Here is a 57,065-nt window from a genome sequence, read left to right on the forward strand (position 1 = left end):
CCTTGGCCCGGCCCGCGGTGAGGATCGCGCGGGCCTGGTCGCCGTCGAAGGCGCCCTCCTCGCAGAAGACGTCGATCCAGCGGGCGTGCGGGGCGCAGGCGTCGAGCATCTCGCCGGTGACGAGGGCGACGTAGGCGGCGGGGTCGCCGGCGTGGTCCGGCGGGACGATGTGGGCGCCGAGGTAGGTGACCTCGTCGGTGTGGCGGGCGGCGATGCGCAGGGCGCGGGCCTCGTCGGCGACCGTCAGGCCGTAGCCGGACTTGGTCTCGAAGGTGGTGGTGCCCTGGTGCAGCGCCTCGCGGAGGTAACGGGTGAGGTTGGCCTCGAGTTCCTCGTCGCTCGCCGCCCGGGTGGCCGCGACGGTGGTGCGGATGCCGCCCGCGCCGTACGGCCGCCCCGACATCCGGGCGTTGAACTCCTGTGTCCGGTCGCCCGCGAAGACGAGGTGGGAGTGGGAGTCGACGAAGCCGGGGACGACCGCCCGGCCTCCCGCGTCGACCCGATTGTCAGTGGCGGGTGCTTTGCTGTGGTCACCGGTCCACACGACGCGGTCGCCTTCGATGACGACGGCCGCGTCCTGGATCAGTCCGAGGGGGGATCCGTCACCTAGGGAGGGGTCGTTGGTGACCAGGGCGGCGATGTTGGTGATGAGCGTGCTCGCGGTGCTCGCGGAGTGGGCGGGGCTGACGGTCGTCGCGTTGCTCATGGCGTCCTTGCTGGCCTGGTCGGCGGTGGGGTCGGGTTCGGGGGCGGGGGCGGGCCGTGCGGGTGGGGGGCCCGCGGTCATCCGCGCAGGGCTGCGACGGCGTCCGCGAGGGCCTTCGGCACATCCGGCACGAGGGAGTGGACCCCGTCCCGGACCACGTGCCGGCCTCCCACGACCGTGTGCGACACGTCCGCTGCCGACGCGGCGAATACGGCCGTCTCGGCCCCGAGCCGCGGAAGCGGCCCTGCCGTCCTGACCGAGTCGAGCGCGATCGTCGTGAGGTCGGCGCGCGCGCCGGGCTCGATGGTGCCCGTGTCGTCCCAGCCGAGGGCCGCGTGACCGTCGGCCGAGGCCGCCCGCAGGAGGGCCGCCGCCGTCCAGTGGCCTCGCGTGCGGCTGCGCAGGCGCTCGTTGAGCTCCATGGCGCGCGCCTCCTCGAACAGGTCGATGACGGCGTGGCTGTCGGAGCCGAGGGAGAGCGGGGAGCCTTCCCTTTGCAGGGCGACGGCCGGTCCGATGCCGTCGGCGAGGTCCCGTTCGGTGGTCGGGCACATGCAGGTGCCGGTGCCGGTGCCGCCGATGAGGGCGATGTCCCCAACGGTGAGGTGGGTGTTGTGGACGCCGGTGGTGCGCGGTCCGAGGACGCCGTGCTCGGCGAGGAGCTGGGCCGGTGTGCACCCGTGGGCCTCGCGGCAGGCGTCGTTCTCGGCGGTCTGCTCGGACAGGTGCACGTGCAGCGGCGCCCCGCGCTCCTCGGCCCACCGCGCCACGGTGGCCAACTGCCCGGCGGGCACGGCCCGTACGGAGTGGACGGCCGCTCCGATCCGCGCGTGATCCCGTTCCTTGAGAAGTGAACAGCGTTCGGCCCAGGCGTCCGCGCTGCCGTCGGAGAAGCGGACCTGGTGGGTGTCGGGCGGCTGTCCGAAGCCGGAGGACAGATAGGCGGTGTCGAGGAGGGTGATGCGGATGCCGGCTTCGGCGGCGGCCTCGACCAGGGCCTCGCCCATCGCGTTCGGGTCGGCGTAGGGGGTGCCGCCGGGGGCGTGGTGCACGTAGTGGAACTCGCCGACCGCCGTGATGCCGGCCAGTGCCATCTCGGCGTACACCGCGCGGGCGAGCGCGTGATAGGTCTCCGGGGTCAGCCGGTCGGCGACGGCGTACATGACCTCGCGCCAGGTCCAGAAGGTGCCGGAGCCGACCTGGACGGTGGAGCGCAGGGCGCGGTGGAAGGCGTGGCTGTGGGCGTTGGCCAGGCCGGGGAGGGTGAGGCCGCGCAGCACCTGCGCGCCGGGCGGCGGGGCGGGCGTGCCGGTGCGGACGGCGGTGAACCGGCCGGCCGCCGCCTCCACCACGACGCCCGGCTCGACGCGGGTGCCGAGCCAGGCGTGCTCCAGCCAGTACGTCCGTGTCGACTGCGTGGGGGTCACGTGCAGGCCAGTCCTTCCAGTACGTCGGCGAGCGCGCGCACCCCGGCCAGGCAGTCGTCCTCGGCCGCGAACTCGGCCGGGGAGTGCGAGACGCCCGTGGGGTTGCGCACGAACAGCATGGCGGTCGGGACGCTCCCGGAGAGGATCCCGGCGTCGTGTCCGGCGCCGGTGCCCAGGACCGGGACCTTCAGGCCGGTGTCGTGGCCCAGGATGCGGGCGAGTTCGTCGCGCAGGGCGTGGTCGAACTCGACGACGGGGGTGAAGGACTCGCGGACGACGTCGAGGTCGACGCCGTGGGCGTCGGCGTACTCGCGGGCGGCCTTCTCGATGCCGCCGACGACGGTGTCGAGGCTCTCCTGGTCGGCGGCGCGGGAGTCGAGCCAGCCGCGCACCAGGGAGGGGACGGCGTTGACGCCGTTCGGCTCGACGGAGATCTTCCCGAAGGTGGCGACGGCGTCGGCGAGGCGCGCCTCGCGCCGGGCGGCGAGCACGGTCTGCGCGTACGGCAGCATGGGGTCCCGCCGGTCCGCGAGCCGGGTGGTGCCGGCGTGGTTGGCCTCGCCCCGGAAGTCGAACCGCCAGCGCCCGTGCGGCCAGATGGCGCTGGCGACGCCCACCCGGTCGCCGCTGAGGTCGAGGGCCCGCCCCTGTTCGACGTGCAGTTCGACGAAGGCGCCGATGCGGGCCAGCCGCTCCGGGTCGGGTCCGATGGCGTCGGGGTCGTAGCCGGCGGCCTCCATGGCCCGCGGGAGGGTGACGCCGTCGGCGTCGGTCAGCCGGTGGGCCTGTTCGACGGTGAGCCGGCCGGCGGTGAGCCGGGAGCCCACGCAGGCGAGGCCGAAGCGGGCGCCTTCCTCGTCGCCGAAGTTGACGACGGCGAGGGGCCGGGTGAACGTCGCCCCCCGGGCGCGCAGTTCGTCGAGGGCGGCGAAGGAGGACACCACTCCGAGGGGCCCGTCGAAGGCGCCTCCGTCGGGCACGGAGTCGAGGTGGGAGCCGGTGACGACGGCGTCGCCGGCGGTGGGATCCCCGAGCCAGGCCCACTGGTTGCCGTTGCGGTCGACCTCGTGGGTCAGCCCGCGGGCCTCGGCCTGCTGGGTGAACCAGGCCCGGCACTCGGCGTCGGCGCCGCTCCAGGCGAAGCGCCGGTAGCCGCGGGACCCGGGGTGCCGGCCGATGGGCAGCAGCTCACGCCACATCCGGTGGAACGACCCGCCGGCCGCCCCGGGCCGCGGGTCGTCGTTCCGCGGGCCGGCGGAGGTGCCTGCGGCCGGACCGGGCCGGGCGGCGGGTTGGTCGGGCTCGGCCGGACCGGCAGCCGACGGCGACCGCGACGGCGACGGCGACGGCGACGGCGACGGCCCGGAACGCACCGCGCGGTCGCCTCCGTGCCCGCTCTCGGGCCGGCTCACGCGTCGCCCGCCTCACGGCCCTGGCGCCTCTCACGGCCCCCACGGCCCGCACCGTCCGGACCGCCCTCGCCGCCCTCGCGCATGGGAACGCGTACGCCCCGCTCGCCGGCGACCGACTCGGCGATGTCGTAGCCGGCGTCGACGTGCCGGATGACGCCCATCCCGGGGTCGTTGGTCAGCACCCGCCGGATCTTCTCTCCGCCCAGCTCGGTGCCGTCGGCCACCGTGACCTGGCCGGCGTGCAGGGAGCGGCCCATGCCGACGCCGCCGCCGTGGTGCAGGGAGACCCACGACGCGCCCGAGGCCACGTTGACCATGGCGTTGAGCAGCGGCCAGTCGGCGATGGCGTCGGAGCCGTCGAGCATGGCCTCGGTCTCGCGGTAGGGGGAGGCGACGGAGCCGCAGTCGAGGTGGTCGCGTCCGATGGCCAGCGGGGCGGCCAGCTCCCCGCTCGCCACCATGTCGTTGAACCGCTCGCCGGCCTTGTCGCGCTCGCCGTAGCCGAGCCAGCAGATCCGGGCGGGCAGGCCCTGGAAGTGGACCCGCTCCCCCGCCAGCCTGATCCAGCGGGCCAGGGACTCGTTCTCCGGGAAGAGGTCGAGGATCGCCTTGTCGGTCTTCGCGATGTCGGCCGGGTCGCCGGACAGCGCCGCCCAGCGGAAGGGGCCCTTGCCCTCGCAGAAGAGGGGGCGGATGTAGGCGGGGACGAAGCCGGGGAAGGCGAACGCCCGGTCGTACCCGGCCAGTCGGGCCTCGCCGCGGATCGAGTTGCCGTAGTCGAAGACCTCGGCGCCGGCGTCGAGGAAGCCGACCATCGCCTCGACGTGCCGGGCCATGGACTCACGGGCGCGGGTGGTGAAGCCCGCCGGGTCCTTGGCCGCGTACCCGGCCATGTCGTCGAAGTCCACGCCGGTGGGCAGGTAGGCCAGCGGGTCGTGGGCCGAGGTCTGGTCGGTGACGATGTCGATGGGCGCCCCCGCGGCGAGGAACCGCGGGACGAGGTCGGCGGCGTTGCCGAGGACGCCGATGGAGAGCGGGCGGCGCGCGTCACGGGCCTCGACCGCCAGGCGCAGCGCGTGCTCGGGAGAGTCGGCCCGCACGTCGAGGTACCGGTGCTCGATGCGGCGCTCGATGGCGCGCGGATCGCAGTCGACGCAGATCGCCACGCCGTCGTTCATGGTCACGGCGAGCGGCTGGGCACCGCCCATGCCGCCGAGGCCGGCGGTGAGGGTGATGGTGCCGGCGAGGGTGCCGCCGAACTTCTTGGCGGCGACGGCGGCGAACGTCTCGTAGGTGCCCTGGAGGATGCCCTGGGTGCCGATGTAGATCCAGGAACCGGCCGTCATCTGGCCGTACATGGTCAGTCCCAGCTGTTCCAGCCGGCGGAACTCCTCCCAGGTGGCCCAGTCGCCGACGAGGTTGGAGTTGGCGATCAGGACGCGGGGGGCCCACTCGTGGGTCTGGAGGACGCCGACGGGACGGCCTGACTGGACGAGCATGGTCTCGTCCTGCTTCAGGGTGCGCAGGGTGCGGACCATGGCGTCGAAGGAGCGCCAGTCGCGCGCCGCCTTGCCGGTCCCGCCGTAGACGACGAGCTTGTCGGGGTGTTCGGCGACCTCGGGGTCGAGGTTGTTCTGGAGCATCCGCAGGGCGGCCTCCTGCTGCCACCCCAGGGCGCTCATTTCCGTGCCGCGCGGCGCTCGTACGGGGCGGGGTCCTGACATGGTCTGCCTCCTCGTGGCGGGGACGGTCCCGACGGATGTTGCTGCCGTTATTCACATCCTGGCTTCATGAATAGAGCTAGTCAATACGAGGGCGCGGCAGGAGAGGCGGCGGACGCGCCGCCACGGGGGCTCGACATTCAGGGGTTCCGGACCGGGGGTGCGCCGCGAGGGGCGCACGGCATCACCAACACCACGCCTCCCGCACCCCCACTCCCTTGCCACGCTCCCGCGCACGCTGGTGAAACAGGAGGGACGGCAGGGACAGAAAAATGAGGGCAGCCGACCCACCCTAGCCACGCGGCGCATGTTCCGCTGGAAAATGCCAATTCCCTCACCCCCTCGCGCCTACGTTGCGTAGCGTCTCCCTCACTCAGCCGAACCGCAGGCGGGAGGGGAGCCAACGGTGCCCGGAATCGACGAGTGCCTACTGGAGGCCATGCGGCTGCCCGGGGCCCGGGGAGCCGCACTGGTCGACTGGACCAGCGGACTGGCCCTGGGCACGGTCGGGGAGTTCCCGGGCGGGGACCACGAGGCCGCGGCCGCCGAGGCCGCGGAGGTGGCGCGGCTCACGGCCGAACAACGGGCGTTCACACCCGACGACCAGGACGCGGCCGGGGCCGCCGACCCCCCGGTCGAGGACCTGATCATCAGCAACCGGGACAGCTACCACGTCCTGCGGTTCGTACCGACGTCCTTCGACAGCAGCGTGTTCCTGCACGTGTGGCTGGCCCGGCCGGACGGCAATCTCGCGCTGGCCCGCATACGGCTGGGCGAGATGGCCGGACGGCTGGTGCTGGGATGACCGTCGTGGGGACGACTCCGCCTCCCCGGCTGCCGCTGCGGGACAGAGCGGCGGCCCGGGACCACGCCGGCGGCGGGGTGTCGCCGATGCTGACGCGGCTCGCCGCCGAACGGGCCACCGGTGTCCTGGAACGCGAGCGCGGCGCCCTCCACCTCGTCGAAGGCCGCGTGGCGCACGCCGAGAGCCCCTACGCCCCGGGCCTCGACGTGCTCCTGCCGGCCCACGGCACGCTCGACGCCGCCGTCTGGCGGGAGGCGGTGGAGCGGGCCGACGAGCGCAACGGCGCCGCCCGGCTGCTGCTCGACGCCGGGCGCATCGGGCAGGGCGCGCTGGAGGTGTGCCACCTGGGGGCGCTGTACGACGCGGCGTACTTCGCCCTCGCCCCCAGCAGCGCGCCGGGCCGGTTCCACTACGGCACCGGGCACTGGTTCGGGGTGCTGCGGCCGGTCACGGTCGACGCCCTGGAGCGGGAGACGCTGCGCCGCCGTGAGCTGCTGCACCGGCTGTGGCCCGACCCGCTGCCGGACACCGCGCCGCTGCTGCGCACCGAGCCCGTCGCCGCACCGGGGCTCACCGCCCGGCAACGGGCGGTGCTGGCACTGGTGGACGGGGTGCGCACCGCGTCGGACATCGCCCGGGCGCTGGGCCGGCAGGCGTTCGCCACGCTGGTGGACGCCCGTCGGCTGGCGGCCGCCGGTCTGGTGACCGCGCGGTTCCCGCCACCCGCCCCCCTGGCCCCGCCCGGCCTGGACCTGCCCCGTGTCGACGACGCCGACATCACCTTGCTGAAGAGGCTCAGGGATGCGCTGGAGGCCCTTTGAACGGCAGCGACCGCGTGCCGAGAGGAGGGCGCTGATGGCGGCCGAGCCGGAGATACGCGCCGAGCTGCGGCGGCTGCGGGCCCGGGTGCCCCAGCTGACCGGAGCGCTCGCGGCGGGCGTGGACGGCCTCGTCCTCGCCCACGACACCACCGGCGTGGAGCCGGAGGGCATGGCCGCGCTCACCTCCACCGCCCTCGCCGTCGCCGCGCGCATGACGGACGCGACCGGCCGGGGCGCCTTCCGCGAACTGCTGGTCCGCGGGGTGCACGGCTACGTCGCGACGTACGCGGCCGGGGAGGGCGCCGTGCTGACGGTGCTCGCCCAGGACCGCGTCAACGTCGGCCGGCTGCACCTGGAGGGGCGCCGGTCGGGGGCCCGCATCGGGGAGCTCGTCGACGCCGCGGCGCCACCCCCGGCCGCCCCGGCCGCCCCGGCCAAACCCGCCCCCCGCACACGCAGAACCACCGGCACCACGGACACCGGCGACACCACCGACACGGCCGCCGCGCGTCCGAGGGGCGCGCGCACGGCACGCACCACCACCGCCAACCCCCGTACCACCGAAAGTTGAGAGGAACCAGTCATGGCCAACACCGAAACCGCACTCAAGGAAGCGCTCGCCTCCATCGAGGGCGCCACCGGCGTCGCGCTCGTCGACTACACCAGCGGCATGGCGCTGGGCACGATGGGCGGCGGCAAGAGCTTCGACCTCAACGTCGCCGCGGCGGGCAACACCGACGTGGTGCGCGCCAAGATGCGCACCATGGAACACCTCGGGCTCAAGGCGCAGATCGAGGACATCCTGATCACGCTCTCCGACCAGTACCACCTGATCCGCCTGATCAGCGGCCGCGGCGGCAACGGGCTCTTCCTCTACCTGGTGCTGGACGCCAAGCGGGCCAATCTGGCGATGGCCCGCCACCAGCTGAAGAAGATCGAGGAGGACCTGGAGGTCTGAGCCGCCGGGGCCCGTCCCCCAGGTCCGAAGAGCCCGTCCGCCCGAGGGGGCCTACACGAGTGCCGCGGTGCGGCGGCGCGCCCCGCCCGGGGCCGCGTCGCCCGCCGCGATACCCGTACTGCGGTAGGCCTTGACCTGCTTGCCGACCGGACGTCCGCCGTTCGCGGCGAGCCAGTCGACCCGCACCCACAGCAGCGCGTCCTCGGCCCGCTCCAGCCGGCCCAGCCAGGCCGCCTTCAGCCGCAGCCCCGTGCCGCACCCGGCGAGCAGCATGCCGGCCGCGGCCGGCACCGCGAACGCGCTGCCCAGCGCGGCGGCGAAGGCCAGCAGCAGCCACCAGCGGTGACCGCGCCGCCAGACCCGCACGGTCACCCCACGGTCCTGCAACACGTCGTGCCGGCCCGCGCGGGCGGCCCCCCGGGCGAGGGCGGCGTACCGCTTGCGGCGCGGCAGTGCCACGGCCACCACCGCGACGACGAACAGCGCGGCGCCCGCCATCACCCCGATCCTCCGGCCCGTCACGCCCGGAACCAGCAGGCCGATGCCCGCCGCGAACACGCCGAGCCACCACATCGGCGCGGCTCCGGCCCGCACGACGACGGCCACCCGAGCCAGTCCCTGACCTCCACGTGCCACGTTCCGCCTCCTCGTCGCCCGACGACACACCTGAAATCTCTGGTCGAGGAGAGTAGCGAGCGAACGTGAGACCAGTCTGAGAACACGTCATCTTCCGTGAGAACGCGCGTGCCCGCTGTCGTCACAACGCACGTGCCCGATTCCGCGAGAACGCGCGTGCCCGCTGTCGCGAGAACGCGCGTTTCCCTGCGGCCGCCACGGCCTGCGGCGGCCGTCACTCCACGAACAGCCCCCGTGCCGCCGCCCTGCTGTCGAACTCCTCCAGCCGTGCCTGGGCGTCCGGCAGGTCGTCGCACATCGCCTCCAGCAGCACGCGCCCGAGCAGCATCGGCGCGCACGCCGTGTCGAAGGCGAGCCCGGTGCCGACGGCGGCGGGCAGCAGCAGGTCGGAGACCTTGGCGACCGGCGCGAACGCCGAGTCGGCGACCGTCACCACGGTCAGCCCGGCCTCCTTGGCGTAGGAGAGGGCGTCGAGGACCTCGCGGGGGTGACGGGGCAGCGCGAAGCAGAGCAGGGCGGAGGCTCCGGCGCGTACGGCGGCGTCGACCCGGTCGTGCACCATCGACCCGCCCTCGTGCAGCAGCCGCACGTCGGGGTGGACCTTGGCGGCGAAGTACGCGAAGCCGTACGCCTGGGAGGCGGCGGCCCGCAGGCCGAGCACGGGGAGCGGCCGCGAGGCCGCCAGCAGCTGTCCCGCCCGCCGCACGGGACGGGGGTCGGCGAGGAGCTCCGCCAGGTGCCGGAGGTTCTCGATCTCGGCCTCGACGGCCTGCTGGTACGCGTTGTACGACCCCGCGTCCGCCGTCTGCTCGGCGGGCGCGACCTCCCGCAGGTGCTTGCGCAGGGCCGGGTAGCCGTCGAAGCCGAGCGCGACGGCGAACCGGGTGACGGAGGGCTGGCTGACCCCGGCCAGCTCGGCCAGTTCGACGCTGGAGAGGAACGGCACGTCGGCGGCGCGGCGCACCATGCTGTGGGCGATGCGCCGCTGGGTCGGCGTGAGCCGGTGCCCCTCGAAGAGCGCTTGCAGCCGTGCGGCCGGGCTGTCGGTCCCGCCGGTCGCCGCGTCCTCGTCCACGTCCACGTCCACGCCTCGCTCCCCCTCCGCCCCGCGCCCGTCCGGCCGCGCCTATTCAGTCAGCAAGAACTGTGCATGACGCTATACAACGAGGCAAGCCGTCCCCTGGCGTCCCGCCCCGGCCTCCCGACCGGGCCGAACACGGGGGCTATCCCCAGTGCCTCTCCCGCGCTCCGTCCCTAGCGTGGACGGTACGACGGGACGGGAGACCACCATGGACGCGCGGGACGCCGAGCTGAAGAAGGAACTCAACGCCACCTTGCAGGCCCGCAGGGAGCTGGGCGAGGAGTACGAGTCCGCGCTGGTGGACTCCTTCCTGGAGAAGGTCGGCCAGCGTATCGACGGCGCGGTCGAGCGCCGGGTGCGCCGGCAGTTCGCGGAGCAGCAGATGGTCGCGGCGCGCGACGGCCGCTCGCCCGGGGCGACGGACTCCTGGGGCGAGCGCTTCGGCTTCGGCATCGTCTCGCTGGTGCTGGCCGTCCCGCTGTCCGCGATAGGCGTGGGCGCGGCGGACCTGCCGGGGCTGCTGGTCTCCTGGGCCGGCATCGTCGGCGTCAACGTGGTCCAGGCCGCCCGCACCCAGCCCGGCCTGTTCGGCGGGCTGCGCCGCCGGCCCTCCGGGGACGGTGACTGGAAGGCCTGAGGCACGGGCCGGGGAGCGCCGGGACGGGCGCGCGACAGGCGGGTGGGAAAAGGCTGTGCGCGGGGACCGCCGCACCCCCGTCACCGGGGGGCGGGACGACGGCGGTCCCCGCGAGGGACGCGGGCCGGGCGGAGCCGGGCTTGCGCGTCCTGGCGTCTGTGGAGGTCCGGGAGCCGCTCCGGAGGTCCGTGACGCCGTTTCGGTGCCGGCCGGGGCGGGGAGCCGCTCCCGCCCTGCCGACACCCACTAATGTGCCGGACCCGTGTTAAGCGTGTGCTGCGCGGACGTGACGCGTGCGTACCACTTCCGCGAAGTCCACCTCTTCGGTAGGCAAGCGTAAGTTCACCGCCGACGGGCCCGGTTCACCGCAGGTTTGCCCGGAGTCGGCCCCCGCGACCCGTGGAAGCTACTTCCCGCCCTTGGCGAGGAACGCCAGCAGGTCCTGGCGGCTGACCACCCCGCTGGGCTTGCCCTCGACGAGGACGATCGCCGCGTCCGCCGCGCCCAGGACGGACATCAGGTCGCCGACCGGTTCGCCGGAGCCGACCTGCGGCAGCGGGGCGGACATGTGCTTCTCCAGCGGGTCCTCCAGCGAGGCCTTCTTGCTGAAGAGGGCGTCGAGCAGCTCGCGTTCGACGACCGAGCCGACGACCTCGGCGGCCATCACGTCCGGGTGGCCGGCGCCCGGCTTGACCACCGGCATCTGAGAGACGCCGTACTCGCGCAGGACCTCGATGGCCTGGCCGACGGTTTCCTCGGGGTGCATGTGGACGAGGGACGGCATGGCGCCGGCGGCCTTGTCGCTGAGGACGTCGGCGACGCGGGCGCTGGGGCCCTCGTCCTCCAGGAAGCCGTAGTCGGCCATCCACTCGTCGTTGAAGATCTTGCTGAGGTAGCCGCGGCCGCTGTCGGGCAGCAGCACGACCACGACGTCGTCCGGGCCGAGCCGCTCGGCGACCCGCAGCGCGGCGACGACGGCCATCCCGCAGGAGCCGCCGACCAGCAGTCCCTCCTCCTTGGCCAGGCGCCGGGTCATCTGGAAGGAGTCCTTGTCGGACACGGCCACGATCTCGTCGGCGACGGTCCGGTCGTAGGCCGTGGGCCAGAAGTCCTCACCGACGCCCTCGACGAGGTACGGCCGCCCCGATCCGCCGGAGTAGACGGACCCCTCGGGGTCGGCGCCGACGACCCGCACCCGGCCGTCGCTGGCCTCCTTCAGGTAGCGGCCGGTGCCGGAGATGGTGCCGCCGGTGCCCACGCCCGCCACGAAGTGGGTGATCCGGCCCTCCGTCTGCTCCCACAGCTCGGGGCCGGTGGAGTGGTAGTGGGAGAGCGGGTTGTGGGGGTTGGAGTACTGGTCGGGCTTCCACGCGCCCGGCGTCTCGCGCACCAGCCGGTCGGAGACGTTGTAGTAGGAGTCCGGGTGCTCCGGGTCCACGGCGGTCGGGCAGACGACGACCTCGGCGCCGTACGCCCGCAGCACGTTGATCTTGTCGGTGCTCACCTTGTCGGGGCACACGAAGATGCACTTGTACCCCTTCTGCTGCGCCACGATGGCGAGCCCGACGCCGGTGTTGCCGCTGGTCGGCTCGACGATGGTGCCGCCGGGCCGGAGCTCCCCGCTCCGCTCCGCCGCCTCGATCATGCGCAGGGCGATGCGGTCCTTCACGGAGCCGCCCGGGTTGAAGTACTCGACCTTGGCCAGAACGGTCGCCTGGATGCCCTTGGTCACGCTGTTGAGCTTCACCAACGGGGTGTTGCCGACGAGGCTGATCATCGAGTCGTGGAATCGCACCGTTGTCTCCGGTCGCTTGCAAAAAACAGTGGTCTGGGTGGTGCCGCCAGCGTACGGCGCGCACCCGCGGACAGGACGCATGTTCACTCGCCGTGAAGATTGGACGACGGTCAGTACGGGGCAAGGAGTGGGTGTACGGACTCGAGGAGGTGGCGTCGAGGCATGACGAGCATGTCCAGGGCACGAGTGGCCCGACGCATCGCGGCCGGCGCGGCCTACGGCGGCGGCGGGATCGGACTGGCCGGCGCGGCGGTGGCCGGACTGCTGCTGGCGGAGGCGCAGCTGGCCCGGCGGCACGTCAACGGCAACGGCTCCCCTCCCCGCGTCCCGCAGGCGGACGGCCTGTACGGCCGGAATTTCACCGCCCCGGGCGTGGAGGCCCTGCGGCTGACCCTGCTCGGCGACTCCACGGCGGCGGGGCAGGGCGTCCACCGGTCGGGGCAGACCCCGGGGGCCCTGCTGGCCTCCGGTCTGGCGGCGGTGGCGGAGCGCCCGGTGAAGCTGCGGAACGTGGCCCTGCCGGGCGCCCAGTCCGACGACCTCGACCGGCAGGTCGCGCTGGTCCTCGGCAACACCGGCCGGGTGCCCGACGTCTGCGTGATCATGATCGGCGCGAACGACGTCACCCGCCGCATGCCCCCGACCCGTTCGGTGCGCCACCTCGCGGCGGCCGTCCGGCGGCTGCGCACGGCCGGCGCGGAGGTCGTCGTCGGCACCTGCCCCGACCTGGGCACGATCGAGCCGGTCGGCCAGCCCCTGCGCTGGCTGGCCAGACGCGCCTCCCGCCAGCTGGCGGCCGCCCAGACGATCGGCGTCGTCGAGCAGGGCGGCCGCACGGTGTCGCTGGGCGATCTGCTGGGGCCGGAGTTCGAGGCGAACCCGCGCGAGCTGTTCGGGCCCGACCACTACCACCCCTCGGCGGAGGGGTACGCCACGGCGGCGATGGCGGTGCTGCCGACCGTGTGCGCGGCGCTGGGCCTGTGGCCGGCCGAGGAGGAGCGCCCGGACGCCTCCCGCCGCGAGGGTTTCCTGCCCGTGGCGCGGGCGGCGGCGGAGGCCGCGTCCGAGGCCGGTACGGAGGTCACGGCGGCGATGCCGACGGGGCCGCGGGGCCCGTGGGCGCTGCTGAAGAGGCGCAGGCGGCGCCGGGTGGCCGAGCCGGAGACGGCCACGGCGTCGCCCGGCAGCCGGCCGGGGAGCTGAGCCGGGGAGCTGAGGGGACGCGCGCCGGGCGGGTCCCCGCCGGGTACCCTCCGAGCAACCCAAGCAAGCGCTTAGAAAGTGCGGCCAGGGTCACACCGCCGCGCCCGTGACCCTGACCATACGTACAGGTAACTTCCCAGACAGCCGTTGCCGGAAGTTCTCCGCACCCTCGACGTCCCTGGAGCCGTGATGCCCGAAGCCGTCATCGTCTCGACCGCCCGCTCCCCCATCGGCCGCGCCGGCAAGGGCTCCCTCAAGGACCTGCGCCCGGACGACCTGACCGCCACGATCATCCAGGCCGCCCTCGCCAAGGTGCCCGAGCTGGACCCGAGGGACATCGACGACCTGATGCTGGGCTGCGGCCTCCCCGGCGGCGAGCAGGGCCACAACCTCGGCAGGATCGTCGCCGTGCAGATGGGCATGGACCACCTGCCCGGCTGTACCGTCACCCGCTACTGCTCCTCGTCCCTCCAGACCAGCCGCATGGCCCTGCACGCGATCAAGGCCGGCGAGGGCGACGTCTTCATCTCGGCCGGCGTGGAGACGGTCTCCCGGTTCGGCAAGGGCAGCTCCGACGGCCTCCCGGACACGCACAACCCCCTCTTCGCCGAGGCCGAGGCCCGCACGGCCGCCGTCGCCCAGCAGGAGGGCACCACCTGGCACGACCCGCGCGAGGACGGCCTCGTCCCGGACGCGTACATCGCGATGGGCCAGACCGCCGAGAACCTCGCCCGCCTCAAGGGCGTCACCCGCCAGGACATGGACGAGTTCGGCGTCCGCTCCCAGAACCTCGCCGAGGAAGCCCTCAAGAACGGCTTCTGGGAACGCGAGATCACCCCGGTCACGACGCCCGACGGCACGGTCGTCAGCAAGGACGACGGCCCGCGCGCCGGCGTCACCCTGGAGGGCGTGGCGGGCCTCAAGCCGGTCTTCCGGCCCGACGGCATGGTCACCGCGGGCAACTGCTGCCCGCTCAACGACGGCGCCGCCGCGCTCGTCATCATGAGCGACACCAAGGCCCGTGAGCTCGGCCTGACCCCGCTGGCCCGCATCGTGTCGACCGGCGTCTCCGGCCTCTCCCCCGAGATCATGGGCCTCGGCCCGGTCGAGGCGAGCAAGCAGGCCCTGCGGCGCGCCGGCCTCACGGTCGACGACATCGACCTGGTCGAGATCAACGAGGCGTTCGCCGCACAGGTGATCCCCTCCTACCGCGACCTCGGCATCGACATCGACAAGCTGAACGTCAACGGCGGCGCCATCGCCGTCGGCCACCCCTTCGGCATGACCGGCGCCCGGATCACCGGCACGCTCATCAACTCCCTCCAGTTCCACGACAAGCAGTTCGGCCTGGAGACGATGTGCGTCGGCGGCGGCCAGGGCATGGCGATGGTGATCGAGCGCCTCAGCTGATCCGCCCGGCGGCCGGGCCGTTGACCCGTGGGTAGCCGCCGGGGCACGCCCCGTGAGCCGTTGGCCCGGAGTCCGGGATTCACCCGGACTCCGGGCCGTTTCGTGATCCAATCTCCCCCAGGATGTGACCTATCTCCCTCGCGGTGGGGATTCGCCCAGGTCAGAGCTGATCCGCCGACAAACCTCGACCCGAAAATTCTGTCCGTTTCGTGACGTTACGCACTGACAGCTCGATAGTCCGCCCTTCAAGCTGATGTAGGAAGTCGGGGGTCGACCTTGAACCGGGAGTACGTCAGTGAGCGCCATGCCGATCGCCCTGCTGGTCACCACGGCCGCCACCGGTGCCGTGGGCGTCGCCGTCCTGCGCACCCTCGTGCAGTTGCGCCGCCAGATCGCCGGCCTGCGCGCCGAGCTCACCGGGACCCGCGCCGTCGGGACGCCCGCGTTCGTCCCGGCCGCCCGCACCGCGGCCGACACCGACGAGATACGTGCCGCGGTGGCCGCGGCGCTGGCCGAGGAGCGGGAGCGGGAGCTGGCCGAGGCGCGCGCCTTCTGGGCGGCCCAGGAGTCCCGTGACGCCGCCGACGCGCCCTCCCTGCTGGGCCTGTCGGACAGCGACTTGTTCCTGCCCCGCCAGGCCGACTTCGCGGGCCTGGAACCGCTGGAGCCGGTGACCGAGCCGCCCGCGGACACCGACGAGTTCGCCGGGGAGTCCGCCGAGCTGGCCGCGGCCCGCCGACGCCATCCCTCGCACCCGGACTTCGTGCCCGTCCAGTCCCCGGTGGTCGACGACCACGAACGCACGGTGACGGCCCTGGAGCAGCTCGCCGCCTCCCGCACCGAACTGACCGATGTCCGCCCGGGCCCGCTGGGCACCCTGGACGTCTACGTCTTCGCCGACGGCACCACCTTGTGCATGACCCCGGGCCACCGCGAGACCGCCGAACGCCTGGCCGCGGCCCTGACCGCCGGTGAGAGCCCGTACCTGCTGGGCGGATCGGGCATCTCGGGCGCCTACACGCTGACCTTCGCCTGCGGCGAGGAGAACGTCTACATCCTGGCGGACCGGGTCATCGCGAGCCTGTAGGCGCCGGGCGTCAGACGCCCGCGCGCTTCTGCGCCTCCTCGACGAGGGCGACCGCCTCGGCGACCTCGTCCGCGCTCCGCAGGACGACCTCCAGGTCGTGCCCGGCGACGGTGATCTGGTCGGCGGCCGCGAACATCCCGGCGTCCGGCATCTGCCGGGGCTCGGTGCCGGGCTCCTCGATGCGCTGCGCCCACCGGGCCAGCTCCCGGGCCAGTTCCAGGGCCTCGGCGGCGGCCCCTCGCTGGAGCCGGCTCTGGGGCGCCGCCCGCAGACGGTCGGCGAAGTGGTCCACCGCACGGGACAGAGACGTCGTATCCACCACGCGGTGAGCGTACGCGCCGTACCCGCACTGTTGCCAACGGGCGAACGCTCAGGCACGGTGACCTGAAGGACCGGCTCACAGCCCATTGCGTTCGGAGGCGCCGATGTCCCAAGTCTTCTCCGCGGAGACCCATCGCAACCTGCTGGCTCGTATCCCCCACTGCACCGGTCGTGAGGTCTCCGACTGGCTGCGCACCGTCGACGAAGGCCCCGCTCTCCGCTTCGAGGAGAAGGTCAGCTGGCTGCGCCACGAGTACGACCTCGCGTACGGCCACGCCAAGGCGATCATCCACGAGTACGACCTGAGGAGGGCCGCGCGCAAGTTGCGCTAGCGCGCCCACGGCATCCCGTTCCGGACCGGACACGGACACACGCGACACACGGACACACGGCGAAGGGCCCCGGGGTGACCCGGGGCCCTTGTGCCGGCGTAGAACCGGTCGCGTCGGCGTCAGTCGCCGCTGGTCGCCTCAGTCGCTGCTGTTCAGGATGGACAGGAGTCGCAGGAACTCCATGTAGATCCACACCAGCGTCAGGGTGAGGCCGAAGGCAGCGAGCCAGGCCTCCTCGCGGGGCGCGCCGTAGGCCACGCCGTCCTCGACCTGCTTGAAGTCCAGGGCGAGGAAGCAGGCACCGAGGATGATGCCGATGACCCCGAAGACGACGCCGAGGGCGCCGCTGCGGAAGCCGAGGCCGTCGCCGCCGCCGAAGACGGTGAACAGCAGGTTCACGGCCATCAGCAGGACGAAGCCGAGCGCGGCCGCCATGACGAAGCCGTAGAAGCGGCGGTTGACGCGGATCCAGCCCGCCTTGTACGCCACGAGCACACCGGCGAAGACCGCCATGGTGCCGAGGACGGCCTGGGCGACGACCCCGTCCGCGATGTACGTGGACACCGCGCTGGAGATGACGCCGAGGAAGACGCCCTCGAGGGCGGCGTACGCCAGGATCAGCGCGGGCGACGGGCGGCGCTTGAAGGACTGGACGAGCGCCAGCACCATCGCGACCAGACCGGCACCGACCGCGATGCCGTACGACTTGTTGAGGTTGGCCTCGTCGACGGGCAGCAGCAGCCACGACAGGACGGCGGTCAGGACCACGGTGCCGAGCGTCGTCGCGGTGCGCGCGACCACGTCGTCCATGGTCATCGCACCGGCGGTGGTGACCGGGGCCTGCGGGGCGCCGTACTGCACGTCCTGCTGGGCGTAAGGGTTCTGCGCGTAAGGGTTGCCGGCCGGCTGGGCGTAAGGGTTGCCCTGCTGCGTACCGACAGCGGGTCCCCCGGCCTGCGGCGCGGCGTTGAAGCCCGCGTAGCCGTTGTCGCGGCTGAACCCCCGTCGCGAGAAGACCGGGTTTCTGCTCCTCATTTCACTCCTCCATGGCCACACAGCGCGGCCTTGGCATCAAGAGTAATAGGTAGGCAAAGGATTGACCCTAGTGCTTGGGGAGGATCTTTCCCTCGTCGTGCTGCGCAACACGCTACGTGGATCGCTGATTCCCGGCAGCGGGCGGATCCATTCATGACCAACCCGGTACACGCCCGGAACCTGCCGGAGATCACCCGCCCGCGTCAGCCGGCCGGCAGGCCCGTGCACGTCGCGGCCGGGTCGGTCCCGGCGGCCCGGAGGAGGCGACGCGCTCCACACAGGCGACCTTGGGGAGGGCTCCGACGAAACGGTGCCGGGGGCCCGGGCGGGGTGCGGCGGGAAGGGAGGCTCGGCAGCGGGGCCACTTGCCCCGGAGGCAAGGAAGGGGCGAGGAGGGAGGCGTGGGAGGTGCCCGGAACCGGACTCGAACCGGTACGCCCGCGAGGGGCAGCGAGGTTTAAGCTCGCCGTGTCTGCATTCCACCATCCGGGCAGGCCATGGGCCCCGCATCGAAGTCCCGAGCCTATCGGGACGCGTCCACCGAACAGCGGATGAGCAGCCCGATGTTGTCTTATTTTATTGAGGTCTGAGGGTGCATCAGGCCAGGGAGCAGGCCATCCGCACTTGCCAGTAGGCTCGCGCGCGGCGGGTGGCCGCGCATGCGGAATGACGGAATTTCACCGCCCGAACGAGGGTGCTCCACCGGTTCTCGACGTTTTCACCACCGGACGGCGTCTCAGGGACGGGTCTCATCCCCTGGTATGACACGGGCGCTCCGCGGTCCGACCCCAGTCTGTCCTCGGAACCGGAACAACGGCTGACTACACGGCGGCGGACCGCCGGGACGATGGTTCACGTCCCCCAGTGCAACGACGTCCCCCCGACAGGAGTCACCCCGTGCCCACCACCTCCCTCGCCGACCGGACCACCGCCGTGGCCGCACGTGCCACGGACCTGTCCAAGATCTACGGACAGGGCGAGACCCAGGTGGTCGCCCTCGACCAGGTCTCCGTCGACTTCCGGCAGGCCGAGTTCACCGCGATCATGGGCCCGTCCGGCTCCGGCAAGTCGACGCTGATGCACTGCGTCGCCGGTCTGGACACCTTCTCCTCCGGCTCCGTGCGGATCGGCGACACCGAGCTGGGCTCCCTGAAGGACAAGCAGCTCACCAAGTTGCGCCGCGACAAGATCGGCTTCATCTTCCAGGCGTTCAACCTGCTGCCCACGCTGACCGCCCTGGAGAACATCACCCTCCCGATGGACATCGCCGGCCGCAAGGCGGACAAGGAGTGGCTGGACACCGTGATCGGGATGGTCGGGCTGGCCGGCCGGCTCGGCCACCGGCCCTCGCAGCTCTCCGGCGGCCAGCAGCAGCGCGTCGCCGTCGCCCGCGCGCTGGCGTCCCGGCCGGACATCATCTTCGGCGACGAGCCGACCGGAAACCTCGACTCCCGCTCGGGCGCCGAGGTGCTGGGCTTCCTGCGCAACTCCGTACGGGAACTGGGACAGACGGTGGTGATGGTGACCCACGACCCGGTGGCCGCCGCCTACGCGGACCGGGTGGTGTTCCTCGCGGACGGCCGGATCGTCGACGAGCTGAACGGGCCGACCGCGGAGACGGTGCTGGACCGCATGAAGCGGTTCGACGCCAAGGGCCGCACCAGCTGACCCCCGTCAGGACCACCGGACGCACACCGGACCGAGAAGCCCGGACCGAGAAGAGAAGAACCCATGTTCCGCACTGCCTTGCGCAACGTCCTCGCGCACAAGGCCCGGCTCCTGATGACCGTGCTCGCCGTGATGCTCGGCGTGGCCTTCGTGTCGGGGACCCTGGTCTTCACCAACACCCTCTCCAACGCCCTCCAGAACAGCTCCGCCAAGGGCTTCGACCAGGTCGACGTCGCCGTGACCGCCGAGACCCCGAAGGACACCGGCGACCGGATCGGCCGGACGCCCGAGCTGACCGAGGACCTGCGCGAGCGGAGCGCCGAGGTGCCGGGCGCCGCGTCCGCCGTGGGCGTCGTCACCGGCTTCACCGCCCTCGCCGACAAGGACGGCAAGCTCGTCGGCGGCGGCTTCCAGTCCCAGGGCGGCAACTACTGGGGGACCGAGGACCCCCGGTACCCGCTGGAGGAGGGCAGCGCTCCGCACGGCGCGAACGAGGTCGCCGTCGACTCCGAGACCGCCCGGCGGGCCGGCTACGAGGTCGGCGACACCGTGCGCCTGTCGGTGGACGGTCCCGTACTGACCCCGAAGATCACCGGCATCTTCACCACCGACGACGGCAACGTCGCCGCCGGCGGCAGCCTCGCCCTGTTCGACACCGCCACCGCCCAGCAGCTGTTCGGCAAGACCGGCACGTACGACGAGATCGACGTCAAGGCCGCCGCCGGCACCTCGCAGGCCGCGCTGAAGGCCGCGCTGGACAAGGCCCTGTCCGAGGACCCCGTCGAGACCACCACCGGCAGGCAGCTCGCCGACGACCAGGCGGAGACGATCGCCGCCTCGATGAGCGGGCTGAAGCAGGTCCTGCTGGTCTTCGCCGGCATCGCGCTGTTCGTCGGCACCTTCATCATCGCCAACACCTTCACCATGCTGGTCGCCCAGCGCACCAAGGAGCTGGCGCTGCTGCGCGCGGTCGGCGCCTCCCGCCGGCAGGTCACCCGGTCGGTGCTGATCGAGGCGTTCGCGGTCGGCGCGGTCGCCGGGGTGGCCGGTCTGGTCGCGGGCATCGGCATCGGCGCCGGGCTGCGCTCCCTGGTGGGCACCCTGGGAGCGACGATCCCGGACGGGCCGCTGGTGGTCTCGCCCGGCACGGTCGCGGCCGCCCTCCTCGTCGGCGTCGTCATCACCATGCTGGCGGCCTGGCTGCCGGGCCGCCGGGCCGCGAAGATCCCGCCGGTCGCCGCGATGAGCAGCGTGCACGCCACGGCGTCCACCAGGTCGATGGTCCTGCGCAACACCGTCGGCGCCCTGCTCTCGGCCGCCGGTGTCGCGGTCGTCCTGGCCGCCACCACGATGGACGGCTCCGACGGCCAGGCCCCCATGGGGCTCGGCGCGGTCCTGATCGTCATCGGCGTGTTCGTGCTGACCCCGCTGCTGTCCCGCCCGCTGATCGCGGCCGCCGCGCCCGTGCTGCGCGTCTTCGGGGTGTCCGGCAAGCTGGCCCGGCAGAACTCGGTGCGCAACCCGCGCCGTACGGCGGCCACGGCCTCCGCGCTGATGATCGGCCTGACCCTGATCACCGGCATGACGGTGATGGCGGGCAGCCTCCAGACGTCCATCGACAAGATGGCCTCGGCGGCGATCGAGGCCGACTACGTGGTGTCGATGGCCAACGGCAACGCCCTCTCCCCCGACGTCGCGAAGAAGCTGAGCTCCACCGCCGGGGTGACCGCCTCCAGCCCGCTGCGCAACGCCCCCGCGCGCATCGACGGGAAGACCGAGTACCTCACCGGCGTCACCGGCTCCGCCATCGGCGAGCTGACCGACCTCACGGTCGACGACGGCTCCTTCGAGGTCGGCGGCGCGCGGGTCGTCGTGGACGGCGACACCGCCGCGTCGCACGGCTGGAAGGCCGGCTCCGCGTTCACGGTGACGTACGAGGACGGGCAGCAGCAGCGGCTGACCGTCGCCGGGGTCTACCAGGGCAACCAGATGATCCGGGGCATCATGCTCGACAACACGGCCCTCGCCCCGCACCAGGACGACCCGGCCGACATGCAGGTCATGGTCAAGACGTCCGGCGGTGTGTCGGACGCGACGCAGGACGAGCTGGAGAAGGCCCTCGGCTCCAACCCGGCCATCAGGGTCCAGAGCAAGCAGGACCTCTCCGACCAGATCGCGCAGATGTTCACGCTGATGCTGAACATGCTCTACGGCCTGCTCGCGATGGCGGTGATCGTCGCGGTGCTCGGGGTCATCAACACCCTGGCGATGTCGGTGTTCGAGCGCTCCCAGGAGATCGGCATGCTGCGGGCCATCGGCCTGGACCGCAGGGCGGTCAAGCGGATGGTGCGCCTGGAGTCGCTGGTGATCTCCCTCTTCGGCGGGGTGCTCGGCATCGGGCTCGGCCTGTTCTTCGGCTGGGCGGCCGGCGAACTGCTCGGCACGAAGATGGCGACGTACGAACTCGTCCTGCCGTGGGGGCGGATGGCGCTGTTCCTGGTGCTGGCCGCCGGAGTGGGTGTGCTCGCGGCGCTGTGGCCGGCCCGGCGGGCGGCCCGGCTGAACATGCTGGCGGCGATCAAGTCCGAGTGACCGCGGGGCGGCGGGGCCCCGGTGCGCGATGGCGTGCCGGGGCCCTTCGTCGTCGGGGCCGGTTCAGTTCCAGGTGCGGGCGCGCAGCGGCAGTCCGGAGGTGCCGCCGTCCGGGGTGCGGACGGCCAGGACCTGGTTGACGCCGATGCGGTTGCGTTCGAAGGCGAGGGCGGAGGCCGCCATGTACAGGCGCCAGACCCGGGCGCGGCCGGGCGAGGTGAGCCGCACCGCTCGCGCCCAGTCGGCCTCCAGGCGGTCGACCCACCGGCGCAGGGTGAGGGCGTAGTGCTCGCGGATCGACTCCACGTCGCGGACCTCGAAGCCGGCGCGCTCCAGCTGGGTGACCGTGGTGCCCACCGGGGCGAGTTCGCCGTCCGGGAAGACGTACGCGTCGATGAACTCGTCCACGTGGTAGGCGGACTCGTCGCGCTGGGGGCGGCGGGCGATCTGGTGGTTGAGCAGCCGGCCGCCCGGCCGGAGCAGGGCGTACAGGGCGTTCGCGTACTCCAGGTAGCGTTCGGCGCCGACGTGCTCGGCCATGCCGATGGACGAGATCGCGTCGTACGGCCCGTCGGTGACGTCGCGGTAGTCCTGGACGCGGATCTCGACCCGGTCGGTGAGGCCGGCTTCCGCGATCCGCTTGCGGGCGTACGTCGCCTGCTCCTGGGAGAGCGTGATGCCGACGACGCTCACGCCGTGCTCGCGGGCCGCGTGGACGGCCATCGAGCCCCAGCCGCAGCCGACGTCCAGCAGGCGCTGCCCCGGGGCCAGGGCGAGTTTGCGGCAGACCAGTTCGAGCTTGTCGCGCTGGGCGGCCTCCAGGGTGCTGTCGGGGGACTCCCAGTAGGCGCAGGAGTACACCATGGACGGGCCCAGGACGAGCTCGTAGAAGTCGTTGCCGACGTCGTAGTGGTGGCTGATGGCGCGTCTGTCGGTGCGGCGGGTGTGCAGATGGCGGGCGCGGCGGACCTCCTCGCCGGGCGGGGCGGGGGGCAGCGGCGGGCCGGCCAGCTTCAGCAGGCCGCGGACCGCCGAGCGGAAGCGGGGGTCGCGCAGCGCCTCGGTGAGGGTCCGGGCGTCGTCGCCGCGTTCCCAGATGAGGCCGGAGAGGAGGCCGAGGGCGGTGTAGAGGTCGCCCTCGATGTCCAGGTCGCCGGCCACCCAGGCTCGGGCCAGGCCCAGTTCGCCGGGTTTGAACAGAAGGCGGCGCAGGGCCCGCCGGTTGCGTACGACCAGGGTCGGCGCGTCGGGCGGACCCGCCTGCGAACCGTCCCAGGCGCGGACGCGGACCGGGAAGGGGGCGGCCAGCAACTGTTCGACGAGGGCATGGAGCCGCGACGCGGCGTCAGCCATGGTGCACACCTCCGTGGGAGTGATCCCGGAAAGTCCTGACACCACGTAAACACCTGAGGGGTCCCGTCGCAGTCCCCCACGCGTGTCATGACTGGGCAAACCATCCGGGGGAACGCCGAAGGGGCCGCCCGCACCACGGATGGCGGGCGGCCCCTTCGGGGCGTTCGGTGAGCGGAGGTCAGGAGGCCTTCGCCTTCTCCTCCGTCTTGCCGGAGACCGGCTGGGCGGCGACCGGGGCCGGCTTGGCGGCCTCGTAGAACTCCTCGCGCGGGGACTCCAGGGCGCCGAGGGCGACGACCTCACGCTTGAGGAACATGCCGAGCGTCCAGTCGGCGAAGACGCGGATCTTGCGGTTCCACGTCGGCATCGCCAGGCCGTGGTAGCCGCGGTGCATGTACCACGCCAGCCGGCCCTTGAGCTTGATCTTCATCTTGCCCATGACGATCATCGCGACGCCCTTGTGGAGGCCGAGGCCGGCCACCGCGCCCTTGTTGGCGTGCGCGTACTCCTTCTGCGGGAAGCCCCGCATGCCGGAGATCACGTTGTCGCCGAGGACCTTGGCCTGACGCAGCGCGTGCTGCGCGTTCGGCGGGCACCAGGCGTTCTCCACACCGGCCTTGCGGGCGGCGAGGTCGGGGACCTGCGCGTTGTCGCCGGCGGCCCAGATGTAGTCCGTGCCCTGGACCTGGAGGGTCGGGGCGCAGTCGATGTGGCCGCGCGGGCCGAGGGGCAGGCCGTAACGGGCGAGGGCCGGGTTCGGCTTGACGCCCGCCGTCCAGACGATCGTGTTCGAGTCGACCTCGAGGCCGTTCTTCAGCACGACGTGGCCGTCGACGCAGGAGTCCATGGAGGTGGAGAGGTAGATCTCCACGCCGCGGCTCTCCAGGTGCTGCTTGCCGTACTGGCCCAGCTTGGGGCCGACCTCGGGGAGGATCTTGTCGGCGGCGTCGACCAGGATGAAGCGCATGTCCTCGCGGGACACGTTCTTATAGTACTTGGCCGCGTCGCGGGCCAGGTCCTCGACCTCGCCGATGGTCTCCGCGCCCGCGAAGCCGCCACCGATGAAGACGAAGGTGAGCGCCTTGCGGCGGATCTCCTCGTCGGTGGTGGAGTCGGCCTTGTCGAGCTGCTCGAGGACGTGGTTGCGCAGACCGATGGCCTCCTCGATGCCCTTCATGCCGATGCCCTGCTCGGCGAGGCCGGGGATCGGGAAGGTGCGGGAGACCGCGCCGAGCGCGACGACCAGGTAGTCGAAGGGCAGCTCGTACGCCTCGCCCACCAGCGGGGCGATCGTGGCGACCTTGCGGTCCTGGTCGATGGTGGTGACCCGGCCGGTGAGGACCTCCGCCTTGGGCAGCACGCGTCGCAGCGGGACGACGACGTGGCGCGGGGAGATGTTGCCGGCGGCGGTTTCGGGGAGGAAGGGCTGGTAGGTCATGTACGACCGGGGGTCGACGACCGTGACGGTCGCCTCGCCGTAGCGCATCTTCTTCTGGATGCGCCGAGCTGCGTACAGGCCTACGTACCCACCGCCTACTACGAGGATCCTGGGACGCTCCGTGGTGCTCATGCCATCGAGTATCCACCCGCCTCAGGGGGGTCGCTCGTGCGCCCCTTCACAAGCAACAACATAGGGTGTGCTATCCTCCGCGATCCGCGTGACCCAGGTCATGGCGCGAAAGGGGAACCCGCGTGTAGGGCGGGGCGTTGTCAATGCCGCGTGAGCTGCCTCTCCGGGCCCCGAGGGTCCTCGTGAGGGCTTCGAAACACCTCCGCCCCGGGGTCCGCGAAACGTCCGCACGCGCCTCTTTTGAACACGTTCACACGGGCTCACGGGCCCCAGAAGGGTCAACCGGGGCACGTGCGTCCTCCGACGGGGCCGAATTCCTTGTGAAGAACTTCACGAAGTTTTCCGACGGGGTGTCGCCGAAGGGCCCCGGACGGCCCTTCCGGCGCGCTCATACGGTGTTCGCACTGCTCAGGAGAGTGCCGGGAAGGGCCGTCGCGGGGTCGGCGGAGGGGCCGGGCGAGGGGGTCAGGCCACCGACCACGCTATGCCGTCGAGGATGTCGTGCTCGCTCACGACGACCTCCTCGGCGCCCGTCCGCTCCATGATCGAGAGCAGGACGAGGGCGCCCGCGGCGATCACGTCCACCCGGCCCGGGTGCATCGAGGGCACCGCGGCGCGCTCGGCGTGCGTGGAGCGCAGCAGCCACTCGGTGATCTCGCGGACCCGCTCCCGGGAGACGCGTGAGTGGTGGATGGCCGCGGAGTCGTACTCCGGCAGTTCCTGCGCGATCGCCGAGACCGTGGTCACCGAGCCCGCCAGGCCGACCAGCGTGTGCGCCTCGCGCAGCGGCACGGTCCGCTCCGCGACGTCCAGGGCGTGCTCGATGTCGGCGCGCATCGCCGCGATCTGCTCCGCCGTGGGCGGGTCGGTCACCGCGCCCTCGTGCACCAGGTGGCGCTCGGTCATCCGGACGCAGCCGACGTCGACCGAGCGGGCCGCGCGGACGTGGTCGTCGCCGACTACGAACTCCGTGGAGCCGCCCCCGATGTCCACGACCAGGTAGGGGCGGGCGAGGTCGTCCCGGCCCGACAGCTCCTTGGTCGCGCCGGTGAAGGAGAACTCCGCCTCCTGGTCGCCGGAGATGACCTCCGGTTCCACGCCCAGGATGTCCAGCACCCCGCGGACGAAGTCGTCCCGGTTCTCGGCGTCCCGGGAGGCGGAGGTGGCGACGAAGCGCAGCCGTTCGGCGCCGTGGCGCTTGATGACGGCCGCGTACTCCCGGCAGGCCGCGAAGGTCCGCTCCAGTGCCTCGGGCGCGAGCCGTCCGGTGCGGTCGACGCCCTGGCCCAGGCGGACGATCGTCATCCGGCGGTCCAGCTCGACCAGTTCACCGGTCGACGGGTCCGCGTCGGCGACGAGGAGGCGGATGGAGTTCGTGCCGCAGTCGACGGCGGCGACCCGGGTCACTTCTCGTCCTCCTCGGACTCGACGGGCTCGGCGGGCTCGGCGGGCTCGACGGTCCGGACGGGCTCGGCGGGCTCGACGGCCTCGACGGGCTTGAAGGCAGACCAGCCGGAGTCGCCGGCCTCCACCTGCCAGCCCTCCCCGGACGGCGGCCCCGACGGCACCACGCACGGCCCCTTGCGCCACCACTCCGGCAGCATCTCCAGCGCCTCGTCGCCCAGGGGGTTGACCCCGGGGCCGGCCGCCAGCGAGTGGGCGACCAGGACGTGCAGGCACTTGACCCGGTCCGGCATGCCGCCCGCGCTGGGGAAGCCCTTCAGCTCCTCGATCTCGTCCCGGCGCCGGATGTAGTCCTCGTGGGCGGCGCGGTAGGCGGCGGCCAGCTCCGCGTCGGTCTCCAGGCGGGCCGTCATCTCCTTCATGACGCCGTTGGCCTCCAGGGTGCCGATGGCGGAGGAGGCCTTGGGGCACGTCAGGTAGTACAGCGTCGGGAAGGGCGTGCCGTCGGGGAGGCGGGGGGCCGTCTCCACGACGTCCGGCTGGCCGCAGGGGCAGCGGTGCGCGATCGCGCGCAGGCCGCGGGGCGGGCGCCCGAGCTGCTGCTGGAAGGCCTCGACGTCCGCGTCGGTGGGCTCGGTGCGCGGAGTGGGCGGCGGGGGCGTTTTCATGCCTGTCTTTCTATCGGCTCTGGGGTTCGGCTCTGGGATCACGGGACCTCACGGGTCTCGCACGAGGTCTCATGGGACCTCACGGGTCTCGCACGAGGTCTCACCGGACCTCACGGGTCTCACGAGGTCTCATGAGGTCCCACGGGGTCGTCACTGGTCGGAGGCGTCGGAGCGGTCGACGCCGTCCCAGACGTTCGCGTACCAGGGGCGGTCGGCGGCCCCCAGGTCGGCGCGGGTCTGCCGGGCGGCGGCCGGGTCGATGACGATGAAGCCGGTCTCCCCCGGCATGACGTAGTGCAGCCGCTCCCGGATCTGCTGCTCGGCGTACGCGTCGTCCTGCCAGCGTGCCTTGAGGTCACGCAGTTCTTCCACCCGTTGCCTGGCCTGTTCCTTCTCGCGCTCCAGATCGGCGATGTCGGCGCGCTGCGAGACGTACTGCCGCATGGGGTAGGCCAGGGCGACGATCATCGAGCACAGCACGAGCGCGAGCAGCGCCGCGCGGCCGGTGAGGCGCGAGCGGCGGGCCTGCCGTTTGGTCTGGGAACGGTAGACGCGGGCCGCCGTCTGCTCTCCGAGCAGCCGGATCCTGGTCGCGGTCGAGAAACGGTCCCGGTCCTTCACGGCCACCTGTCCCCGCCTCCCGTCTCACACGTGCGTACGTCCCCGGACACGGTACGGGACCGAGTACGGGGACGTACGTACGACTGGCTGAGCCTCACCCGGGGCGGGTCAGCCCTTGGCGACCTCGCGGAAGCGCGGGAAGGCGCTGCGGCCGGCGTACACCGCGGCGTCGTCGAGGATCTCCTCGATGCGCAGCAGCTGGTTGTACTTGGCGACGCGCTCGGAGCGGGCCGGGGCGCCGGTCTTGATCTGGCCGCAGTTGGTGGCGACGGCCAGGTCGGCGATGGTGACGTCCTCGGTCTCGCCGGAGCGGTGGGACATCATGCACTTGAAGCCGTTGCGCTGGGCCAGCTCGACGGCGTCGAGGGTCTCGGTGAGCGAACCGATCTGGTTCACCTTCACGAGCAGCGCGTTGGCGGCGCCCTCCTCGATACCGCGGGCGAGGCGCTCGGGGTTGGTGACGAACAGGTCGTCGCCGACGAGCTGGACCTTGTCACCGAGCTTGGCGGTGATGGTCTTCCAGCCCTCCCAGTCGTCCTCGAACAGCGGGTCCTCGATGGAGACGAGCGGGTACGCCTCGACGAGCTCGGCGTAGTACTCGGTCATCTCGGCGGCGGAGCGGTCCTTGCCCTCGAAGGTGTAGGAGCCGTCCTTGTAGAACTCGGACGCGGCGACGTCGAGCGCCAGGGCGATCTGCTCGCCGGGGGTGTAGCCGGCCTCCTTGATCGCCTCGAGGATGAGGTCGAGGGCCTCGCGGTTGGAGCCGAGGTTCGGGGCGAAGCCGCCCTCGTCGCCGAGGCCGGTGGACAGGCCCTTGCTCTTCAGGACCTTCTTCAGGGTGTGGTAGACCTCGGTGCCCCAGCGCAGGGCCTCGGAGAAGGACTCCGCGCCGATGGGGGCGATCATGAACTCCTGGATGTCCACGTTGGAGTCGGCGTGCGAGCCGCCGTTCAGGATGTTCATCATCGGCACCGGCAGCAGGTGCGCGTTCGGGCCGCCCAGGTAGCGGAACAGCGGCAGGTCGCTGGCCTCGGAGGCGGCGTGGGCGACGGCGAGGGAGACGCCGAGGATGGCGTTGGCGCCCAGGGAGCCCTTGTTGTCGGTGGCGTCCAGGTCGAACATCGCCTGGTCGATCAGGCGCTGCTCGGTGGCGTCGTAGCCGACCAGCTCCGGGCCGATCTGCTCGATGACGGCGAGGACGGCCTTCTCGACGCCCTTGCCCTGGTAGCGGTTCGGGTCACCGTCGCGGAGCTCGATGGCCTCGAAGGCGCCGGTGGAGGCGCCGGACGGGACGGCGGCACGACCCGTGCTGCCGTCGTCGAGGCCGACCTCGACCTCGACCGTGGGGTTGCCTCGGGAGTCCAGGATTTCCCGGGCTACGACGACGTCGATGGACGGCACGAGCATCTCCTTCGTGGGATGTGACGCTGGTTGTGCGGGGCACGTGGGCCGCGGGCGGCCCTTGTTGATCCCTTGATGTGGCCTTGCGACTAGAGCCTAACCGTCCCGGGGCCGCCGACAGCCGACCGACCGCCCCGTGGACAGGCTGACGGTACACATTGTTCCCGCCCGGAACAAAGAGGGTGACCAACAGGCGGATGGCGGGCGGGCAAAGAAATACCCCGCCCCGGCGCGTACGGGGGAACGCGCGCCGGGGCGGGGCGCCCGTGGGGACGGGGGGGACCCTCACGAGGTCTTCAGTGTGCGGACCACACCTGTGCGGGGGCTGTGGCCACCCTGGGAGCCAGGTGTCACTTCAGGTGCAGCTGCTGGCCAGGGTAGATGAGGTCGGCGTCGTCGACGATGTCCTTGTTGAGCTGGAACAGCTTCTCCCAGCCGCCCGCGACGTCCTGCTCCTGGGCGATGGAGCTGAGGGTGTCGCCGGTGACCACCTTGTACTCGCCGTCGCCCTTCTCGACCTTCTCGCCGGTCGGGGTGGTGACCGTCTTCTGGCTCTCGGCGGCCGGGCGCTCGGTGGAGCGGGAGGTGCTCTGCTGCTCGGTCGAACGGCTCGTGGTGCCGGAGTCCGCCGAGGAACCGGAGCCGGAGCCCGTGGAAGTACCGCTGGAGGAGCCGGCCGAGGAGTCGGAGGAGTCGGACGAGGAGGTGCCGCCGGTGTAGGCGGCGCCGGACAGGTCCTTGCCGCAGACCGGCCAGGCGCCCTTGCCCTGGCTCGCGAGGACCTTCTCGGCGATCTGGATCTGCTGGGACTTGGTGGCCTTGTCGGCGGTGGCGGCGTACTGCGTGCCGCCGTTCGCGGCCCAGGTGGAGGCGGAGAACTGGAGGCCGCCGTAGTAGCCGTTGCCGGTGTTGATGGACCAGTTGCCGCCGGACTCGCACTGGGCGACCGCGTCCCACTCGGAGGCGGTGGCGGCGGAGGCGTTGCCGGCCGCCATCAGCGGGGCGGCGACGGCGGCGCCGGTGACACCGGCGACGGCGATGGCGCGGGTGGCCTTGGACGGACGACGGTGCTTGCCCTTGCCGGAGAACAGCATGGATCGATCCCCTCACCGACGCCTGCGAGGTGAGCTGTCGGGTTCGGGCCGGTTGAGTTGCCCGGCCACGCCTCTTCTTCGGAAGGCGTGGCTTCACCCCTAGCCGCGTCCGTCAACCACCCGGTGCGGCACTTACCTTGGGTCCCCCGCTCCTGCCTGCGGCGCTTGACGCGACGACTGTTCCCGGGTGGCCGCTGGCAGGATTCGGCGTTGCGACGGCCGGGGCTCGGGTTGCCGAGCGGTCCTGACCGTAGGCAGGCGATCGGGGGAATTTCAAAGACGATCAGGGCTTCTGAGACTCATCCCACACTTTCGCCAAACCGGACATTCGGCGCGAAGCGTGACGTGAACTCCCCCCGTTTTCACGGCTTTTACGCCCTATTCGACGCCTGTCGCAAGCGTCTGACCGGGCACGATGTTGCCCGGGTCGGCGCCGATGACGTCCTTGTTCTCGGCGTAGAGCGCACGCCATCCGCCGTCGAGGCCAAGGGAGTCGGCGATGGTGACGAGGGAGTCGCCCGCCTGGACGGTGTAGGTGGCCGCCGTGCCGCTGAGGGTGTCGGCGGCATGCCGGCCGGAGGAGGCGGTGGTGGTGCCGTCGGCCGTCGTCTCCTCGGCGCTGCCGCCGCGGTGGCGGCCCGAGCCGGTGGACGCGGTGTCGTCGGACGCGGTGTCGTCGGACGCGGTGCCGCTGGACGTGGTGCCGCTGGACAGCGCGTCGGCCGAACCGGTGTCGATCAGGCTCCATGAGCCCACGTCCTGGGCCGGGTTGTCCGAGGCGTCCGCCTCCGGGGTCGCGGTGGACGAGCCGCCGCCCGCCGCGGAGCCGCTCGCACCGGAACCGGTGGACGTGTCGGACGTTGCGGACTTGTCCGACGCGGAGGAGGAAGAGGAAGAAGGGGACGATGCGGACGCTTCCGGAGAATCCGTGGCGGATCCGGTGGCCGCACCGGTGGAGTCCTCGCCGGAATCCGCGGAGGAGCCGGAGGAGTCGGAGGACTTGGAGGAGGAGCCGGAGGAATCCGACGAGTCGGACGACTCCTTGGACAGGTCGGACAGGCCGGACGTCACGGAGGAGTCGGACGAATCCTCGGCCACGCCGGTGTCCAGGTCCGCCGAGCCGGAGTCCGCGCTCAGACCGGACGTCAGCCCGCACGTGCCCCACGCGCCGACGCCCTGGTCCGCGAGGACCTTCTGGGCGACGGATATCTGCTGGTTGCGGCTGGCCAGGTCCGGGCGCGGGGCGTAGTCGAGCCCGCCGTACGCCTCCCAGTTCTCCTGGGTCAGGGACAGGCCGCCGTACTCGCCGCCGCCCTCGTTGGCGCTCCAGGAGCCCCCGGTCTCGCACTCCGCCACCGTGTCCCAGACCGTGTTGTCCGCGGCGCTCGCGCCGGTGGCGCCGAGCAGCGGGATGGCGATGGCCGAGCCGGTCACACCGGCCGCGACGAGGAGGGCCGGGGCCTGGCGGGGGCGACGATGACGACCGTTCCCGGTGAGCATGCGGGGGGCCTTTCTCGAGACAGCATTGACCCGCGCGACGGATGGTGCCGAGGCGCCGCGCTGACGAGTGAACGTATCGGCACACGATCACTTGTCACAAGTTAATGCCGCGCGGATCACGTGAAGATCACAGAGTCGAGAAGCCGACACCTCCGCTTCGCCGTTCCCTCACATGACGGTCGGTCAGCGGACGGCTGCGGGGTGTGGGGGGTGGTGGCCGGCGGGGCGTGCGTCGCTCACCGGGGCGTGGGGGGCGTGAACTCCACGGGGAGGGTGCGCAGTCCGCGCATGATGAGACCGCCGCGCCACCTCAGGTCGGCCGGGTCCGCCGCGAGGCGCAGGTCGGGCAGCCGGGTGAGGAGGGTGGCGAGCGCGGTCCGGCCCTCCAGCCGGGCGAGCGGGGCGCCCAGGCAGTAGTGGATGCCGTGGCCGTAGCCGAGGTGCTGGTTGTCGCGGCGGGAGAGGTCCAGGGTGTCGGGGTCGGTGAAGCGCTCCGGGTCGCGGTCGGCGGCCGCGAGGACGACGAGGACGGGGTCGCCGGGTGCGATGTCCTGGCCGCCGATGGTGAGCGGGTGGGTGGCGAAGCGCCAGGTGGCGAGCTCCACGGGACCGTCGAAGCGCAGGAGTTCCTCGATGCCGGTCTCCAGCAGGCCGGGGTCGCCGGCGGCCAGGGAGTCCTGGAGCCGCCGGCGCTGGCCGGGGTGGGTGAGCAGGGCGTAGGTGCCGTTGCCGATGAGGTTGACGGTGGTCTCGAAACCGGCGAACAGCAGGATGAAGGCCATGGCGGCGGCCTCGTTCTCGGTGAGGTGCTCACCGTGGTCGGAGGCGCGGATGAGGCCGGAGATGAGGTCCTCGCCGGGGGTCGGTTCGGCGGGGAGGGCCTCGCGCTTGCGGTGGATGAGTTCGGACAGGTAGCCGCGCATCTTCTTCACCGACCGTGCGACACCGCCGCGCGGTCCGCCGCCGTGCCGGATCATCATCCCGGCCCAGTCGCGGAAGTCGTCCTGGTCCTCCCTGGGGACGCCCAGCAGGTCGCAGATGGCGTAGATGGGGAGGGGGAAGGCGAAGTCGTGGATGAGGTCGGCGCTCCCCCGGGCGGCGAACCGGTCGATGAGCTGGTCGGTCAGCTCCTGGACGCGGGGCGCGAACTCGGCGACGCGGCGGGGCGTGAACGCCTTGCTGACCAGGCGCCGCAGCCGGGTGTGGTCCGGCGGGTCGATGTTCAGCAGGTGCGTCATCAGCTCGGCCTTGCGCTCCCCGGGGATGCCGGTCCTGCCCCTGGCGTGCTCGGGCTCGTCATGGTGGGCGGGGTTCTTCGACAGCCGCTGGTCGGCGAGGGCCTGCTTGGCGTCCGCGTACCGGGTGACCAGCCAGGCCTCCACTCCGCTGGGGAGCCGGGTGCGGTGCACCGGGGAGTGCTCGCGCAGCCAGGCGTAGGCGGGGTAGGGGTCGGTGGCGAACTCCCAGGTGAAGAGCTCGGGGGCCGGTGGGGTGTCGGTGTCGCGGCGGGGCTGGTCGGTCACTCCTCGACGGTAGCCCGGTCCCCGGCGAGGGCTGCGCGGAGGGCGCCGAGCTGCCCGGCGGCGGACGTCGAACCGGCTCCGGCGGAGCGGGCGAGCCGGTGTTCGGCCCGGGCCGCGAGGTCGGCGAGGGACCACACCCCGTACTCGTCGTCCGCCTCCGCCCACCCGAGCAGCGCGGCACGGCCCGCCCGGACCACCGCGTCGAAGTCGTCCGGGCCGTGCTCCCGGACAGAGGACGTGGTGGCAGGAGCGGTCACGGCCGCGCAGGGCGGCGGACCGGGCCGCAGGCAGTCCGCGCGGGTCCGCGCCCGGCTGGGCGATGTGGACGCGCGCCCCGGCGTCGCCGGCGCGGCGCGGTGCCGCCCAGGCCGTCCTCGGCCTGCCCGAGGGACCCCGCCACCGTACTAATCCGCCACGCTCTCGACCGCGCGGATCGCGTCCCGGTAGGTTCGCGCCGCCGCTCTGAGCGCCGCCTCCGGGTCCACTCCCTGCGCCTCGGCACGCGCCGCCAGGGCGAGCAGTTCGTAGCCGATTCCCCCGGCGGGCGGCACCGGCACGTCCAGGGCCGCCGACCGCACCCGGGATGCCAGCTTGGCCGCCAGGGCGAGGGCCGGCTGGTGGAGGGGGATGCCGTCGGTGACCGAGTCCCGGCGCTTCTCCACCGCCTTGGTGCGCAGCCAATGCTCCTTGACCTCCTCGGGGGTGGTCGCGGTGGCGTCGCCGAAGACGTGCGGGTGGCGGTGGACGAGTTTGGTGACGATCGTGCCCGCCACGTCGTCGACGGAGAAGGGGGACTCCTCGTCCTCCTCGGCGATACGGGCGTGGAAGACGACCTGGAGGAGGACGTCGCCCAGTTCCTCGCGGAGTTCGTCGCGGTCGCCGTCCTCGATGGCCTCGACGAGTTCGTACGCCTCCTCGATGCCGTACTTCGCCAGTCCCTTGTGGGTCTGCCGGGAGGACCAGGGGCATTCGGCGCGGATGCGGTCCATGACCTGGACGAGGTCGAGGAGGCGGGCGCCGGGGAGGTCGTAGGAGGCGGGGAGCAGCTCCAGTTCCGGCATCGCGACGCGTCCGGAGCCCGCCAGCCGGGCGAGGCCGTCCGTCAGGGCCGGTTCGCCCTCGCCGGCCGCCACGACGACGACCGTGCGGCCGCCGGCGGAGGCGGTGACCAGGTCCTCGGCGGTCGGGGAGGCCTCCTCGATCCGTATGCCCGCCTCGCGCAGGTACGGCAGCTGGGGATGCGCGGTGTCCGCGCACAGCACGCGGTCGGCCGTGCGCAGCGCCTGCCAGGCGGGCCAGGAGAGCAGGCCGGGGGCGACGCGGTGGCTGGTCGTCAGCAGGACGACCCGGCCGGGGGCGTCGTCCTGCACGGCCTCTGCGGAGCTGCTGGTTGCGTTCACACCCCGAACGTAACCCACACCGCCGACAGGCCGGCCGGTTGTCCACAGGCGGGCCGAGGGGTTGTCCACAGGGAGGTCGCGGGGCGGAGGGGGTGGGGCTGGAAAGGGGCGGGTGCGGGCCGGTGCGCGGGAGCCGGGCGGGGCGACCGATGCTCGGCGGGTGCGGGCCGGTGCGCGGGAGCCGGGCGGGGCGACCGATGCTCGGCGGTGCGGGCCGGTGCGCGCGAGCCGGGCGGGGCGACCGATGCTCGGCGGGTGCGGGCCGGTGCGCGGGAGCCGGGCGGGGCGACCGGTGCTCGGCGGGGGCGGGCCGGTCGCCCGTCGGGTCACGTCGTCTGCTGGCTCCCGGCCGCGGTGACCTCCCGCACCCACGGCGTCTTCGCGTCCACGCGGCTGACCTTGCTCGCGTCCCAGTCGCCGTAGCGCGGGTTGAGGTCGACGCCGAGGTCCTGGGACGCCTTGGACAGGGCGCTCCAGAAAGCGGGCTGGCTGGTGTCGGTGCCGAGCGCCGCGGCGAGTTTCTGGGCCTCGAGCTGGAGGCGGAGGTTGTCGTCGAGGCGCTGCGGCGGGATGCCGTACTGCTGGAGCCAGGTCATCTCCAGGCCCTGCGCGCCGCCCGCCTGCTGTTCGAGGCCGGCCCGCATCGCCTGGACCTCCTTGCGGCTGACGGTGACGCCCGCGTCCTCGGCGGCGCGGTGCAGGACCCGGTCGAGGACCATGCCGTGCAGGGTGTCGCGGGTGAGGCTGCCGGTCTGGGCGACGGCCTGCGCGTACTGCGCGTCGTCGGTGACCGCGGCCCGCTGGGCCGCGCGCACCTCGTCGACCCGGTTCTCCAGTTGGGAGACGGTGATCCGCTGGCCGCCGACCACGGCCGCCGCGCCGGGGTGCGCGTCGTTGCCGCAGGCGGTGAGGAGGGGGCCGGCCGCGACGATCGCGGCGGACAGCAGGAGCGCGGTACGACGACGGCGGCTGTGCAAGGAAGCCTCCCGAGGAGATTGTGCGACGGTGCACAAAGTCTTGCGGTGATCGATGGTAGGCAGTGGTGCGGCTGTGGCCAACCCATTCGACCAACGATTCACCGCCGCTTACGGCACCGCCGCGCCCGTCCCCGCTCCGCGCGCCCCCGCGCAAGGGTGCCGGCGGGCTGCGGCGGACGTCGGCTGCCGTGCGGTGGCGTGCCCTACGCTTGCCCTCTGGCAACTTGGGGGGCGGACATGATGATGGGGGCGACGATGGGGCCGGAGAAGAGGCTGGAGGGCGGCTGGTTCCAGCGGCTCGCCTGGGTGGTCCTGGCGTGGGGCTCGCTGGGCATCCTGGTGTGGGTGCCGTTCCTGTACGTGGCGGTCCGGCGCGGACGGGCCTCGGACTGGTTCGCCTTCGCCTCGTTCGCGCTGTACGAGTGCGTGACCCTGCCGTGGCTGGCGACGGACGACAGCGCGGACGGGGGCGAGTTCGTGGGCCTCGCCATGATCGTGACGATGCTGAACGCGGCGTGGATGCTGCTGTTCGCCGTGTTCGACAAGAAGCTGGCGGGGCCGGCGATGGCGTACGCGGCGGCACCCGCGCCCCAGGGGCATCCGTACCAGCAGGGCTACCCCTACGGGCGGTAGACGGGACCGGTCCCGTCCAGCGGGGCCGCTTCTCCAGCGAGGCGGCCACCCCGTCGTCGACGCCGGTGCCACCCGCTCGGTGTTCAGTCCGCGTGGAAGCGTTCCGGTGCCTTCGTCGGGTTGCCCCCCGTGGGGAGTTTCTGGTCGGGGCACCCGGAGAGGACCTTCTCCATCGCGGCCTTCTCCGCCGCGGTGACCCACAGTCCGTACTTCTTCTTCACGGCGACCTGCGCCGCGACGTACGTGCACCGGTACGCCTTGTTGGGCGGCAGCCACGTCGCCGTGTCGCCGTCCCCCTTGGAACGGTTGGTGCTCGCGTCGACGGCGAGGAGGTTGAGGGGGTCGTTGGCCAGGGCGATGCGTTTGCTCGCGTCCCAGGACCGGGCGCCCTTCTGCCAGGCGTCGGAGAGGGCGACGACGTGGTCGATGTCGACCTGGCTGCTGCCGCGCCGGAAGGTCACCTCCTGGCCGGAGTACGGGTCCGACTCCAGGACGCCGTAGGACACCTTGCAGGTGCCTCCGGTGAAGCGCACGTCCTCCAGGTCGCGTTTGAGTATGTCGTCGCGGGTGCCGCAGTCGTTGGAGTCCGTGTCCGCCCAGGGGCTGCCGAACTCGTCGCGGTCGTAGCCCGTCTTCGGGCCCCGTCCCTTCACCGTCAGCGACTCGGCAGCGGCGAGGGCCGATCCCCCGCGCGCGGTCGGTCCCGGCCCGGCGGTTCCGGTACCCGTGGTCGCGTCGGTGCAGCCGGCCACCGAACACACCAGCACGACGGCGATCGCCGCCCCACCCCTCAGACGCCTCACCTGCGTCCCTCCCCTTGCCCGACCGTCGGCACCCCGTACTGGGCGGCTTCCCCGGCCGGGATCGCGTACACCGTAGGCGAGGGGGCGCGCGAGGACGGACGGGAGGGCGCCCGGGAGGTACAGACCACCCCGGCTCCAGGAGGCATATGACGTGAACCGCGCATATCGTCGGTGGTGAGTCAACTCTGGAAGGAGTTCCGCATGGGCATCTTCGACAGGTTCAAGAACCAGGGGCGGAACAAGGCCAAGGACATGTCCGACGCCGCGGAGCGGCAGGCCAACGAGAAGACGGGCAACAAGTACGAGTCCCAGATCGACTCGGCGCAGCAGCAGGCGCACCGACGGCTCGGCATGGACGAGGACCGGCCCGACCGGCCCGAACAGCAGCCCTAGGGCTTGCCGGACGGTGGGCCGAGGTCGGCGGGCCGGCCCGGCGCGCCGGCCTTTTCCTCCGCTCCCGCCCTCGGCCACCCCCTCGGCGCCGTTGCCCCACCGGACCCTTGCCCTCCGGGCGGACACCGGTATCGGTCACGCCGTGCCGGTCACGCCTTGCCTATCCCCAGCGTCGACTCCGAGGGGAGCAGGCCCGACGCGAGGACCGCGACCCAGTAGTCACCGAGGAGAACGGCGAGCCGCTCGGTGTCCTCCGCGCCGATGGCCTGCCACGGCGTGAGGGCGAGCCGGTCGGTGTCCCGCTCCACACGTCGGCGCAGGTCCTGGCCCGCCTCGGTGGCCACCCCGTCGGCGTCGACCAGCCCCCGCGTCCTCAGGCGCTCCCGGGCCGCCGCCCATTCCTCCGCCGTCCAGCCACGGCCGGCGAACCGCTCCACGGACGCGGCGCCTGTCGCGGCGAACGACACCAGCGCCTCGACGGGGTCGAGTTCCGCGGTCAGCAGAGCGGCGAGATGGCCGTCGCCGCGGTGTTCGCGCAGGATCGTCGCCGCCTGCCACAACTGGAGGTGAGGCTCGGCGGGCCACTCCAGCGCGGCGTTGGCGGCGGCGAGGGGGCGTCCCGCCAGGTCGGCCGCTTCGGCGGCGCGGCGGGCCAGGGCGGCCGCCTCCACCAGTCCGGGGTCGGCGACGCGGTCGCCGAAGAGGCCGCGGTAGGTCCGGTCGATCCCGCGCAGCCGCGCCGCCAGCACCGCCTCCGGAGAGGCGGTCCGCCAGGCGTGGTCGGTGTACCGGGCGACCGTGCCCGGCTGGAAGCTGTAGAAGGCGGAGGCCACCGCCTTGCTGCCGACCGGCCCCATCGGGGCGGCGCGCAGCGGGAAGTAGCTCGCCCAGCGGTTCTCGGCGGAGTAGCCGAGCCTCTCGGCCTCCTCGAAGACTTCCGGCGCGAAGTACAGCACCGCGTGCAGCGGCTCCAGCAGGTGCCAGAGGCGGCGCACCTGATCCGCCGGCACCGCCGGCACCCCGGTCACCTCGCGGTCCGCCTCCCGCTCCCCCGCCGCCACCCGGGAATCCACCCGGCTCGTCACGCTTTCGGACATGACAACTCCCCGTCGTCCCGTTCGACTCCCGCCACAACTTGACACTGACAAGATTGCCTGGCCCCCGCGAACTTGTCAATGCCTAGATGCGGCGTACGCTGCTGTCCATGAACGACCGCCCGTACCACCACGGCGACCTGCGCCGTGCCGTCCTCACCGCCGCGCTCGACGTGATCGCCGCCGACGGCCCCTCCGGTCTGAGCCTGCGCGACCTCGCCCGGCGCGCAGGCGTCTCGCACGCGGCACCGGCCCACCACTTCAAGGACCGCACCGGACTGCTGACGGCGATCGCCGCCGAGGGGTTCGGTCTGCTGGCGGCCACCGTCAACGAGGCCACCGACCTGAAGGACGCGGGCGTGCGCTACGTCCGCTTCGCCCGCGAGCACCCCGCGCATTTCCAGGTGATGTTCGCCCCCGGCCTCCTGCGCACCGACGACCTGGAACTCACCACGGCACGCGCCCTGGCCACCGACGCCCTGCGCACGGCCGTGGCCGGGGTCCGCCCCGAGGAGCAGGGCGACGACGCCCGCCTCGCCGCTGTCGCCGCCTGGTCACTGGCCCACGGCTTCGCGACCCTGCTCCAGGGCCACAACCTCGACGGGGCGGTCGGCGGCCGGGACCCCGAGGAGGTCTTCCGGACGCTGTCGGGCCTGCTGTTCCGGCAGGGCTAGGGCGCTTCCGACCCGACTCCGACCCCGCCCAGATCCGTCAGCAGCGCCCGAGGGCCCGTCGTTCGGTCGCCGGCTCCCCCGCCGCCGCTCGGCTGCGCTGCCCGGACCAACCAGCCCCGGCTCCCTAGGACCCCAGGACCGTCGTCAGGAACTCCCCGACCCATCCGAGCAGTTCCCGCCCGACCAACGGCTTGCCGCCGACCTTCGCGGTCTTCGGGCGGGGCACGAGGACCTGGTGGGCGGCGGACTTGATGACGCTGCCGGGGTAGAGCCGCTTCAGCCGCAGCTCCTGCGACTCCCGCAGCTCCACGGGCGCGAAGCGGATGTTGGTGCCCTGGAGGACGATCTCACCGGCCCCGCACGCCCGCGCCAGCATCCGCAGGCCGGCCACCAGCAGCAGGTTCTCCACCGGCTCGGGCAGCTTGCCGTAGCGGTCGACGAGTTCCTCGCGCACGGCCTTGATGTCCTCCTCCGTGTTGGCGGAGGCGATGGCACGGTAGGCCTGGAGACGCAGACGCTCGCCGGGCGCGTAGTCGTGCGGGACGTGCGCGTCGACGGGCAGCTCGATCTTGACCTCCAGGGGCGGCTCCTCCTCGACGCCGCCGGTCTCCAGCTGCCGCCGGTAGTCGGCGACGGCCTCACCGACCATGCGGACGTACAGGTCGAAGCCGACGCCCGCGATGTGGCCGGACTGCTCGCCGCCCAGCAGGTTGCCCGCGCCGCGGATCTCCAGGTCCTTCATCGCCACGTACATGCCCGCGCCCATCTCGGTGTGCTGGGCGATGGTGGCCAGCCGCTCGTGGGCGGTCTCCGTCAGGGGCTTCTCCGGCGGGTAGAGGAAGTAGGCGTAGCCGCGCTCCCGGCCCCGGCCGACCCGGCCGCGCAGCTGGTGCAGCTGGGACAGGCCGAAGGTGTCGCCGCGCTCGACGATCAGCGTGTTGGCGTTGGAGATGTCGATGCCGGACTCGACGATCGTCGTCGAGACGAGCACGTCGAACCGCTTCTCCCAGAAGTCGACGACGACCTTCTCCAGCGCCGCCTCCGACATCTGGCCGTGCGCGGTGGCGATGCGCGCCTCGGGGACGAACTCGCGCAGACGGGCGGCCGCGCGGTCGATGGACTCGACCCGGTTGTGGATGTAGAAGACCTGGCCCTCACGGAGCAGTTCGCGGCGGATGGCGGCGCCGATCTGCTTCTCCTCGTACGGGCCGACGAAGGTGAGCACCGGGTGGCGCTCCTCCGGGGGCGTGGTGATCGTCGACATCTCGCGGATGCCCGTCACCGCCATCTCCAGGGTGCGCGGGATGGGCGTGGCGGACATCGTCAGGACGTCGACGTTGGCCCGCAGCTTCTTCAGCTGCTCCTTGTGCTCGACGCCGAAGCGCTGCTCCTCGTCGACGATGACCAGGCCCAGGTCCTTGAACTTGGTCTCCGAGGAGAACAGGCGGTGGGTGCCGATGACGATGTCCACGGAGCCCTCGCGCAGCCCCTCCAGGACCGCCTTCGCCTCCGTGTCGGTCTGGAAGCGGGAGAGGGCCCGCACGTTCACCGGGAACTGCGCGTACCGCTCGCTGAACGTGCCGAAGTGCTGCTGCACCAGCAGCGTGGTGGGCACCAGCACCGCCACCTGCTTGCCGTCCTGGACGGCCTTGAAGGCGGCGCGGACCGCGATCTCCGTCTTGCCGTAGCCGACGTCGCCGCAGATCAGCCGGTCCATCGGGACCGACTTCTCCATGTCGTCCTTGACCTCGGCGATGGTGGTGAGCTGGTCGGGCGTCTCCGCGTAGGGGAAGGCGTCCTCCAGTTCGCGCTGCCAGGGCGTGTCCGTGCCGAAGGCGTGTCCGGGGGCCGCCATCCGCGCGCTGTACAGCTTGATGAGGTCGGCCGCGATCTCCTTGACGGCCTTCTTCGCGCGCGCCTTGGTCTTCGTCCAGTCGGCGCCGCCCAGGCGGTGCAGGGTGGGTGCCTCGCCGCCGACGTACTTGGTGATCTGTTCCAGCTGGTCGGTGGGGATGTAGAGGCGGTCACCGGGCTGGCCGCGCTTGGCGGGCGCGTACTCCACGACCAGGTACTCGCGGGTGGCGCCCTGCACGGTGCGCTGCACCATCTCGATGTAACGGCCCACGCCGTGCTGCTCGTGGACGATGTGGTCGCCCGCCTCCAGGGTGAGCGGGTCGATGGTCTTCCTGCGGCGCGCGGGCATGCGCGCGCCGTCCTTGCCGGCCGCCTTCTGGCCCGACAGGTCGGTCTCGGTCAGGACGGCGAGCCGGAGCGCCGGGTCGACGAAGCCGTAGTCGATGCAGCCGCAGGAGACGTGGACGAGGGACGGGGACAGCTCGGTGAGGTCGATGTCCAGGCGGGCCGCGACGCCCTCGCCGCCGAGCACCTCGACGGTACGGGCCGCCGGGCCGTGGCCCTCGGTGACGAAGACGACGCGCCAGCCGTCGGCCAGCCAGCCCTTGGTGTCGGCGAGCGCCTTCGCCGTGTCGCCGCGGTAGGTCTCCGGGGCGTGCATGCCGAGCTGGAGGGTGTCCGCGTCCAGTTCGAGGTCGGCGGCGAACGGGGACACCGACCACCACATCATGTCCAGCTCGCGCGCGCGGTCGCGCACGTCCGCGATGGACCACAGGGAGGCCGCGCCGACGTCGATGGGCGCCTCGCCGCCGCCCGCGGTGGCGGCCCAGGACGCCTGGAGGAACTCCTGCGAGGTGGCGACGAGATCGGCGGCACGCGTGCGGACCCGCTCCGGGTCGCACACGACGGCCATGGCGCCCTTCGGCAGCACGTCGAGCAGCAGCTCCATGTCGTCGACCAGGACCGGGGCCAGGGACTCCATGCCCTCGACCGCGATGCCCTCGGCGATCCTGCCGAGCAGCTCGCCCAGTTCGGGGTGCTGCTCGGCGAGGGCACGCGCGCGCGTGCGGACGTCGTCGGTGAGGAGCAGTTCCCGGCAGGGCGGGGCCCACAGGCCGTGTGGGGCGACTTCGAGCGACCGCTGGTCGGCGACCTTGAAGTAGCGGATCTCCTCGACGTCGTCGCCCCAGAACTCGATGCGCAGGGGGTGTTCCTCGGTGGGCGGGAACACGTCCAGGATGCCGCCGCGCACGGCGAACTCGCCGCGCTTCTCGACCAGCTCCACGCGCGCGTACGCGGCGGCGGCGAGGGCTTCGACGACCTCGTTCAGGTCGGCGGTCCCGCCGCTCCTGAGCGCGACGGGCTCCAGGTCGCCGAGGCCCTTGACCTGGGGCTGGAGCACCGAGCGGACGGGGGCCACGACGACGGAGACCGGGCCGGTCTCGGGGTCGTCGGCGCTGGGGTGGGACAGCCGGCGCAGAACGGCGAGGCGGCGGCCGACGGTGTCGCTGCGGGGGCTGAGGCGCTCGTGCGGGAGGGTCTCCCAGGAGGGGTACTCCACGACGCCGTCCGGGGGCAGCAGTGAGCGCAGCGCCGCGGCCAGGTCCTCGGCCTCGCGGCCGGTCGCCGTCACCGCCAGGACGGGGCGGCCGGTCTCGCGGGCCAGGGCGGCGATCGCGAAGGGGCGGGCCGCCGGGGGGCCGACCAGGTCGACGTGCATGCGGTTGCCGTCGGCGGCGGCCGGGATCGCTTCCGCGAGGGCGGTGTCCTTGACTACGGCGTCGAGCAGACCGTGCAGGCTCATGGAGGGCTTTCCGTCCGAGGGACCGGGCGCCGGGTGCGCCGGTCCGGGGTGGGCAACGCGAAGGGCCCGACGCGTGTCACGGGCCGGGGGTGTCCAGAGTACGACGGGGCGGGGCGGTGTGCTGGGGGCTGTGGATGACACGGGGGCTGTGGACGACTCGGGACGGGGGGCGGGGGCGGAGCGACGCCCCGGAGAGGCTGGGGCGACACGCACGGGAGAGGCTGCGGCGACGCGTGGAGCCGGCGCCGAGGAGCCCCCGTGGCTCTTCGGCGCCGGCTGCCCCCGTCGGGGCGGGGGTCTAGTCCGTCGCGATCGCGTTCAGGACGTTCATGCGGCCTGCCCGGAAGGCGGGGATCAGGGCCGCGAAGAGGCCCACGAAGGCCGAGGCGACGAACACGCCGGTGATCGTCGGCCAGGGGATGTCGAGGACGGTCAGGCCCTCCAGGGCGAGGAGCTGCTGGGCGGTGGCGCCCCAGCCCATGCCCAGGCCGAGGCCGAGGAGGGCACCGAAGAGGGCGATGACGACCGACTCCATGCGGATCATCCTGCGCAGCTGCCGCCTCGACAGGCCGATCGCCCGCATCAGGCCGATCTCCCGGGTGCGTTCCACCACCGACAGGGCCAGGGTGTTCACCACTCCGAGGACGGCCACGATGATCGCCAGGGCCAGCAGGCCGTAGATCAGGTTCAGCATCTGGCCGATCTGGTCCTTCAGCGCCTCCTTGTAGTCGGTCTGGTCGCGGACGGTGTACTGCGGGTAGTCGTGCAGCGCGGACTTCAGGGACGCGTACGCCGCGTCCTGGCGCCCTTCCTCCGCCGTGGCGAAGACCAGCGCGTCGAGCGGCATCCGGTCGGCGGGCACGTACTCGGCGACCGTCGCCACGGAGGCGTACATGGCGCCCTTGTCGATGACGACCTCGTCGCTGGTGATCGCGCGGACCGTCAGCGTCGCCGTCGTCCCGTCCTCGAAGTCGACCTTCACGGGGGAGCCGACCGTCAGGCCGTGTTCCTTCGCGAAGCCCTCGAAGACGGACATCGAGTCGGGCCGGTAGGCGTCGGCGAGGTCGCCGGCCACCGTCTCGGTGCGGACGTCCTGTGCGTAGGACGGGTCCGCGGCGTTGATCGTCTCGCCCTTGGACGTCCTGCCGTCGGGGGTGGTCAGGTCGGCGTCGAGGAGCTTGTACTCGGTGACCCGCTCCAGGCCCGGCGTGGACTTCACGGCCTGGACCGCCTGCGGGGTGATCAGCTGGCCGCTGTCGCTCTGCACGATGAAGTCGGTGCCGACGGACTTGTCGAGCTGGTCGGTGGCCGAGGCGACCATGGAGGAGCCGACCACCGACAGGCAGGCGACCAGTGCGAGACCGATCATCAGGGCGGCGCCGGTGGCGCCGGTGCGGCGCGGGTTGCGCAGGGCGTTGCGTTCCGCCATCCGGCCGACGGGGCCGAAGGCGCGCAGCAGGACGGCCCCCAGGACGCGGACCACGCCACCGGCGAGCAGCGGGCCGATCACCACGAAGCCGATCAGGGTCAGCACCACGCCCAGCCCCAGCCAGAGGGAGCCCTCGCCCGCCTCGTCGGCGGCGGTGGCCAGGTACAGGCCGTAGACGCCGGCGCCGGTGAGCAGCACGCCGAGGACGGCCCGTACGACGCCGGCCTTCGCGTCGGCCGGGGCGCCCGCGTCGCGCAGGGCGGCCATCGGGGAGACCTTGCCGGCGCGGCGGGCGGGCAGGTAGGCGGCGAGGACGGTGACGACCACACCGAGGACCATGCCGATCACCGGGGTCGTCCAGGCCACCGTCAGATCGTCGGTGGACAGGTTCATGCCGGTCATGCCCATGAGCTTCATCAGGCCGACGGCGATGCCGACGCCCGCGCCGACGCCGAGGACCGAGCCGACGACTCCGAGCAGCAGCGCCTCGGCGAGCACCGAGCGGTTGACCTGCCGGCGGCTGGAGCCGATGGCCCGCATCAGGCCTATCTCGCGGGTGCGCTGCGCGACCAGCATCGAGAAGGTGTTGATGATCAGGAAGATGCCGACGAGGAAGGCGATCCCGGCGAAGCCGAGCATCGCGTACTTCATCACGTTCAGGAAGTCGCCGACGTTCTGCTGGTTGGCGTCGGCGGTCTCCTTGGCGGTCTGCACCTTGTAGGCGCCGCCGAGGGCGGCCGTGACGTTCTTCTTCAGCTGCGCGTCGCTCACCCCGGCCGCGGCCGTGACGTTGATGTTCGTGTAGACGTCCGACGCGCCGACCAGGGTCTTCTGCGCGGTCTCGGTGTCCAGGTAGAACATCGCCGCGCCGGGGTTGGTGACCTGGAAGGCGGCGATGCCGCAGATGTGCGCGGTGTGCGTGCCGATCGCGCTGATCACGGCGATCTCGTCGCCGAGTTTCAGGCCGTGCTTGTCGGCGGTGTCCGCGTCGACCATGATCTGGTCGGCCGTGGTGGGCGCCGCGCCGTCGGTGATCTCCATGGTGCGGGCGTCGTTGCCGTTCCAGCTGCCGACGATGGTGGGGCCGCCGCTGGTGGGCGACAGGCTGTCCTTGTCGGCGTCGACGACGGTCACGGAGGTCGAGAAGACGGTTCCCTCCGCGGACTTCACACCCTCGGCCGTACGGACCTCGCCCAGCGCGCCGGCCGGTATGACCGGCGGCCTGCCGTTGCCCGAGGTGGTCTCGCCGGTGTCCGAGGCGTTCTTCGCGCTGACCGTGACGTCGGAGGAGGTGGCCGCGAACAGCTTGTCGAAGGTGGTGTTCATCGTGTCGGTGAAGACCAGCGTCCCGCAGACGAACGCCACCGACAGCAGGACCGCCACGGCCGACAGGGCCATGCGTCCCTTGTGCGCGAGGAAGTTGCGCATCGACGTCTTCAGGACGGTCATGACGTACGCCCCCGCGCGTCGAAGTCCTTCATGCGGTCCAGGACCTGGTCGGCGGTCGGCTGGTGCATCTCGTCGACGATCCGGCCGTCGGCCAGGTACAGCACGCGGTCGGCGTACGAGGCCGCCACCGGGTCGTGGGTGACCATGACGATGGTCTGGCCCAGCTCGTCGACGGAGCGGCGCAGGAAGCCCAGGACCTCGGCGCCCGCGCGCGAGTCGAGGTTCCCGGTGGGCTCGTCGCCGAAGATGATCTCGGGGCGGGCGGCGAGGGCGCGCGCCACGGCCACGCGCTGCTGCTGGCCGCCGGAGAGCTGGGTGGGGCGGTGCTTGAGCCGGCCGGCGAGCCCGACGGTCTCCACGACCCGGTCCAGCCAGGCCCGGTCGGGCTTGCGCCCGGCGATGTCCATCGGGAGGGTGATGTTCTCTATCGCGTTCAGCGTCGGCAGCAGGTTGAACGCCTGGAAGATGAAGCCGATCCGATCCCGGCGCAGCCGGGTGAGCTTCTTGTCCTTCAGGCCGGTGATCTCGGTCTCGTCCAGGTAGATCTGACCTGCCGTCACGGTGTCGAGTCCGGCGAGGCAGTGCATCAGCGTGGACTTGCCGGACCCCGAGGGGCCCATGATCGCGGTGAAGCGGCCGCGGGCGATGTCCACGTCGACGTGGTCCAGTGCGACGACCCGGGTCTCCCCGGAGCCGTACGCCTTGACGACCTGCCGCGCCCGCGCGGCAACGGCCGTACGCTCTCCAGTACCCCCGTGCCTGGGAATGGTCACAGCCGATGTCACGGTATGTCTCCTATGTCGGTCACGTATCGGGATGCACCGGCGCCTTGGCCGTGCGGTCCTGCCGGTGCGGTCCCGGTGGCGGGTCCTGCCGGCGCGGTCCCGATGGCGGGGCCTGCCGGTGCGGTTCTGCTGATGCGGTCCTGCTGGGTACGTCACTGAGTCTGTCGGTGCGGACGGTCCGGCGCGCTGGTGCTCGGGCCCGTCTTCCCGGGGGGTTAACCCCACCCCGACAGCCGAGGACGGCCGCCCCCCGCGGCATGAGACCAGGTTAGGGACGGGCCGTGCCCCTTCTCGTCCTCCGGCGGAACGACCGCTCCCCGAGCCCTTGTACGGAGGTACCCCTAGGGGGAGTCCACCGCCGGGCGGACTCCCCCTCCGGGTCGGCTCCCCCTTCGGACCCACCCGAGGTTCCGCCCTCCCGCCGCGTCAGGGTCAAGTGGGAAGCTGTGGCGGACGGATGGCTGCAAGGGACACGGACGTCCCGCCGAGGGCCCGCACGCCACGGCCGGGTCCGGACGGGACGCACAGGGGAGGGCATTTCCGGTGGGCGACACGAGACCCGCGACACGGCACACGGCCCAGCGCACGGCCACCGGACGACGAGGGGCGGTCGTCGCCGCGCTCATGCTCTCCATGGCGCTCGCCGCCCTCGACTCGACCGTCGTCTCCACGGCGGTCCCGCAGATCGTCGGCGACCTCGGCGGGTTCTCCGTCTTCTCCTGGCTGTTCTCCGGCTATCTGCTCGCCGTCACGGTCACGCTGCCCGTCTACGGCAAGCTCTCCGACACCTTCGGCCGCAAGCCGGTCCTGGTGGCCGGCACCGCCCTGTTCCTGCTGGGCTCACTGCTGTGCGCGCTCGCCTGGAACATGGGCGCGCTGATCGCGTTCCGTGTCGTGCAGGGCCTGGGCGGCGGAGCGCTCCAGGGCACCGTGCAGACACTCGCCGCCGACCTGTACCCGCTGGAGGAACGCCCGAAGATCCAGTCCAAGCTGTCGACGGTGTGGGCGGTGTCCGCGGTCGCCGGGCCGGGTGTGGGCGGCCTGCTGGCGGCGTACGCCGACTGGCGGTGGATCTTCCTGGTCAACCTGCCGGTCGGCGCGGTGGCGTTGTGGCTGATCGTGCGTCACCTCCACGAGCCCCGACGGGAGTCCCCCGCACGCGCGCGTGCCGACGCCGGTCCGGAAGGGGCGCCTCGCGCGCGTACCGACGCCGGTCCGGAAGGGACGCCTCACGCGCGTGCCGACGTCGACTGGGCGGGCGCGCTGACGGTGTTCGCGTGCGGGGGTGTGCTGCTGACCGCGCTGGTGCAGGGCGGGGTGGCGTGGCCGTGGCTGTCGGCGCCGTCGCTCGCCCTGTTCGCCGCGGGCCTCGCCCTGGCCGGGCTCGTCGTGGTCGTCGAACGCCGTGCCGCGCAGCCGATCATCCCGGGCTGGGTCTGGCGCCGCCGTACGATCGCGGCGGTCAACCTCGCCCTGGGCGCGCTGGGTCTGCTGATGGTGGCGCCCACGGTGTTCCTGCCGACGTACGCCCAGTCGGTGCTGGAGCTGGATCCGGTCTCCGCCGGGTTCGTGCTGTCGGTGTGGACGCTGAGCTGGCCGGTGTCGGCCGCGCTGAGCCAGCACGTGTACCGGCGCATCGGCTTCCGCGACACCGCCCTGCTCGGCATCGGCGCGGCCGCGCTGGTGCTGCTGGCGTTCCCCTTCCTGCCGTATCCGGGCGAGGCCTGGCAGCCGACGGTGCTGATGCTGCTGCTGGGCGCCGCACTGGGCCTGTTCCAGCTGCCGTTGATCGTCGGCGTGCAGTCGACGGTCGGCTGGTCGGAGCGGGGCACCACGACGGCGTCGGTGCTGTTCTGCCGCCAGACGGGCCAGACGGTCGGCGCGGCCGTGTTCGGCGCCGTCGCCAACGGTGTCCTGGCGGCCCGTCTGGGCGGCGCGGGCGACCTGGACTCCATCACGGGCGCCCTGGCCTCCGGACCGGCGCAGGAAACCACCCGGCGCGCCGTCGCGGACGCCGTGCACGCCGTCTACCTGGGCGCCTCCTGCGCCGCCGCGCTCGCCTTCGCCGTCCTGCTGCTGGTGGCACCGCGCCGCTTCCCGGTACTCACCGGTCAGGGCGACTGAGAGCGCACGGGTAGGCGGACGCACGGGCCGGGGAGCAGCGGCGCGGACGGGGCCGCCGGGAGCGCAGGGTCCGCCAGGACCACAGGGGCCGCCCGAGCTGCCAGGACCGCCCGGACCACCCGTACCGCAGGGACCGCTCGAACCGCCCGACCGCAGGGGCCGCCGGGATCGCAGGGGCCGCTGGGGCCGCCGGGGCCGCCGGGGCCGCTCGAACCGCCCGACCGCCGGGGCCGCCGACCGGCCGGTCTCCCGTCCCCGCGCCGGCACACGTGGCTGACCGGTCGGCCCCGCCTCCCGTCGGCGGCCGGGTGACCGACCGGGCCGATCCCGCCCCGAGCCACCTCAGGAGTTAACGCGGGTAACACCCCAGGTCAGTACCGGCTGGGCACAGCAAGCGCATACCGACCGCTCAGTTTGCCGAAACCCTCGCACAACCGCCTACTCCCGGGTAACGTGCGTGCCCCTCGCCTCCGCCCCCACCTCCCTGCGGTCCGCCGCCCGGACCCGAGCCGCGCAAGGAGACACGGGATGACCCACGACGCGTCCCCGCCGCCTCACCTGACGTATCCCTGGCAGCCACCACCGCCCGCCCCCGAACCCGCCCGCCGGCCGCCCGCCCGTCACACACCGCTCGGCCACCACAGCGACCTGCGGAAACTGCGTACCGCCTACCGCCGGCAGCGGCGCATCGCCACCCTCACCGCGCTCGGCTACTTCGTCCCCTTCCTCTTCCTGTCCGCCTTCGCGCCCTCCCTGACGACCACCAGGGTCGCGGGCCTCCCCGCCGGTCTGCTGCTCGCCCTCCTCCAGCTCCCCGTCACCTGGCTGGCGATCGCCGTGTACGAGCACACCGCCCGCCGCCGCGTCGACCCGCTCGCCGACCGCATCCGCAAGCAGTCCGAGCTCGACGCCAAGCGCGCGGCCCGGCACGAAAGGGCGACACGATGACCCGGGGCGACGGGGTCCGGTCCGCCGCCGGCACCTTCGCCGAACTCGACGGCGACACGCAGACCATGTCCCTCGTGGCGTTCACCGCGGTCGTCACCGTCACGCTGCTGCTGTGCGTGCTGACGGGCCCCGACCGGGACGACCTCGACGAGTTCTACACCGGCTACCGCTCCCTGTCCCCCCTGCGCAACGGCCTGGCCGTCGCCGGCGACTACATCTCCGCCGCCACCGTCCTCGGCACCGGCGGCGTGATCGCCCTGTACGGCTACGACGGCGTCGTCCTCGCCCTGAGCACGGCCCTGTCGCTGATGCTGCTGATGTTCCTGCTCGCCGAACCACTGCGCAACGCGGGCCGCTTCACCATGGGGGACGCCTTCGCCCGACGCCTGCCGGGCCGCGCGGTGCGCATCACGGCGTGCGCGGTGACGATCGTCGCGCTCCTGCCGATGATGGTGGTGCAGCTCGCGGGCACCGGCCAGCTCCTCGCGTACCTCCTCGGCTTCTCCGGCGACTCGCTGAAGACGGCCTGCATGACCGTCATGGGCGTCCTGATGATCAGCTACGCGGCGATCGGCGGCATGAAGGGCACCGCCCTCATCCAGATCCTGAAGATCGTCATGCTGCTCGGCTCCGGCGCCGTCGTCGCCGTGCTGGTCCTGCACCGCTTCGACTGGAACCCCGGCGCCCTCGTCGACGCGGCCGCAGCGAGCAGCGGGATCGGCGACGCGTTCCTCCGCTCGGGCCTTCAGTTCTCCTCCGGCCCGCAGCCCGGCCTCGACATGATCAGCTCCCAGCTCGCGGTGGTGCTCGGCGGCGCGTGCCTGCCGCACATCACCATGCGCATGTACACCGCCTCCTCCGCGCGCCAGGTGCGCCGCTCGATGTCCTGGGCGGTGTCCGGCGTGGCCCTGTTCGTGCTCGTCATCACGGTCGTCGGGTTCGGGGCGACGGCGCTGGTGGGCCGCGCGGCGATCGCCGAGGCGGACGCGCAGGGCAACACCGCCTATCTGCTGGGCTCCCGGGCCGCCTTCGGAGAGGCGCCGTCCACGGCGGAGACACTGCTGTTCACCACCGTGACCACGGCGATCTTCCTCACCGTCCTGGCCTCGGTCGCCGGCATGATCCTCGCCTGCGCCAACTCCCTGGCCCACGACGTCCTCGCGGCACGCGCGCGGGAGACGTCCCCGCGCCGCGAGATGCTGCTGGCCCGCCTCTCCGCCCTGGCCGTCGGCGTCCCGACGATCCTGCTGGCCGCCCAGGTCCAGCACCGCAGCCTCCAGCCGCTGGTCACCCTGTCGTTCTGCCTCGGCGCCTCGGCCCTGGCCCCCGCCCTGGTCTACAGCCTCTTCTGGCGTCGCTACACCCGGACGGGCCTGCTGAGCACCCTCATCGGGGGCACCCTGTCGGTCCTGCTGATCATGCCCGGCACCAACCTGGTCTCCGGCTCCCCGGCCGCCGCCTTCCCGGACGCCGACTTCAACTGGTTCCCGTTCACCACCACCGGCCTCGTCACCATCCCCCTCGGCTTCGCCCTCGGCTGGCTGGGCACGGTCGCCTCGGGCCGCCGCAAGGCGGAGGAGCAGCGGCGCCGGTACGAGGCGGTGGAGGGGTGGATCCTGGCGGGGGCGGTGCGGAGGGAGGGCTGAGGAGAGAGCGAGCCGGGAACCGGGAACGAGGAGCCGGACCGGAGCCGGACCGGAGCCGGGAGCCAAGAGCCGGGAACCGGCGGACCGGAGCCAGGAGCCGGGAACCGGCGGACCGGAACCGGGAACCCGGAGCCGGGACCCGGCGGACCGGGAGGAAACGGCCCGGCTACTCGACCACGCGCCCCGTGAGCGCGCTCAGGTTGTTGCGCACGGAGTCCATGTGCGCCTGCACGTGGTCCCACCGCTCGCCGTGCTCCCGCAGCACCCGTTCCGTCTCGCGCGCGATGCGGTCCTTGCGCACACGCGCCTCGGCGAGGATCTCGGCGGCACGCGCGCGTGCCTCCTCCTGGCGCCGCCGGGACGCCTCCTCCGCCTCGGCGAACTCCCGCTCCGCCTCGGCCAGGGCCTCCTCGGCACGGGCCATCGACCGGGCGTGCTGCGCGTCGAAGGCGGCGGCCCGCTCGGCCTCCTCGCGCTCCAGCGCCTCCAGCCGCTCGGCGTGCGCCAGCTTCGGCTCGACGAGCAGACCGGCGGTGCGCTGCCGCACATCGCGCAGCCCCGTGAGCGCCTCGCCGCGGAACTCCTTCACCTTCTTCCGGGCGGCGACCCGGATGCCGTGCGCCTCGGCGCGCGCGGCGATCAGCCGCAGACGGGCCTGCTCCTTGGCCGCCGTGCGCAGCTCCTCCGCCTCCTCCCGCGCCGACCTGCGCACGGCAGCGGCGCGCGCCTCGGCCTGCGCGACCTGCTCGGAGGCTTCACGCCGGGCCTGTTCCCGCACGCCCGACGCCTCCTCCTGCACGAGCTGGAAGAGGCGCCGGGCGCGCTCCCCGAGGCTGTCGTACGTCTGCGGCGCGAGCTGCGGCACGGTCTCGCGCAGCCGCTCGGCCTCCACCGTCATCTCCTTGACGAGGACGGTGAGCCGGGCGACCCGCTCCCAGGCGGCATCGCGTTCGGCGGAGAGCGCGGCGGTGTACGTGTCGACCTCTTTGGGCCGGTAGCCGCGCCCGAGAACAGTCACGAACCCGGGCGTTGACACTTTGGCGCTGCTCATCCTGTAGCCCCTCTCCACCAAAAAGACGCGAAATGATGATTTCCCGCATATCTTGATGGATCGGACTTAAGTGTTCATAACGCGACACTCCGGGCGCGTGGTACGGGCGGCGCCGGACACGAAAGGGCCGGGCCCGGTCGTACGACCGGGCCCGGCCCTCCTCCTGCACACGTCAGCGGGGCGTACGCCTCACAGCAGCCCGTCCCACATCTGCTCCAGCAGCACCGACCACCAGCTCTCCGGCGAACCGAGCGCCGCCGGATCCAGCGCGGCCAACTGAGCCTGGAAGTCGACGGTCCAACGGCCCGCCTGCTCCTGGTTCAGACCGAACCGCAGCCGCCACATCCGCCCGAGCAGCGCGAGGCAGCGCGCGAACTCCGGCAGCCCCGTGTTCACGAACTGCGGCGGCACCGGCGCCCCGCCCGGCCCCGCCTCCACCGGCACGGCGACGATGTTCGCCGTCCCGTACTGCACACAGATCGCCTTGCCGAAGTCACTGCCCATGACGAGGTACGAACCCGCGTCCGACGCAGGCTGCACCCCCCGCTCCGCCGCCAGCTCCGCCAGCGTCGGCACCGGCCGTCCCGGCTGGGCCTGCGCCCAGAAGAACGGCCCCATGTCCATCGGCAGCCCGGCCACCACCAGCGTGTGCGCCACGACCGGCGGCACCCCCTGCCGGGACACCGCCGCCTGCTCGAACCGGAACAGCCCCGGCCCGAACGCCGCCCCCAGCTCCTGCGCCACCGCCTCCGGCGGAATCGGCGGCGCCGGCTGCACCGGCGGCAACGGCGCCCGCACCGGCGCGGGGCGCGCGGGACCGTCCGCGACCTGGTGCAGCTCGCCCTGGTGGGCCAGCAACTGCTGCATCCCCTGCTGCCGGCTCGCGTGATCCGCCCCGTAGGGGGCGATGCTCGTGATGCGCGCCTGCGGCCACTGCTCCCGGATCATCCGCGCGCAGTACGCACCCGGCAGCTCGCACGACTCCAGCTCGGTGTGCAGCTCCAGCACCTGGTCCGGCGGCACGTTCATCGCCCGCAGCTCGTGGAAGATCTGCCACTCCGGGTGCGGCGTCCCCGGCGCCGAACGCCGGATCAGCTGCTGCTCCGACCCGTCCTGCGCCCGGTAGCGCAGCACGGCCTGGTAACCGGGGCCGACCGTCGGCTGACCCTGCTGCGGATACCCGTACGCCGGCGGCTGCCCCGGCACCGGCACACCCGGCGGAGGCATCGCACCGGGCGGAGGCACGGCACCCGGCGGCGGCACGGCACCCGGAGGCATCGGCTGCGGGGCGCCCGGAGGCATCCCAGGGGCGCCCGGCGCACCCGGAACGCCGGGAGCGTACGGAGCAGGCGGCGGCGGGGGCACGCCCGGGCCACCCGACGGGGGCGCGGCCAGCATCGTCTCCGCATGGTGAACGGCACCCCGCGCACCCCCCGAGGAGCCGTGCCCGCCCGGTGCACCAGGCATACCGGGGGCGCCCGCAGCACCCTGGACACCAGGCGCGTTGGGTCCGCCCGGCGCACCCGGAGCGCCCGGAGCGCCCGGAGCGCCCGGAGGCTGCGCACCCCCGCCCGGACCCATCCGACCGGGATCGGCCAGCATCGTGGCGGCATGGTGGACACCGCCCGGCGGCGTGCCGCCGGGGGCGTTCGGCGGAGTCGGCGGGGCCGGCGGGCCGGCCTGTCCCGGCCCACCGGGCGGACCGGGCGGGTTGGGCGGGTTGGACCCGCCCGGGGCTCCCGGGCTACCCGGTCCCCCCGGCCCGTCGGGGCCGAGCGCCGACACGAGCTGCGTCGGCACATAACCGCCCGCCGGAGCGCCAGGCACACCTGGCACACCTGGCGCACCCGGCACACCCGAGCCGGCGGAGGGCGGAGAAGGAGGCGGGGGCGGTGTGGCGCCCGGCCGCGCACCCGGCGTCCCCGGCGCTCCCGGCGGGGGCGGCGGGGTCGCTCCACCACCACGCCCACGGCGCGGAGGCGCCGCCTTGCTGGTCGCGGCGTCGGCGATGTCACCGGCGTGCGGCGCCAGCGGCCGCGCCGGGGCGCCCGCGGCACCCGCGGCACCTGGAGCACCCGGAGCGCCCGGAGCGCCCGGAGCGCCGGGAACCTGCGGCGCACCCGGGGCCTGCGGGTAGCCGTACGACTGCGCACCCGGCGGAGGCGTGCCCGGAGAACCACCCGGAGGCGGAGTACCGGGACTCCCCGGAGGCGGAGTCGGGGGAACCCCCGGAGCGCCGGGCCCCTGCGGATAGCCGTACGGCTGCGCACCGGACGGAGGCGGGGGAGGCGGCGGAGTGCCACCCGGCACACCACCGCTCGGCGTACCCGCGCCAGGCACAGGCGGCGCGGGCGGCGCGCCCTGCGCCTCCTGCGCACCACCCGGCCCGTTCGGATTGCCGAGCGCCGGTGCCACCGCCGTCGGCGGGAGCCGGCTGCCGCCAGAGATCAGCGCCGTCTTGGCGTCGGGCTGGGACGAGGGCGGCCGCACCTCGTCGTCGGAACCGCTCAACGGCGGCGCGAAGACCGTCGCGGGAAGCGGAACGGAACGGTCGTCCCCCGGATCGGCGTTGGTGTCCGTACCCGTCCAGGGCGTGGCCCCGACCGGCACGGCGGGCGCCTCCGGAACAGAAGGCCCGGACGCACCGGCACCGGCACCCGAACCTGCACCAGCCCCCGAGCCCGAGCCCACCCCGGCACCGGCACCAGCCCCCGCATCCACAGGCACCCCGGCCTGCGTCTGAGGCAGCGCCGGATCAGGCGTCACGGACCCACCAGCTCCACCGGACCCACCGGCCCCACCGGCACCCTGCCCGTCCGCAGCCCCCTGCCCCTGCGCAGCCCCCTGCCCCTGCTCCCGCTCCCCGATCCCCAGCCGGTCCGCCGCCTCCTGCAACCACTCCGGCGGCGACAACAGGAACGACGTCTGATTCAGATCCACCCGCGCCGCCGGCGCCGGCACCGCATCGGCGACCTCACCCTCCGGACGCCCGTACTCCTCCTCGTACCGCCGGATCACCTCGCCCACCGGCAACGACGGCCACAACGAGACCTCCCCGCTGTCCCGGGCCAGCACCAACCGCTGCCCGCCCCCGTCCGACCGCGGCCCCTCCGCACGGTCCTCGGCCCACACCACGAACCCGAGTCCGAACTCCCGCACCCGCACCTCACGATGCTGGTACGCCGGAACGTCCCCGTTGACCCACTCTTCCCCGCGCTCCTGCGCCTGCGCGAACGTCACCATCGCCGAATCACTCCCCCGCGCCCACGGACGACACCGGCACGACCCGCGCGAACCCACCGTCCACCATCAGGTTCGCCACCGTCTCCAACTCCGGCGGCCGCCCCGCCAGACGCGACAGGAACGCGTCGAAATCCTCACCGCACGGCAGCAACAACCGCTCCACCCGCTCCGCCGGCGACCACGCCGGATCCACGTCCCGCGCGTCGTCGTACGCGCAGAACCACACCGAACCGACCCGCTCGCCCTTCACCTTCACCGCCAGCAGACCACCCTGCACGAACCCGACACCCAGATAGTCCTTCGTCAGATGGTCCCGCAGGCACTTGTTCACATACACCAGGTCATTGACCGCCGCCTCGTCCCGCACCGTGAAGAACGGCTGGTCCACCAGCAGCCCCAACTCCGCGTCCAGCGCCACCCCCACCGGCGCACACCCGCCCGCCGCCTTCAGGAACGACCGGTACGCACCCGGCAACCGGTACCCCAGATCCTCCTCCACCCCCTGCACCTGCGACTCCGACACCGCCACACCCGACTTCGGCAGCCCGAAATGCGCCGGACGCGTCTCCTGCAACGGACGCGTCCCCCGCTTCCCCTGATCCACCACCGCCGTCGCCACACCACCGTGATGCCGCAACAACGCCTTCACCTCGACCGGCACCAGCTCGAGCCGCCGCGACCCCACCACGTGATGCCACGTCCAGCCGTGCGGCGTCGCCACACTCGCCACCGTGTCCCACAACTCGTGCCCCGACGCCGCCAGCGCCGCGTTCGCCGACACATAGTCCGTCAGCCGCAACTCATCGACCCCGAACCCCTCCGGAGGCTCCGCGATCTCCGCCGCCGCCCGCGCGTACGAGGAGAAGTCCGGGTAACCCCGCTCATCGACCCGTACCCCCCTCGGGTGACGCGCGGCACGCACCGGATCCGGGAAATGCACGACCTGCCCCGCATAAGCCGCGTTCGGCGGCACGGCGTGTCCCCCGGCCTGGCGGCTGGGCGGTGCCCCCAGCCCGAGCCGACCTGTCGTCATCGCGGTTGCCCCCTGCGGCACTCGGTACGGACCACAGCGACCGGTTCCGCTTCCGGTACCGGCCACCGCATCCCGTATGCGGCTGTCTCCAACGGTCTCCCCGCGCGTCAACCGCGCGCCGGGCGGTGCCGACAGCCTATGCGGTACGACGACACCGGTCACCGGCCCTCCACTTCCGTGACCAGCCGTCACCCCGCCGTGACAGCCCGCCCCCGCACGGGCGTGTCGCACCGCCCCAGCTTCCACACACGCCACGCCATTTGGCACCCTGTGTGCTCCGGGGGGATGCAAGGGAGGGGAAAGACGATCATGAACGCCACGCAAACGGGACCGCACACCGGCCACTCCGGCGACCCCCGCATCGGCTGGAGCCACGACGAGACTCCCCACGCCCCCACCCTCCACCACCGCCGCGACGGCATACTCCCCGCCATCGCCGCCGCCCTCTCCGTCCGCGGCGCCACCCTCACCGGCACCGCCGCCCGCGGCGACCACCCCCCGGCACTCCACCCCCTCGTCCAGGACTTCCTCGACACCCTCACCAGCAGCCAACGCGACCGCTTCACCGGCCGCTGCGCCGAGGCACTCCTCATCTCCCGCCACATCACCGCCGCCGACTCCGCCCGCAGCAAACGCGCGGCCCGCAGACCCATGACCAACGGCGAAGCCCGCAAAACCCTCAAACACGCCAAACTCACCGCACGACGCATCCGCGAGGACGGCGACCCCCTCCACGGCAGCTTCGCCACCCCCTGCCGCGCCTGCACCGCCCTCAGCGCCCACTTCGGCGTACGCATCATCGACCCCACCGCGACCGACGCCTGACCCCCTACCCCACACCCCCACACACCCCACACACCCCCATCACGGCGGCCCCCACGACCCCGACCCCCACCCCGACCCACGACAGGCCCATGCACCCCGACCGCACCTCCACCACCCGC

At 72.8% G+C, this 57,065-nt stretch carries 48 protein-coding genes, 1 tRNA gene and 1 riboswitch (2 of these 50 cut by a window edge); of the genes, 19 read left to right on the top strand and 30 right to left on the bottom strand.

From position 1 onward, the window contains the following. The 4 genes from hutI to hutU form a co-directional block, all read right to left on the bottom strand. Nucleotides 1–787: the 5' portion of an imidazolonepropionase gene (gene hutI / locus ACZ3KJ_RS16360; protein ID WP_467527515.1), read on the bottom strand. Its footprint begins 509 nt before the window's first position; 787 of the gene's 1,296 nt are visible here — the first part of the coding sequence; the start codon lies at nt 785–787; its stop codon lies off the left edge, out of view. Beyond that, a complete protein-coding gene (locus tag ACZ3KJ_RS16365; protein WP_467527517.1) occupies nt 784–2,133 on the bottom strand; it encodes a formimidoylglutamate deiminase in 1,350 nt (449 codons plus the stop codon). The genes hutI and ACZ3KJ_RS16365 overlap by 4 nt, the downstream gene beginning before the upstream one ends. Next, nucleotides 2,130–3,332 carry an allantoate amidohydrolase gene (locus tag ACZ3KJ_RS16370; RefSeq protein ID WP_467527519.1) on the bottom strand — a complete coding sequence of 401 codons (1,203 nt, stop codon included), beginning with the start codon at nt 3,330–3,332 and terminating at the stop codon, nt 2,130–2,132. Before ACZ3KJ_RS16370 ends, ACZ3KJ_RS16365 begins: the two co-directional genes overlap by 4 nt. 209 nt (nt 3,333–3,541) lie before the next feature. Continuing rightward, entirely contained in the window at nt 3,542–5,269 is a 1,728-nt protein-coding gene (gene hutU, locus ACZ3KJ_RS16375; RefSeq protein WP_467527520.1) for a urocanate hydratase, read from the bottom strand. Between the two features lie 403 nt (nt 5,270–5,672). Between hutU and ACZ3KJ_RS16380 the strand changes: the two genes are divergently transcribed. From ACZ3KJ_RS16380 to ACZ3KJ_RS16395, 4 genes are read left to right on the top strand one after another with little or no spacing between them, the layout of a single operon-like run. Beyond that, nucleotides 5,673–6,071: a hypothetical protein gene (locus tag ACZ3KJ_RS16380; RefSeq protein ID WP_389522141.1), complete on the top strand. Its 399-nt coding sequence runs from the start codon at nt 5,673–5,675 to the stop codon at nt 6,069–6,071. Next, nucleotides 6,068–6,892, top strand: coding sequence for a transcriptional regulator (locus ACZ3KJ_RS16385; protein ID WP_467527522.1), 825 nt, complete (start codon nt 6,068–6,070; stop codon nt 6,890–6,892). The genes ACZ3KJ_RS16380 and ACZ3KJ_RS16385 overlap by 4 nt, the downstream gene beginning before the upstream one ends. A gap of 34 nt (nt 6,893–6,926) precedes the next feature. Continuing rightward, nucleotides 6,927–7,463, top strand: a complete 537-nt coding sequence (locus ACZ3KJ_RS16390) for a roadblock/LC7 domain-containing protein (RefSeq protein ID WP_467527523.1) — start codon at nt 6,927–6,929, stop codon at nt 7,461–7,463. Nucleotides 7,464–7,475: 12 nt separating this feature from the next. After that, on the top strand, nt 7,476–7,850 hold the full coding sequence (locus tag ACZ3KJ_RS16395; protein WP_189934487.1) for a roadblock/LC7 domain-containing protein: 375 nt from the start codon (nt 7,476–7,478) through the stop codon (nt 7,848–7,850). 51 nt (nt 7,851–7,901) lie between these two features. Here ACZ3KJ_RS16395 and ACZ3KJ_RS16400 read toward each other — a convergent pair whose 3' ends face one another. Further along, on the bottom strand, nt 7,902–8,486 hold the full coding sequence (locus ACZ3KJ_RS16400; protein WP_467527525.1) for a hypothetical protein: 585 nt from the start codon (nt 8,484–8,486) through the stop codon (nt 7,902–7,904). A 214-nt stretch (nt 8,487–8,700) separates the two neighbouring features. Next, nucleotides 8,701–9,567, bottom strand: coding sequence for a MurR/RpiR family transcriptional regulator (locus ACZ3KJ_RS16405; protein WP_467528056.1), 867 nt, complete (start codon nt 9,565–9,567; stop codon nt 8,701–8,703). Nucleotides 9,568–9,775: 208 nt separating this feature from the next. Between ACZ3KJ_RS16405 and ACZ3KJ_RS16410 the strand changes: the two genes are divergently transcribed. Continuing rightward, a complete protein-coding gene (locus ACZ3KJ_RS16410; protein ID WP_467528058.1) occupies nt 9,776–10,204 on the top strand; it encodes a hypothetical protein in 429 nt (142 codons plus the stop codon). Between the two features lie 406 nt (nt 10,205–10,610). On the opposite strand, the gene ACZ3KJ_RS16415 is transcribed toward ACZ3KJ_RS16410, so the two are convergent. After that, nucleotides 10,611–11,999 carry a cystathionine beta-synthase gene (locus ACZ3KJ_RS16415; RefSeq protein WP_467527526.1) on the bottom strand — a complete coding sequence of 463 codons (1,389 nt, stop codon included), beginning with the start codon at nt 11,997–11,999 and terminating at the stop codon, nt 10,611–10,613. Between the two features lie 162 nt (nt 12,000–12,161). Here ACZ3KJ_RS16415 and ACZ3KJ_RS16420 point away from each other — a divergent pair, with 162 nt between their 5' ends. From ACZ3KJ_RS16420 to ACZ3KJ_RS16430, 3 genes are all read left to right on the top strand, one after another. Then, the gene (locus ACZ3KJ_RS16420; protein ID WP_467527528.1) at nt 12,162–13,202 is read left to right on the top strand and encodes an SGNH/GDSL hydrolase family protein; all 1,041 of its coding nucleotides are present in this window, start codon (nt 12,162–12,164) and stop codon (nt 13,200–13,202) included. 189 nt (nt 13,203–13,391) lie between these two features. Continuing rightward, nucleotides 13,392–14,612: an acetyl-CoA C-acetyltransferase gene (locus ACZ3KJ_RS16425; RefSeq protein ID WP_467527530.1), complete on the top strand. Its 1,221-nt coding sequence runs from the start codon at nt 13,392–13,394 to the stop codon at nt 14,610–14,612. Nucleotides 14,613–14,916: 304 nt separating this feature from the next. Further along, nucleotides 14,917–15,699 carry a hypothetical protein gene (locus tag ACZ3KJ_RS16430; RefSeq protein ID WP_467528060.1) on the top strand — a complete coding sequence of 261 codons (783 nt, stop codon included), beginning with the start codon at nt 14,917–14,919 and terminating at the stop codon, nt 15,697–15,699. A 10-nt stretch (nt 15,700–15,709) separates the two neighbouring features. On the opposite strand, the gene ACZ3KJ_RS16435 is transcribed toward ACZ3KJ_RS16430, so the two are convergent. Then, nucleotides 15,710–16,021 carry a hypothetical protein gene (locus ACZ3KJ_RS16435; protein ID WP_389522158.1) on the bottom strand — a complete coding sequence of 104 codons (312 nt, stop codon included), beginning with the start codon at nt 16,019–16,021 and terminating at the stop codon, nt 15,710–15,712. 103 nt (nt 16,022–16,124) lie between these two features. Here ACZ3KJ_RS16435 and ACZ3KJ_RS16440 point away from each other — a divergent pair, with 103 nt between their 5' ends. Next, nucleotides 16,125–16,352, top strand: a complete 228-nt coding sequence (locus ACZ3KJ_RS16440) for a DUF4287 domain-containing protein (protein ID WP_389522160.1) — start codon at nt 16,125–16,127, stop codon at nt 16,350–16,352. Nucleotides 16,353–16,490: 138 nt separating this feature from the next. Here ACZ3KJ_RS16440 and ACZ3KJ_RS16445 read toward each other — a convergent pair whose 3' ends face one another. Further along, a complete protein-coding gene (locus ACZ3KJ_RS16445; protein ID WP_467527533.1) occupies nt 16,491–17,387 on the bottom strand; it encodes a Bax inhibitor-1/YccA family protein in 897 nt (298 codons plus the stop codon). 409 nt (nt 17,388–17,796) lie between these two features. Continuing rightward, a tRNA-Leu gene (locus tag ACZ3KJ_RS16450) sits at nt 17,797–17,879 on the bottom strand. 405 nt (nt 17,880–18,284) lie between these two features. Between ACZ3KJ_RS16450 and ACZ3KJ_RS16455 the strand changes: the two genes are divergently transcribed. Both ACZ3KJ_RS16455 and ACZ3KJ_RS16460 read left to right on the top strand, forming a co-directional pair. Continuing rightward, on the top strand, nt 18,285–19,055 hold the full coding sequence (locus ACZ3KJ_RS16455; RefSeq protein ID WP_467527534.1) for an ABC transporter ATP-binding protein: 771 nt from the start codon (nt 18,285–18,287) through the stop codon (nt 19,053–19,055). A gap of 63 nt (nt 19,056–19,118) precedes the next feature. Next, nucleotides 19,119–21,647, top strand: coding sequence for an ABC transporter permease (locus tag ACZ3KJ_RS16460; RefSeq protein WP_467527536.1), 2,529 nt, complete (start codon nt 19,119–19,121; stop codon nt 21,645–21,647). Between the two features lie 63 nt (nt 21,648–21,710). On the opposite strand, the gene ACZ3KJ_RS16465 is transcribed toward ACZ3KJ_RS16460, so the two are convergent. The 12 genes from ACZ3KJ_RS16465 to ACZ3KJ_RS16520 all read right to left on the bottom strand — a co-directional run bounded on the left by ACZ3KJ_RS16465 (nt 21,711) and on the right by ACZ3KJ_RS16520 (nt 35,158). Further along, nucleotides 21,711–23,000, bottom strand: coding sequence for a class I SAM-dependent methyltransferase (locus ACZ3KJ_RS16465; protein WP_467527537.1), 1,290 nt, complete (start codon nt 22,998–23,000; stop codon nt 21,711–21,713). Nucleotides 23,001–23,178: 178 nt separating this feature from the next. Further along, nucleotides 23,179–24,570: an NAD(P)/FAD-dependent oxidoreductase gene (locus tag ACZ3KJ_RS16470; protein WP_467527538.1), complete on the bottom strand. Its 1,392-nt coding sequence runs from the start codon at nt 24,568–24,570 to the stop codon at nt 23,179–23,181. A 465-nt stretch (nt 24,571–25,035) separates the two neighbouring features. Beyond that, nucleotides 25,036–25,977 (bottom strand): Ppx/GppA phosphatase family protein, encoded by a 942-nt coding sequence (locus tag ACZ3KJ_RS16475; protein WP_467527540.1) that lies wholly within the window; start codon nt 25,975–25,977, stop codon nt 25,036–25,038. After that, complete coding sequence (locus ACZ3KJ_RS16480) at nt 25,974–26,642, bottom strand: DUF501 domain-containing protein (protein WP_467527542.1); 669 nt, start codon at nt 26,640–26,642, stop codon at nt 25,974–25,976. Before ACZ3KJ_RS16480 ends, ACZ3KJ_RS16475 begins: the two co-directional genes overlap by 4 nt. A 150-nt stretch (nt 26,643–26,792) precedes the next feature. Next, the gene (locus ACZ3KJ_RS16485) at nt 26,793–27,269 is read right to left on the bottom strand and encodes an FtsB family cell division protein (protein WP_389522175.1); all 477 of its coding nucleotides are present in this window, start codon (nt 27,267–27,269) and stop codon (nt 26,793–26,795) included. 102 nt (nt 27,270–27,371) lie between these two features. Beyond that, the gene (gene eno, locus ACZ3KJ_RS16490; RefSeq protein ID WP_467527544.1) at nt 27,372–28,664 is read right to left on the bottom strand and encodes a phosphopyruvate hydratase; all 1,293 of its coding nucleotides are present in this window, start codon (nt 28,662–28,664) and stop codon (nt 27,372–27,374) included. Nucleotides 28,665–29,014: 350 nt separating this feature from the next. Beyond that, entirely contained in the window at nt 29,015–29,758 is a 744-nt protein-coding gene (locus tag ACZ3KJ_RS16495; RefSeq protein WP_467527546.1) for a transglycosylase family protein, read from the bottom strand. A 4-nt stretch (nt 29,759–29,762) separates the two neighbouring features. Beyond that, nucleotides 29,763–29,932, bottom strand: a riboswitch (cyclic di-AMP (ydaO/yuaA leader). A gap of 204 nt (nt 29,933–30,136) precedes the next feature. Next, nucleotides 30,137–31,258: a transglycosylase family protein gene (locus ACZ3KJ_RS16500; RefSeq protein WP_467527548.1), complete on the bottom strand. Its 1,122-nt coding sequence runs from the start codon at nt 31,256–31,258 to the stop codon at nt 30,137–30,139. 236 nt (nt 31,259–31,494) lie between these two features. After that, nucleotides 31,495–32,781 (bottom strand): cytochrome P450 family protein, encoded by a 1,287-nt coding sequence (locus ACZ3KJ_RS16505; protein WP_467527549.1) that lies wholly within the window; start codon nt 32,779–32,781, stop codon nt 31,495–31,497. Further along, entirely contained in the window at nt 32,778–33,038 is a 261-nt protein-coding gene (locus ACZ3KJ_RS16510; protein ID WP_467527551.1) for a hypothetical protein, read from the bottom strand. The genes ACZ3KJ_RS16505 and ACZ3KJ_RS16510 overlap by 4 nt, the downstream gene beginning before the upstream one ends. A 147-nt stretch (nt 33,039–33,185) precedes the next feature. Then, nucleotides 33,186–34,181, bottom strand: coding sequence for a nucleoside triphosphate pyrophosphohydrolase (locus ACZ3KJ_RS16515; protein WP_467527552.1), 996 nt, complete (start codon nt 34,179–34,181; stop codon nt 33,186–33,188). A gap of 326 nt (nt 34,182–34,507) precedes the next feature. After that, nucleotides 34,508–35,158 (bottom strand): SurA N-terminal domain-containing protein, encoded by a 651-nt coding sequence (locus ACZ3KJ_RS16520; RefSeq protein ID WP_467527553.1) that lies wholly within the window; start codon nt 35,156–35,158, stop codon nt 34,508–34,510. 255 nt (nt 35,159–35,413) lie between these two features. Between ACZ3KJ_RS16520 and ACZ3KJ_RS16525 the strand changes: the two genes are divergently transcribed. Further along, a complete protein-coding gene (locus ACZ3KJ_RS16525; protein WP_467527554.1) occupies nt 35,414–35,791 on the top strand; it encodes a hypothetical protein in 378 nt (125 codons plus the stop codon). Nucleotides 35,792–35,874: 83 nt separating this feature from the next. On the opposite strand, the gene ACZ3KJ_RS16530 is transcribed toward ACZ3KJ_RS16525, so the two are convergent. Continuing rightward, a complete protein-coding gene (locus tag ACZ3KJ_RS16530; RefSeq protein ID WP_467527556.1) occupies nt 35,875–36,594 on the bottom strand; it encodes an HNH endonuclease family protein in 720 nt (239 codons plus the stop codon). Between the two features lie 201 nt (nt 36,595–36,795). Between ACZ3KJ_RS16530 and ACZ3KJ_RS16535 the strand changes: the two genes are divergently transcribed. After that, nucleotides 36,796–36,987, top strand: coding sequence for an antitoxin (locus ACZ3KJ_RS16535; protein WP_389522190.1), 192 nt, complete (start codon nt 36,796–36,798; stop codon nt 36,985–36,987). 149 nt (nt 36,988–37,136) lie between these two features. Here the strand turns inward: ACZ3KJ_RS16535 and ACZ3KJ_RS16540 are convergent, their stop codons facing one another. Continuing rightward, nucleotides 37,137–38,084, bottom strand: a complete 948-nt coding sequence (locus tag ACZ3KJ_RS16540; RefSeq protein ID WP_467527558.1) for an SCO6745 family protein — start codon at nt 38,082–38,084, stop codon at nt 37,137–37,139. A 107-nt stretch (nt 38,085–38,191) separates the two neighbouring features. On the opposite strand from ACZ3KJ_RS16540, the gene ACZ3KJ_RS16545 reads away from it, so the two are divergent. Next, nucleotides 38,192–38,755: a TetR/AcrR family transcriptional regulator gene (locus tag ACZ3KJ_RS16545; RefSeq protein WP_467527559.1), complete on the top strand. Its 564-nt coding sequence runs from the start codon at nt 38,192–38,194 to the stop codon at nt 38,753–38,755. A 124-nt stretch (nt 38,756–38,879) separates the two neighbouring features. Here the strand turns inward: ACZ3KJ_RS16545 and mfd are convergent, their stop codons facing one another. From mfd to ACZ3KJ_RS16560, 3 genes are all read right to left on the bottom strand, one after another. Beyond that, complete coding sequence (mfd, locus tag ACZ3KJ_RS16550; RefSeq protein WP_467527561.1) at nt 38,880–42,413, bottom strand: transcription-repair coupling factor; 3,534 nt, start codon at nt 42,411–42,413, stop codon at nt 38,880–38,882. Between the two features lie 298 nt (nt 42,414–42,711). Continuing rightward, nucleotides 42,712–45,291 carry an ABC transporter permease gene (locus ACZ3KJ_RS16555; RefSeq protein ID WP_467527563.1) on the bottom strand — a complete coding sequence of 860 codons (2,580 nt, stop codon included), beginning with the start codon at nt 45,289–45,291 and terminating at the stop codon, nt 42,712–42,714. Next, nucleotides 45,288–46,076 carry an ABC transporter ATP-binding protein gene (locus tag ACZ3KJ_RS16560; protein WP_389522199.1) on the bottom strand — a complete coding sequence of 263 codons (789 nt, stop codon included), beginning with the start codon at nt 46,074–46,076 and terminating at the stop codon, nt 45,288–45,290. The genes ACZ3KJ_RS16555 and ACZ3KJ_RS16560 overlap by 4 nt, the downstream gene beginning before the upstream one ends. A 543-nt stretch (nt 46,077–46,619) precedes the next feature. Between ACZ3KJ_RS16560 and ACZ3KJ_RS16565 the strand changes: the two genes are divergently transcribed. From ACZ3KJ_RS16565 to ACZ3KJ_RS16575, 3 genes are all read left to right on the top strand, one after another. Beyond that, nucleotides 46,620–48,200: an MFS transporter gene (locus ACZ3KJ_RS16565; protein WP_467527565.1), complete on the top strand. Its 1,581-nt coding sequence runs from the start codon at nt 46,620–46,622 to the stop codon at nt 48,198–48,200. A gap of 528 nt (nt 48,201–48,728) precedes the next feature. Next, on the top strand, nt 48,729–49,148 hold the full coding sequence (locus ACZ3KJ_RS16570) for a DUF485 domain-containing protein (RefSeq protein ID WP_467527567.1): 420 nt from the start codon (nt 48,729–48,731) through the stop codon (nt 49,146–49,148). After that, entirely contained in the window at nt 49,145–50,794 is a 1,650-nt protein-coding gene (locus ACZ3KJ_RS16575; RefSeq protein ID WP_467527569.1) for a sodium/solute symporter, read from the top strand. The genes ACZ3KJ_RS16570 and ACZ3KJ_RS16575 overlap by 4 nt, the downstream gene beginning before the upstream one ends. A 166-nt stretch (nt 50,795–50,960) precedes the next feature. On the opposite strand, the gene ACZ3KJ_RS16580 is transcribed toward ACZ3KJ_RS16575, so the two are convergent. The 3 genes from ACZ3KJ_RS16580 to ACZ3KJ_RS16590 form a co-directional block, all read right to left on the bottom strand. Further along, entirely contained in the window at nt 50,961–51,845 is an 885-nt protein-coding gene (locus ACZ3KJ_RS16580) for a cellulose-binding protein (RefSeq protein WP_467527571.1), read from the bottom strand. Between the two features lie 189 nt (nt 51,846–52,034). After that, the gene (locus ACZ3KJ_RS16585; RefSeq protein WP_467527573.1) at nt 52,035–55,088 is read right to left on the bottom strand and encodes an SUKH-4 family immunity protein; all 3,054 of its coding nucleotides are present in this window, start codon (nt 55,086–55,088) and stop codon (nt 52,035–52,037) included. 7 nt (nt 55,089–55,095) lie between these two features. Next, nucleotides 55,096–56,121 (bottom strand): SMI1/KNR4 family protein, encoded by a 1,026-nt coding sequence (locus ACZ3KJ_RS16590; protein ID WP_467527575.1) that lies wholly within the window; start codon nt 56,119–56,121, stop codon nt 55,096–55,098. A gap of 309 nt (nt 56,122–56,430) precedes the next feature. Between ACZ3KJ_RS16590 and ACZ3KJ_RS16595 the strand changes: the two genes are divergently transcribed. Continuing rightward, a complete protein-coding gene (locus tag ACZ3KJ_RS16595; protein WP_467527576.1) occupies nt 56,431–56,946 on the top strand; it encodes a YwqJ-related putative deaminase in 516 nt (171 codons plus the stop codon). 89 nt (nt 56,947–57,035) lie between these two features. Continuing rightward, on the top strand, nt 57,036–57,065 hold the 5' portion of the coding sequence (locus ACZ3KJ_RS16600) for an SUKH-3 domain-containing protein (RefSeq protein WP_467527578.1). The gene runs 465 nt beyond the window's last position; only the first 30 of its 495 coding nucleotides appear in the window; its start codon is at nt 57,036–57,038; its stop codon lies off the right edge, out of view.

This window comes from Streptomyces sp. NPDC003248 (genome assembly GCF_055563235.1).

Coding starts and splice junctions, on each gene's coding strand:
- ACZ3KJ_RS16465 (WP_467527537.1), bottom strand. CDS start 23,000: ATGGCTGACGCCGCGTCGCGGCTCCATGCCCTCGTCGAACAGTTGCTG.
- ACZ3KJ_RS16445 (WP_467527533.1), bottom strand. CDS start 17,387: ATGAGGAGCAGAAACCCGGTCTTCTCGCGACGGGGGTTCAGCCGCGAC.
- ACZ3KJ_RS16540 (WP_467527558.1), bottom strand. CDS start 38,084: ATGTCCGAAAGCGTGACGAGCCGGGTGGATTCCCGGGTGGCGGCGGGG.
- ACZ3KJ_RS16385 (WP_467527522.1), top strand. CDS start 6,068: ATGACCGTCGTGGGGACGACTCCGCCTCCCCGGCTGCCGCTGCGGGAC.
- mfd (WP_467527561.1), bottom strand. CDS start 42,413: ATGAGCCTGCACGGTCTGCTCGACGCCGTAGTCAAGGACACCGCCCTC.
- ACZ3KJ_RS16535 (WP_389522190.1), top strand. CDS start 36,796: ATGGGCATCTTCGACAGGTTCAAGAACCAGGGGCGGAACAAGGCCAAG.
- ACZ3KJ_RS16370 (WP_467527519.1), bottom strand. CDS start 3,332: ATGTGGCGTGAGCTGCTGCCCATCGGCCGGCACCCCGGGTCCCGCGGC.
- ACZ3KJ_RS16460 (WP_467527536.1), top strand. CDS start 19,119: ATGTTCCGCACTGCCTTGCGCAACGTCCTCGCGCACAAGGCCCGGCTC.
- ACZ3KJ_RS16555 (WP_467527563.1), bottom strand. CDS start 45,291: ATGACCGTCCTGAAGACGTCGATGCGCAACTTCCTCGCGCACAAGGGA.
- ACZ3KJ_RS16430 (WP_467528060.1), top strand. CDS start 14,917: ATGCCGATCGCCCTGCTGGTCACCACGGCCGCCACCGGTGCCGTGGGC.
- ACZ3KJ_RS16595 (WP_467527576.1), top strand. CDS start 56,431: ATGAACGCCACGCAAACGGGACCGCACACCGGCCACTCCGGCGACCCC.
- ACZ3KJ_RS16570 (WP_467527567.1), top strand. CDS start 48,729: ATGACCCACGACGCGTCCCCGCCGCCTCACCTGACGTATCCCTGGCAG.
- ACZ3KJ_RS16500 (WP_467527548.1), bottom strand. CDS start 31,258: ATGCTCACCGGGAACGGTCGTCATCGTCGCCCCCGCCAGGCCCCGGCC.
- hutU (WP_467527520.1), bottom strand. CDS start 5,269: ATGTCAGGACCCCGCCCCGTACGAGCGCCGCGCGGCACGGAAATGAGC.
- ACZ3KJ_RS16470 (WP_467527538.1), bottom strand. CDS start 24,570: ATGAGCACCACGGAGCGTCCCAGGATCCTCGTAGTAGGCGGTGGGTAC.
- ACZ3KJ_RS16545 (WP_467527559.1), top strand. CDS start 38,192: ATGAACGACCGCCCGTACCACCACGGCGACCTGCGCCGTGCCGTCCTC.
- ACZ3KJ_RS16585 (WP_467527573.1), bottom strand. CDS start 55,088: ATGGTGACGTTCGCGCAGGCGCAGGAGCGCGGGGAAGAGTGGGTCAAC.
- ACZ3KJ_RS16480 (WP_467527542.1), bottom strand. CDS start 26,642: ATGAAAACGCCCCCGCCGCCCACTCCGCGCACCGAGCCCACCGACGCG.
- ACZ3KJ_RS16425 (WP_467527530.1), top strand. CDS start 13,392: ATGCCCGAAGCCGTCATCGTCTCGACCGCCCGCTCCCCCATCGGCCGC.
- ACZ3KJ_RS16590 (WP_467527575.1), bottom strand. CDS start 56,121: ATGACGACAGGTCGGCTCGGGCTGGGGGCACCGCCCAGCCGCCAGGCC.
- ACZ3KJ_RS16580 (WP_467527571.1), bottom strand. CDS start 51,845: ATGAGCAGCGCCAAAGTGTCAACGCCCGGGTTCGTGACTGTTCTCGGG.
- ACZ3KJ_RS16390 (WP_467527523.1), top strand. CDS start 6,927: ATGGCGGCCGAGCCGGAGATACGCGCCGAGCTGCGGCGGCTGCGGGCC.
- ACZ3KJ_RS16525 (WP_467527554.1), top strand. CDS start 35,414: ATGGGGCCGGAGAAGAGGCTGGAGGGCGGCTGGTTCCAGCGGCTCGCC.
- ACZ3KJ_RS16420 (WP_467527528.1), top strand. CDS start 12,162: ATGACGAGCATGTCCAGGGCACGAGTGGCCCGACGCATCGCGGCCGGC.
- ACZ3KJ_RS16495 (WP_467527546.1), bottom strand. CDS start 29,758: ATGCTGTTCTCCGGCAAGGGCAAGCACCGTCGTCCGTCCAAGGCCACC.
- ACZ3KJ_RS16410 (WP_467528058.1), top strand. CDS start 9,776: ATGGACGCGCGGGACGCCGAGCTGAAGAAGGAACTCAACGCCACCTTG.
- ACZ3KJ_RS16575 (WP_467527569.1), top strand. CDS start 49,145: ATGACCCGGGGCGACGGGGTCCGGTCCGCCGCCGGCACCTTCGCCGAA.
- ACZ3KJ_RS16395 (WP_189934487.1), top strand. CDS start 7,476: ATGGCCAACACCGAAACCGCACTCAAGGAAGCGCTCGCCTCCATCGAG.
- ACZ3KJ_RS16440 (WP_389522160.1), top strand. CDS start 16,125: ATGTCCCAAGTCTTCTCCGCGGAGACCCATCGCAACCTGCTGGCTCGT.